Below are 56,857 nucleotides of genomic sequence, written 5' to 3' on the forward strand. Positions count from 1 at the left end.
CGCGTCCAACACGGGCGCCGCGGCTCTGGGCTGGGGTGCGACGGCTTCGGGGAGCGGCTCTCTGGCGCTGGGCTCGACAGGGTTTGGAACCGGCGCGCAGGCGCAGGGTCAGGACAGCGTTGCGCTCGGCGGCTCTTCGCGCGCGGCGTCGATGGCCGGTGTCGCTATCGGCTTGTCGGCGAGTGCGACGAACATCGCGGATATCGCGCTCGGCCGCTCGGCGAGTGCCTCGGGTTACGGCGCGTTTTCGGCCACGGCGATCGGTGACGGCAGCGTCGCGTCGGGGCCGGGCACTGCGGCGTTCGGTGATACGGCCAAGGCCACCTACGACGGTGCCGTGGCGATCGGAAGTCTCGCCAACAGCACCGGGTATCGGTCTTTTGCAGGCGGCATGTTGGCCAATGCCTCCAACGAGGATTCGATCGCCCTGGGTGATCGCGCCAATGCGGGCGGCTACCACGGGACCGCGATCGGCTTGTTGGCCAATGCTGGGGGCGTCGCCGCCGTGGCCCTCGGTCAAGAGACGAACGCCTCGTCCTGGCAGTCGATCGCCATCGGCTATCACTCCAACTCTTCGAACGCTGGCGCGACGGCCATTGGCTCGAACAACAGCGGGGTCGGCGCCGTCGCCTCGGGCTTTAACGGCACCGCTCTCGGCGGCGCGTCGACGGCGAAGGGCGACAATTCCACGGCCGTCGGCAGCTCGGCCAATGCCGCTGGCAGTGGGGCGGTCGCCATCGGCACAGCGTATAGTTATGGCCTGCAGGGCGCGAAGGCGAATGCAGTAGAAGCCGTCGCTGTTGGCGGCGCGTCCAATGCAGCAGCCAATTATTCGGTCGCATTGGGCGTCCGGACAACGGCGGGCGGCACCAGTTCGGTTGCCGTGGGTGATACCGCGGCTGCCAACGGCTTCGGCGCCATCGCGATGAGTTGGTTAGCCAGCGCGAGCGGGACCAACGCGATCGCGCTGGGTAATAGCACGACAGCCAGTGGCTCCAATGCGATGGCAGTGGGCAGCAATGCCGCCGCCGCCGGTCCCAACTCGGTTGCGGTTGGCAACGCGGCCGTCGCGTCGGCCACCGGCGCGACGGCGCTCGGCTCAAGCAGCGGCGGAGTCGGGGCGAAGGCGCTGGGCCAGGACAGCATCGCGGTGGGCGGGTCGTCGGTGGCGACGAACGTCAACGACGTCGCGATCGGACCAGGCGCCGTCGCCATGGGCGCCCTCGGATACGGAGCATTCTCGCTCGGCGTCGGCAGCATCGCCAACGGCGCGGCGTCGCTCGCGATCGGCTGGGGCGCCAATGCGACAGGCCAAGATTCGGAGGCCATCGGTGGTGGGGCAAACGCAGCCATCGCCGGGACAGCCTACGGTCACGCGGCGAGTGCCGGCGGCCAACACGCCACGGCGATAGGCAACGTGGCGAGTGCCTCCGGGAGCTACGCCGCCGCATTTGGCAACGGGGCGGGCGCCTCCGGCACCTATTCGACGGCCCTTGGCGGCTCCTCTTCGGTCTCGGGCTATGTCGGGACCGCGGTGGGCTGGGCATCCGCCGCAACGCAATCCGGCGCGACGGCGATGGGCTGGAGCGCGGCGGCTACTGGGACGGGATCGCTGGCGCTGGGTTCGACCGGAACCGGCGCGGGCGCGCTGGCGCAGGGGCCGAACAGCATCGCGATCGGCGGCGCTTCGGTGGCGGGGGCGAATTACGCAACGGCCCTCGGCACAGGTGCCAACGCCGCGACAGCCGGTGGAACGGCCATCGGTGTGAGCAGCACCGGCGTGGGCGCCAAAGCGGCAGGTTGGGACAGCCTTGCCGTCGGCGGCGGTTCGGTGGCGAGTGGCATTCAAGCGACCGCGCTGGGCTCAGGTTCCATCGCGTCGCAGTCCTACGGCACGGCGGTCGGCCTCAATGCTACTGCCGCCGGCACCAGCAGCTTCGCAGCGGGCGTTGCCGCGAAAGCCTCCGCGGCCAGTGCTGTCGCGGTGGGTGACAATGCCAACGCCGCAGGCGTTGCCTGGGTCGCCGTCGGCAGCTACGCGTCGGCTTTCGGCTCGTATTCGATCGCCCAGGGCATCGGTACGAAGGCGGCCGACTACGCGGTGGCCTTGGGCGACGGTGCGAATGCATCGAGTTCCGTCGCGATTGCCATTGGAACCAACTCATCCGCCAAGCAGGACGCGATCGCGGTCGGTTGGTTCGCTTCGAGCGCCCTCGAAGGCGTCGCTCTCGGTGATAACGCCAATGCAAGTGGCAGCTACAGCTCCGCAATAGGGTATGTCGCGAATTCCGTCGGCTATTCAGCTTTCGCCGGCGGTACCTTCGCGAAATCGATTGGTGATTATTCCACGGCCCTCGGTAACTACGCGAATGCCGTCGGCGCCAGTTCCACCGCGGTCGGCTCCAACACCGTTGCGGGAGCGGCCAATTCGGCCGCCTTCGGCAGCAATGCCAACGCCGCCGGTATCAGCTCGGTTGCGGTGGGTGATACGGCCAAAGCCACCAACAACGGTGCCGTGGCGATCGGCAATCTCGCCAACAGCACAGGGTTTCGGTCTTTCGCGGGCGGCGCGTTGGCCAATGCCTCCAACGAGGATTCGATCGCCCTGGGTGATCGCGCCAATGCGGGCGGCTACCACGGGACCGCAATCGGCTTGCAGGCCAATGCTGGGGGCGTCGCCGCCGTGGCCCTCGGTCAATGGACGAACTCCTCGTCCTGGTACTCGACCGCCATCGGCATAAACGCCAACGCTTCGAACGCCGGCGCGACGGCGCTCGGCTCGAGCAGCGGCATGGTTGGCGCTGTCGCCTCGGGCAATAACAGCACTGCTGTCGGCGGCGCGTCGGTGGCCTCGGGCACGGGCGCAGTTGCGCTGGGCACCTCGGCCAACGCATCGGGTAGTACTGCGACGGCATTGGGCTTTGCTGCGGCGGCGAAGGGCGACAATTCCACGGCCGTCGGCAACGCGGCCGTCGCCACGTCGACCAACGATGTGGCCATCGGCCCATCTGCTCAAGCCACCGGCAACGCGGGCGGCTCGGCCGTCTCCATCGGTGCGGGCAACATTGCCAAGGGCGCGGGTGCGGTCGCCATCGGTGATCCGAGCGTGGCCAACGGCTCGGGCGCCATCGCGGAGGGCCTGAACAGCATCGCCACGGCGGACGGCACGGCGAACGGTGGAGCGGCCAACGGCGCCATCGCGATGGGCAACACCGCCATCGCGGTGGGGCAGGGCACCCTGGCCCTTGGTAACCTGACGCAGGCGCAGGCCGCAGGCTCCATCGCCCTGGGCGACGGCACGACCGTGACGTCCGCCGCCTCGAAGGGCATCGCCATCGGCGCGGGGGCGAACGCCTCGGTGGCGCGCAGCGTCGCTTTGGGCGACGGCGCCACGACCGCGAGCGCGGTGAGCACGCCCTCGCTCACGCTTGGCGGCGTCACCTTCGGCTCCTTCGCGGGAACCGCGCCGGTGGGCGTGGTGTCGGTGGGCGCACCGGGCAGCGAGCGGCAGATCCAGAACGTCGCGGCGGGCCGGTTGACGGCGACCTCGACGGACGCGGTCAACGGCAGCCAGCTCTATTCGGTGGTGTCGACGACGCAGAGCGAGGTGAGTTCCCTCTCGACGGGCCTCTCCAACGGTCTTCCCCAAAAGTATTTCCACGCTAACGCGGCCGGGGTCGACGGCGTGGCCGGTGCCGCCAACACCATCGCGATCGGCGCGGCGGTGAACGCCTCGGCAGCCGGCGCGACGGCCATCGGCACCAGCAGTGCCGGCGTGGGCGCGAAGGCGGCGGGTCAGGACAGCGTCGCCATCGGGGGCGCATCGGTGGCGGGCGGCAATTCGGTGGCGGTGGGCTTCCAGGCCAATACCGGGACATTGACTTGGGCTGTCGCGATCGGTCCACAAACCACTGTGACCGGTACCGCCGGCATTGCGATCGGATCTGCGACAACCGCGGACAATAGTGCGGTTTCGGTTGGCAACTGGGCGAACGCGTCAGCGAGTTACGCTCTCGCGTTTGGCTACATGGCGAATGCGTCAAGTGCTAACAGCATTGCCCAAGGCACAAATGCTGCAGCCTCCGCTCAGAACGCCGTCGCCATCGGCGCATCGTCTGTCGCCGCGAATCTTTCTACCACGGCGGTCGGAAACGGGGCCACTGCGACCGGCACCTATGCGTCGGCGTTCGGTGCATTCACCGAAGCGCGTGGCGTTGGCTCCGTTGCGATCGGCAACAGCTATACCAACCATGCGAAAGCATACGGTGACAATAGCATTGCCATCGGTGGCGCGACGGCTGCCTCGGCGTCGTATGCGACGGCAATTGGCTCGAATTCCAGTGCCTCCGCGCCGAATGCGACGGCGCTCGGTGTGGGCGCGCAGGCGCTGGGGCAGGACGGCGTTGCCGTCGGCGATCTATCGGTGGCGTCCTTTTTTTTCGGTGGCAGTGGGCCGCCTAGCCAATACCTCAGCTGGCAATTACGGTGTCGCGATCGGTCCATTGACCACGGTGATCGGTACGGCCGGCATTGCAATCGGCTCCACAACGGCCGCGAACAGTTTCGCCATTGCGCTCGGCAACTTGGCGAATGGGTCAGGTGCTTACAGCATCGCCCAAGGCGACCATGCTAACGCCTCCAATTCTTACGCTGTCGCCATCGGCGCATCGACTATCTCCGCGAATCTGTCTGCCACGGCGGTCGGAAGCGGGGCCAATGCGTCCGGCACCTATGCGTCTGCGTTCGGTACAGCCACCGAAGCGCGTGGCAACGGCTCCGTTGCGATCGGCAACAACAGTAATAACCACGCGAAAGCATACGGCGACAACAGCACCGCCATAGGCGGCCAATCGGCGGCCTTGGCGGCGTACGCGACGGCACTTGGCACAGCTGCCAACGCCTCCGCATCGGGCGCGACGGCGCTCGGCTCGGGCAGCGGCGGCCAAGGCGCGCAGGCGCAGGGGCAGGACAGCCTCGCGCTAGGCGGCGGTTCGGTCGCGGGCGGCAATCAAGCGACCGCTTTGGGCTTCGGCGCGAGCGCGGTTAGCACGCAGGATATCGCGATTGGCGCCGGTACGACGGCGACGGGGTCCGGCATTTACTCCGCCCTCGCCATCGGGGCGGGGGCCGTTGCCAACGGAGCATCGGCCAGTGCCATCGGCATCAACGCCAATGCCAGCGGCTCCGATGCGTATGTCTTTGGCTCATACGCCCGCGCGGTGACGCAAGGCTTGGCGTTCGGCCGCTCGACGAGTGCCGGCGGCATCGCCTCCGTGGCGATCGGCAACATAGCGAATGCCAACGGCCTGAACGCCGTAGCGATCGGCAGCGTGACGAGTGCCTCCGGGAGCTACGCGTCCGCATTGGGCGGCGGCGCGGCTGCGAGCGGCACCTTTGCGACGGCCCTGGGCAATTCCTCTTCCGCATCGGGCTATGTGGCGATTGCAGCGGGCTTTGGATCGAACGCGACGCAATCCGGTGCAATCGCGTTGGGCTGGAACGCGGCAGCGCTGCAAAGCAGCACGACGGCTATCGGCAATTCGGCCAATGGTTCGAGCTTCGCGGCAACGGCGATCGGCAACGGGGCCAATGCAAGCGGCAGCTATGCCACGGCGCTGGGCAGCTACTCGACGGCCTCGGGCTATGTAACGACTGCTGTGGGTTGGGGATCCAGCGCGACGCAAACCGGCGCGATCGCGGCGGGTTGGTACGCGGCGGCGACGCAAACCGGCGCGACGGCGATGGGCTGGGGCGCTGCGGCGACGGGTACGGGATCTCTGGCGCTCGGTTCGACCGGAGCCGGCGCGGGCGCGCTGGCGCAGGGGCCGAACAGCATCGCGATCGGCGGCGCTTCGGTGGCGGGGGCGAATTACGCAACGGCCCTCGGCACAGGTGCCAACGCCGCGACAGCCGGTGGAACGGCCATCGGTGTGAGCAGCACCGGCGTGGGCGCCAAGGCGGCAGGTTGGGACAGCCTCGCCGTCGGCGGCGGTTCCGTGGCGGGTGGCATTGAAGGGACCGCGCTCGGCTCTGGCTCCAACGCGTCGCAGTCCTACAGCACGGCGGTCGGCCTGAATGCCAATGCCGCCGGCGTCAGCAGCTTCGCGGCGGGCAGTACCGCGAAAGCCTCCGCGCTCAGTTCGCTTGCAGTGGGCGACAATGCCAACGCCGCAGGCGTCGCCGCGGTCGCGGTCGGCAGCTACGCGTCGGCTTTCGGCTCGTATGCGATCGCCCAGGGCATCGGCACGAAGGCGGGCGACTATGCGGTGGCTTTGGGCGACGGTGCGAATGCATCGAACTCTATCGCGATCGCCATCGGAACCAACTCTATCGCCAAGCAGGACGCCATCGCGATCGGATGGTTCGCTTCGAGCGCGTTTGAAGGCGTTGCGCTCGGTGACGGCGCCAACGCAAGTGGCAGCTACGGCTCTGCAATAGGGTATGCCGCGAATTCCGTCGGCACTTCAGCTTTCGCCGGCGGTACCTATGCAAAGTCGACCGGTGATTATTCCACCGCCCTCGGCAACTATGCGAGTGCCGTTGGTGTGAGGTCCACCGCGATCGGCTCCAATGCCGTTGCCGTCGCGCCCAATTCGGCCGCGTTCGGCAGCAGTGCCAACGCCGCGGCCGCCGGCGCGACGGCGCTCGGCTCGAGCAGCGGTGGCGCGGGCGCGAAGGCACAAGGTCAGGACAGCATCGCCATCGGCGGCGCCGTGGCTTCGACGAATCAATCGATTGCGCTGGGCCTGAACGCCAACTCGGGCGGCGCAGCCGGCGATGTGGCGATCGGCAACGGGGCCACGGCCGTGGGCGGTTCCAGCCTCAACTGGTCGGCGATCGCTATCGGGACATCGGCGAACGCGCAAGGGAACGTGGCGATCGCGGTGGGTTACGCGTCCTACGCTTCGCAAAACGGCGTAGCTTTGGGCTGGACGTCGAACGCCTCTGGCGCCTATGCGACGGCCCTTGGCAATCAATCGACCGCCGCCGGTTCCTACGCGGTGGCCCTGGGCAGTGCGTCGAACGCCGCCGGCACCTATGCGACGGCTCTTGGCACCGTGGCCGTCGCCTCGGCCGCTGGCGCGACGGCGCTGGGCTCCAGCAGCGCCGGAAATGGCGCGAAGGCGCTGGGCAAGGACAGCGTCGCCATCGGGGGCGCCTCGAACGCGGCGAGCACGAACGACGTCGCCGTTGGCATCGGTGCGACGGCGGTGGGCAACGCGGGCGGCTCGGCCGTCTCCCTCGGCGCGGGCAACATTGCCAAGGGTGCGGGCGCGGTCGCCATCGGCGATCCGAGTGTGGCCAACGGCTCGGGCGCCATCGCGGAGGGCCTGAACAGCATCGCCACGGCGGACGGCACGGCCAATGGCGGGGCGGCCAACGGCGCCATCGCGATGGGCAACACAGCCATCGCGGTGGGGCAGGGCAGCGTGGCCCTCGGCAACCTGACGCAGGCGCAGGCCACGGGCTCCATCGCCCTGGGCGACGGCACGACCGTGACGTCCGCCGCCTCGAAGGGCATCGCCATCGGCGCGGGGGCGAACGCCTCGGTGGCGCACAGCGTCGCGCTGGGCGACGGCGCCACGACCGCGAGCGCGGTGAGCACGCCCTCGCTCACGCTCGGCGGCGTCACCTTCGGCTCCTTCGCGGGAACCGCGCCGGTGGGCGTGGTGTCGGTGGGCGCACCGGGCAGCGAGCGGCAGATCCAGAACGTCGCGGCGGGCCGGTTGACGGCGACCTCGACGGACGCGGTGAACGGCAGCCAGCTCTATTCGGTGGCGTCGACGACGACGAGCCAAGTCGGCTCGCTGTCGACTGGCCTGAGCACGACGAACAGCTCGGTGGCGTCGCTGTCCACGGGTCTGAGCACGGCCAACAGCTCGATCGCGTCTCTGTCGACGGGTCTGTCCGGGACGACGAGCCAGGTTGACTCGCTGTCGACGGGTCTGAGCACGACGAACAGCTCTGTGGCGTCTCTGTCGACGAGCGTGTCGACGACGACGAGCCAGGTGAGCTCGATGTCGACGGGCGTGTCGACGATGACGAGCCAAGTGAGCTCGATGTCGACAGGCGTGGCGTCACTGTCGACGGGCTTGAGCACGACGAACAGCTCGGTGGCGTCTCTGTCGACGAGTGTGTCGACCGCGACGAGCCAGGTGAGCTCGATGTCGACAGGCGTTTCGACGATGACGAGCCAAGTGAGCTCGATGTCGACGGGTGTGGCGTCGCTGTCGACGGGTCTGAGCACGACGAACAGCTCCGTCGCGTCTCTGTCGACGGGTCTGTCCGGGACGTCGAGCCAGGTCGGCTCGCTGTCGACGGGCCTGAGCACGACGAACAGCTCGGTGGCGTCCTTGTCGACGAGCGTGTCGACGGCGACGAGCCAGGTGAGCTCGATGTCGACGGGCGTTTCGACGATGACGAGCCAAGTGAGCTCGCTGTCGACGGGCTTGAGCACGACGAACAGCTCTGTGGCGTCTCTGTCGACGGGTCTGTCCGGGACGACGAGCCAGGTTGACTCGCTGTCGACGGGCCTGAGCACGACGAACAGCTCGGTGGCGTCGCTGTCGACGGGTCTGAGCACGGCCAACAGCTCGATCGCGTCTCTGTCGACGGGTCTGTCCGGGACGTCGAGCCAGGTTGACTCGCTGTCGACGGGCCTGAGCACGACGAACAGTTCGGTGGCGTCTCTGTCGACGAGCGTGTCGACGGCGACGAGCCAGGTGAGCTCGATGTCGACAGGCGTGGCGTCACTGTCGACGGGCCTGAGCACGACGAACAGTTCGGTGGCATCGCTGTCGACGAGTGTGTCGACGGCGACGAGCCAGGTGAGCTCGATGTCGACGGGCGTGTCGACGATGACGAGCCAGGTGAGTTCGATGTCGACAGGCGTGGCGTCGCTATCGACGGGCTTGAGCACGACGAACAGTTCGGTGGCATCGCTGTCGACGAGTGTGTCGACGGCCACGAGCCAGGTGAGCTCGATGTCGACAGGCGTGGCGTCACTGTCGACGGGCTTGAGCACGACGAACAGCTCGGTGGCATCTCTGTCGACAGGCGTCAGCGCCATATCCAGCTCGGTGTCGACGCTGCAGCGAGACGCGTTGCAGTGGAACTCTACCCTGAACGCTTACGATGCGGGCCGCGGCGGGTCGGCACAGAAGATCACAAATGTCGCCCCCGGCCAGCTCAGTGCGAGCTCGACCGATGCCGTGAATGGAGCGCAGCTCTACTCGACGAACAGTTCTGTGGCGTCGTTGTCGACGGCCATCACGACAGGCGGCAGCGGTGTTGTCTCGCTGTCGACTGGCTTGGGTGCGACGAACAGTTCGGTTGCGTCCCTGTCGACGAGCGTTGCCGGCTTGCGTCTCGACGCCCTGCAGTGGGACTCGGTGGTCGGCGCCTACAGCGCCAGCCATGGCACTAACACCCCGCAGCGGATAACGAACGTCGCCGCGGGTACTGTCAGCGCCATATCGACAGACGCGATAAACGGAAGCCAGCTCTACTCTGTCGCCTCGACGACGCTGTTGCAGATCACGTCACTGTCGACGGGACTACTTCAAACAGTGAGTTCGGTCGCGCAGCTCTCGACGACCGTATCTCAGTTGTGGAACGGTCAGCCCGGGAGCGGTGGTTCTAACGCGTCGCTTTCAACGAGCCTGAGTGTCACCAACAGCTCGGTGGCCTCTCTGTCGACGGGGTTGAGTGGCACCAACAGTTCGGTGGCGTTCCTGTCGACGGGGCTAAGCTCGACCGGAAGTGTGGTTGCGACGCTGTCGGACAGCATGGGCAGTGCCACCAGCTCCATTGCTTCACTCTCGACGGGGCTGATCGGCACCGCCAGTTCGGTCGCGCAGCTCTCGACCGGTCTCAGCAACACGAACAGTTCGGTGGCTGCGTTGTCGACCGGCCTGGCAAATGGGCAGGTCGGGCCGATCCGCTATGGGACGTCGCCGCAAGACGCGCGAACAGCGGCGACTTCGCCGAACGATCTCTACCTGCAGCCAGGTTCGGGCACCGGTCCGGTGGTCCTCCACAATGTCGCGGCCGGCAAGATTGCAGCGGGATCGAACGAGGCCATCAACGGCGGCCAGATGTTCTCGCTGGGCAACAGTCTCGCGACGGCTCTCGGTGGCGGATCGGCCTTCAACACAGCGACCGGCGAGGTTTCGGCCCCGACCTATCGCGTACAGGGGTCGAACTACACCAGCGTTGGAGGTGCGATCAGCGCCCTCGACAGTGGCTTGAACTCGTTGCAGAACAACATGAGCCAAGTCACTGCCAAGCTTCAGACCCAGATCACAAGAAATCGCTCGATCGCTTCGGGCGGCGTGGCAGGCGCGTTCGCCATGAGCCAGATGCGGTTCTCGGATCGCCCCGGGACGCAGAGCCTCGGTATCGGGACGGGCTTCTACGACAACCAGACCGCGATGGCGATCGGCTACGGCTTCACCTCGGAAGACGGAACGTGGCGCGGCACCGCATCCGTCTCGTACACGCCGGGCGTCAACAAGCTCGGTGTCGCGGGCGGCATGAGCTACAGCTGGTAAGATCTCGGGGGCTGAGAATTCCTAATCTCAGCCCCCGGTTCCATCTCCGCTGAGCGAACACAGACTATGCACGCAAAAATTTCGTGTTCTATGTGGCTGCAACTGTAGATCGAAGTATTAGTTATGATATGTGGCTGGCAGGTGCTGTACTCAAGATAATAGCTGTGCTACACAGCGCCATGAGACGAGGATCTGGCTTTGTGCGGGCAGTGCTATTTGCGTTGGCCGTATCCAATTCCGGGGCTTTGGCTCAGGAATCGGTGGCAACGCCAGCACTGGACACCAGCATTTTCAAGGACGGCGAGATTGAAAGTAGGGCCTTTAGCGATGGCGAATGGCATGCGAAGTGCCAGCAGATCGTAAAGATAAAAAGACGGATCTGCAATCTGCTTTCGTCTGTTGCGGACAGTAGCGGCAAAGTTATCGGATCTACCATCATCGCGACGACTGATGCTGGAATACCAGCTATGATGATCTCGATACCAAGCGAGATTTCTCCTAAAAAGGAAGTCTCTATTTATGGGAGTCATCTTAGCAAGATCGAGGGAAAGGTGGTCAAGGTCGAGTTTTCGCAAGCCGTAAATGCGATGGTTTGCGAAAGCACATGTAAATACATGTTTCCCCTCGATCCTAAGCTCGTTTACATCTTGAATGCAGGGGAAAGCCTCAAGATAGCGACCACAACCCCCGAAAGTGGACGGCGAGCAACTACCAAAAAAGTGACGCCGGTGATTGATGTCGGAAATTTGAGTATTCGCGGGCAAGGTTTTGCCGAGATACTCACTAAAACCACTGCTACCTGGTAGGATTTAAGTCGCGACTTTGATCTCGGCCGTTGCTTATGAGCAAAAAGGATAAGTGCGCCCCGCTTGGCGCCGTGTATTGGGGAGGTGAGCTAGAGCCTCGTCGACAACGCCAAAGAGTTCTCACGATTGGGAATCCGATCGATGAGCTGTGCGACGCAGGCCGGTGTGATGATTAAGGAGCCGACACTGCATCCTGAGCGGTAATAGTCGCTCCGAAGAGGAGAATAAGATGATCAACAGCTTCAAGCAAAACGTGTTGTTTCTGATCTTTCTAGTTCTCACTGGCAATGTCTTGCTTCTAAGCGTGTCGAGTGTCTCATCAATAATCAATAAGCCTTCCAAAGAGGCTGGGTATGAGATCATCGATTGCGGAGATGCGGCGGGCAAGATTCACAAATGTATACGCGTCGACCCTAAGGCTGGTGAAATCAATGATCCATCGAAGGGCGCGAGCTATCGTATGATATACGATCAATAGCAACGCAACTGACTGAACATTATTGATTTATGCCAAACAAAAAGGCCTTGGTTATGAAAAAGTCAATGACTTTCGTCGGCGCCGTCTCGGCGTTGTGTACGATGACGCTTTTCGCGGGTGTCGCAAGCGGGCAAAGTCCTGAGCCAAAGCCGGTCAATCACGGAGTTAAGGCCGCTGTGCCGCAGCTGCGGGCCGCTCAGAAGCCGGAAAAAAGTAATCCGAAACCTGCCGCAACGCCTACGCAGCCAGTCCCGGCATCGGGCGCTGCGCAGGCTCAGCCCGCCGCCGCACCGCCTGGTGAGACTCAAAACTTTCAGGGATGGGTCGTGACATGTCTCGCCCCGCCGGCCGACAAGTCGCCGCGGACCTGTGTCGCCAGAATGGGCGTGCTGAAGAGCAACGAGGATCGCCGTCCGATCCTATACTTGAGTGTCATCAAGACCGGCGGCTCGGCGACTTTCGTTCTGCAGACGCCGACTGGCGTCGATTTGAAGTCGGGGGCGACGGTGCAGATCGGAACGAATGCACCACGTCACGTGACTTATGAAAGCTGTGAGCCGTCCCTTTGCACTGCGACGGTGCAGATGGACGACGCCTTCGCGCAGGAACTTGCATCCGCGCCCACTGCTACGGCGTCCTGGGTCGGGATTGGCGTTGGAGAGGTTCGGGTCGAGTACGCGCTGCAAGAGGCACGCAATTCTCTCGCCTATCTCTTCAGCCGGTAAAAACTCGGATCGGGAGCAGCGCAGCTTTGCGTCGGCTCCCGGTACATGTTCTGATTTTCTTTTCTGCTCGATGATCGCCGGTCAGGGCGAGTGGCTTGAGCTCTAAGGGGTTGTGATGCGCGTCGGCGTCTCGATCATGACGGGTGATAAGCAGCACGTCTGGAACAACGGGCTCACGCAGAACATCTACCACCTCGTCAACCTGTTAAGTCAAATCCCATTCGTCGAGGCGGTTTACTTCATCAATTGCGGCGACCGACCTACACATCCGAATGGGTCGGACGAGGCAGCTAGGCGCTTCCCAATCATCACGCAGGCGGAGGCGTTCGATGTGGTGGATGTCGCCATCGAGATGGGCGGCGCCATCGACGTCGAGTGGATCCGGCGGTTCAGATTCCGTGGCGGCAAGTTCATCATCCATCAGTGCGGCCAGCCCTACGTTGCGCTGGTCGAGCCGACTGTCTTCGGTCGCGATGGGTTCTTCATCGAGGCTGAACGCTGCGAAGAGATCTGGCTACTCGCCAAGGATATGATCTTCGCGCCGATGCTGCGGACAATCCATCGGTGCCCGGTGAACGAGGTTCCCTATCTCTGGTCACCACGCTTCCTCGAACAAACCGTGGAGCGGGGACCTGACGGTGAGCCATTGTATGGCTACCGCCCGGGAACGCTGAAGGCCGGAGCGGCGCGTCCGGCGATCTTCGAACCGAATATCTCGCCCATCAAGATGGGGCTGATCCCCCAGATGATCTGCGACGTGGCGGAGCGACAATCACCGGGTGTGATCGACTATGTCACCTATTTGAACGGGGACGGCACGCTCGAGCATCCGGCCTACGTCCACTTCATGCAGAGCATGGACACATATCAATCGGGACGGACGAGAATCATCGGACGTGATTATTTCGCTCACGTCATGGGCCGGGGCTGCAACATGGTGGTCAGCCATCAGCTGAATTGTCCGCAGAATTACGTCTATCTAGACGCGCTCCATGGCTCTTACCCGCTCATCCATAATTCTGAGATTTTCAAGGATGTCGGATATTATTACGACACTTCCGATGTTACGAGTGGCGCAAAACTCTTTAACCATGCTGTCGAGGCGCACGATAGAAATCTCGATTTTTACTCTCGGCGGGGCAGGGCGATGATCGATAGTTTGTCACCATCCTCCCGCACAAACATCGATCATTATGCGCGGCGGCTCCTCGATTTAGTCAATACAAGTTCTAGGCGGAGGTCGGCGTGAGCAAGGCGCCCGTGTCTCAGTCTCGCGCGAAGCGGAATACCAAGGGCCGCCTGCGCGTTGGGGTGACGTTGTTTTTGCGTGATGAGAAGCAGACCATCTGGGAGAATGGAATATTCCAGAACTGCTTTTTCCTGCTTCAGACTCTGCGAACATCACCCATCGTCGAATGGTGCTGTGTCGTGGTCTCGGGACCCGGAAATCCGGAGAAAGCCGAGGCTTTCCTCAAAAGCACGGAAGCCCCCATCATTACGATGGCGGACGCGATGGACAACCTCGATGTTATCGTCGAGCTGAGTGCCCAACTCGATGTGGAGTGGGCCAAGGCATTCGTGGCGCGCGGCGGGCGCATCGTGGCGATGCGGGTTGCCAATGACTTCATCATCGATGCCGAGCGGATGGCGTTCAAGCTGCCGCCGGGACTGCTGATGACCGGGGCGCCCTACCACGAAGTCTGGACGCTGCCCGCCTTCTCCCGCACCTGCGCAGAGTATTATGCCGCCGGGTATCGCGCACCCGTGCGGATCATGCAGCATCTCTGGTCTCCGAGCCTCTTGGAGAAGGCGGCCGCCGCGAAGGGGGGAGATTACGACTTCCGCTACGTTCCGGGACGAACGCGCTGGCGGTTGGCGGTGATGGAGCCGAATCTATGTTCGGTGAAGACCTCTCACATCCCGCTTCTCGCTTGCGAGGTCGCCTATCGGATGAATCCCGCGTGTTGGGAAAGCATACGGGTATTCAATACCGATAAGCTCCGCGAGAACGACACCTTCGTGAAGTTCGCGCGCTCCCTCGATGTCGTCTCGCACGGCAAGGCCACCTTCGAAGGGCGCTATCCGATCATCGATGTCATGGGGCCGTACGCCGACGCGATCGTTTCCCATCATTGGGAGAACGCGCAGAATTATCTGTATTATGAAGCGTTGTATGGCGGCTTCCCGCTCATCCACAATTCCGATCTCATCGATGGGTGCGGCTACCGTTACACGAACTTCGATCCGGAGGACGCAGGCAAGGCGTTGTTGCAGGCCTTCGCGCAGCACGATCTCAACCTGAAGAATTACATCGCAGACGGGCGCAGCCTCCTCGCCAAGCTCGACCCGATTTCCGATGCCAATGTTCGGCTGTATAGCGATGCCCTTGTCCGGCTATTCGAGCCGGATTCGCAGACAACAGCGGCTGAGCCACGACGCAGCGTGGCGGCTGTCGTTTGAGAGAACGGGCAATGGACAGGCGTTCTCTGAAGATTGGGATCACGCTCGGGCTCCGCGAGGCAGCTGAGAGCCTCTGGCTCAACGGGATCAAGCAGAACGCTCTGTATCTTGCCAAGCTGTTCCAAAACTCGAAGCATCGGCATTCCGTTAGATTGCTCAACACGACGTCGGTGACGCTCGGCGACGATCTGCCATGGGATCGGGAGCGCTTCCCGACCATGGCCTATGCCGAGGGCTGGCAGGGTCTCGATGTGCTGATCGAGCTCGGCGGGCAGATCGATTGGAACCAGACAGCCGATTTGAAGAGGCAGGGAACGAAGATCGTCAGCTATTGCTGCGGTCCTGAATACGTCCAGAACATCGAAGCAATGATCTTCAAGCGGCGTCTATACGACACGATCTACGTCAACCAGCAATACGATTGCGTCTGGGCAATTCCGCAGGTCTGGGATCTGAGCCGGGGCTTTTTTGAAACCCTCCGCCGTTGTCCGGTGAAGGAAGTGCCCTTCGTCTGGGACCCGATGGCGATCCAGGCCGCAACGAAGGACCTGCCGAACAAGGGTGAATACCGCCCCTCTGAGAGCGGCAAGAGAATATCGGTTCTCGAGCCTAATATCGATGTGATGAAGTTCTGTCTCTATCCGATCTTCATCGCGGAGCGAGCCTTCCGGCAACGCCCCGAACTGATCGAGTTCATGTATGTCGCCAACTCGGATCGCTTTGTTTACGACAACACCGAGTTTGCAGCGTTGATGCAATATTGCGACCTGATACAGGCCGGCAAAGCGTGTTTCATCGGCCGGGTGACGACCCCGACATTTCTTGCCGAGCATACGGATGTCGTCGTCTCGCATCAATGGGGTCTGCCTCTAAACTATATCTACCTCGAATGCTGCTGGCAGGGTTATCCGTTGGTCCACAATGCCGATATCGTGAAGGATCTTGGCTACTATTACCGGGGTCATGATGTCGCCGAGGGCGCCGAGCGGCTGGTCGAGGTGCTGACCGAGCACGATGCATCCTGCCACGATTACCTGGCGCGCCAGCGATCGCGGATCTCGCGCTATCTTGCCGATGACCCGAACCTCGCCGATCAATACGATGACTTGCTGTTCGAACTCGTCGCGAGTTCGGGGGCGTAGGGCGTTCGGTCAAGCCATGGCCAGGGCTCCGGCGATCAATGCCAAGCCCACGGCGAGCCAAGCGACGTAATCGCCGATCAAGCCACTATGAAGGGCTTCGAGGAACCGAGCCGGGCCTGACTGTGTCCGCTGCAGGGGCCGCACCAACAAACCGGGGAGGCGGTGCCTGAACAGCGCGTAGGCGGCCAGCGCGATGGCGCCCGCGACGGAAACCCAGGCGCCCGTCGCCGCGCCCATATGGAGGGGGCCGGTCATCGTCTGACGGCTGAAGGCGCTCACCGCGCTTGGCGCGATGTTGCGGACCCAGTCGGCCGGCACGAGGACGTCGAGGGCGAGGAGCACGCAGCAGGGGGCGAGCATCAGCCACAGGGGCCGGTCGGCCTTCTCGCGTTCCTCCTCGCTCGGAGCATCGGCCTCGTCGCCGGGATCCTCGCCGAGGCCGAGGAAGATCCGGCCAGCGGCACGCAGCACGGCGGCGCCGGTCAGCGCCGCGCCGACGAGGTTCGCGGTGAGGGCGAGGGGATGCGTGTCCTCGAGGGCGCCGTGGAGAAGGCGCGAGCCCAGGTCGAGCAGCCCAAGAGGCAGGCCCGCGAGAAGGAGGGCGGCGATGGCCATCGCTGCGCCCGCGGGGCCGATGCCCCTGCCGAGGCCGCGCAGGTTGATCTCGTCCACGCTCGCCCGGGTGGCGAGGAGAATGCCGGCGATCATGAAGAGTGCGCCCTTCACCATCCCGTGCCCGACGACGTAGACGAGCAGGCCGCCTGTGCCGGTGGCCGAGAGGGCGCCGATGCCGGTGAGCATGATGCCGGCATGGGAGATGGTGGAGAAGGCGAGCATCCGCTTCAGGTGGCGCTGGAGCAGGGCCATCCAGCCGCCCAGCACCGCGCTCATGGCGCCGAGGCCGATCATCAGGCGCGGCACGGCCCATTGGATCTGGTCCGAGCCGGCGAAGACGAAGGTGGTGAGTTTGGCGAGGCCGAACACGCCGAGCGAGACCATCGCGCCGGAGAAGATCACCGAGACCGGGCTCGGCGCCACCGCGTGCGCATCGGCGAGCCAGAACTGGAACGGCACGGCGGCGGCCTTGATCATCAGCGCCGCCGCGACGAGGCAGAACCCGCCGGCCACGACCGGATCATTGCCGGCATGGGCCACGGCGGCGGCGATGCCGGCGAAGTCGAGGGTTTCGGCGCGGGCATAGAGCAGGCCGATGCCGCCGAGCATCAGGAAGCCGGCGAGGCTGTTGACGATGGTGAAGTTGAGGGCGCCGGCGAGCGCCGATTCCTCCAGGTGATAGGCGGTGAGCGCGAAGGCCGCGACGCTCATCACCTCGAACCACACGAACAGGTTGAACAGATCGCGGGTGAAGCAGAACCCGACCATCGCCGCCAGGAAGAGCAGCATCAGGATGTGGAAATGGCCGTGGGTGCGGCCGAAGAAGCCCCAGGCGAAGACGAAGGCCAGGGCGTAGAGCAGGCCGATGAAGGCGGCGATCCAGCCGCTCGCGGCATCCACCGAAAAGCCGATGCCGAGTGCCACGCCCTCGCGTGGCTCCCAGCCGCCGAACCAGTAATCGATTGTGCCGTCGCCCGCATGGGAGGCGAGGATCGCGCAGAGGACGCTCACCGCCAGGGCGGTGAGGGTAGCGAGGATGTCGGGCACGCGCTTCGGCAGCAGGTGGGCGGTCGCGAGCAGCGACGCGCAGACCACCAGGGGAACCGCGACCGGCAAGGGGACGAGGGTTGCAATCACCGGGTGTCGCCCTTGCGGCGCATGGGTTTCAGGTGTTCCGGGTCGAGGGTGCCGCTGCGCTTGAAGATCTGCACCGTGAGGACGAGGAGCAGGGCGGTGAGCGTGGCGCCGACAACGATGTCGGTGAGGACGAGGGCCTGCATCACCGGATCGACGGCGGGCGTGCCGGGGGGGTGATCGTAGAAGATCGGCGCGATGCTGCCCCAGCGATAGCCGAGGCCGAGGAGCAGCACGTAGGTCGCCGATTGGCAGACCGAGAGGCAGCCGACGAGGTGGATCAGGTTGCGGCTGGAGGCGAGGCCGTAGAGCCCCGCCGCGAACAGCCACGCGGCGACGGCGTAGGGGAGCCAGGTCACGCGGTGTCCTCCCCCGGCTCGTCCGGGCCGTCGGCTTCGCGGGTCTCCTCCAGGAATTCGAGGAAGAGCTGGGTGAAGCCGCCGCAGACGGCGAGCGCGACGCCGAGATTCTCGATCAGCATCAGGCCGCCGGAATAGAGATCGCGGAAGGTGCCGAAGGGCAGCACGTTCTGCATGAAGGCCGCGCCGACCAGCATCGGCGCGAGGCCACACAGGGCGAAGAGCAGGGCGCCGCCGCCCTCCATCGCGTCGAGCCAGTGGCTGCGGACCACGTCGCGCCAGCCGGAATAGCCCTCGCCGAGATAGGCGAGGAGCGTCCCCGAGGCGAGGATCACGCCGCCCTGGAAGCCGCCGCCGGGCGTCACCGTCGCGTGGACGACGATGTAGAGGCCGAACAGCATCAGCAGGGGGCCGGCGAGGCGGCAGGTCAGCACCACGGCTTCCGAGCGCGGCAGGATCGCCCGGCCGGGCAGGCGCATGGCGCGGTCGGTCATGTCCTCACCGCGCCGGCCGCGCAGCAGCACCACGGTGCCGGTTATGGCGGCGAGCAGCATGAACTCCTCGCCCAAGGTGTCGAGGCCGCGCAGGTCGAAATTGATGGCGCTGACCATGTTCGCCACATGCCGCTCCTTCGGCACGATGGCGTTGATGCGCTCGCCATAGGTGGCGATGGTCGCGCCGAATTCGGGCAGCCGGCCGATGACGGCGGCGGTGCCGGGGAGGAGCGCCGCCAGGGCCACGCCGAGCAGGGTAAGGCGCAGGCGCGGGGTCATGGCTCGTGGCCCTCGTCGGAGGCCTGTTCGACCTTACCCGCTCGCACCGCCATGAGGGCGACGAGGAACAGCAGCGGCACGGCGGCCGCGCCCACCGCGATCTCCGACAGGGCGACGTCCGGCGCCTGCAGCGCGGTGAAGAGGATCGCCAGGACGATGCCGTTGCCGGCGATGGCGAAGATCTGCCGGGCCGGATCGCGGACCAGCACCACGGCGGTGCCGGAGGCGGCGGTGAGGAGGAACAGGAGGGGGAGGATCACGCTCATGCCGAGCGCCCCTCCCGCAGCAGCATCGCCCGCCCGGCGGCGTGGGTGATGACGGCGCCGAAGCCCACGAGCAGCACGGTAATCAGCAGGATCTTCAGGGAGCGCACGGACACTCCGTCCGAGGCGAAGCCGGCGGCGGTGATGGCGATCCCCGCCACGATGTTGAGGAAGGATACCGCGTGCAGCCGGTCGAGGGCGCGGGGCATCCGCAGGATTGCCAGCGCCGAGAGCCATGTCGCGGCGACGGCGCAGCCGAGGAGGATCGCGATGAGCACCGTCATACCCAGCGCTCCAGGAACACGGAGAGGAGCAGCGTACCGGGCAGGCCCAGCAGCACGGTGGTGAGTGCGAGGTCGATCACCGAGGCCTGATCCGTGGCGAAGGTCAGGAGCGTCAGCACCAGCACACCGACCGTGGTGGCGAGCTGGTAGGCGGCGAGCCGCTGGCCCGGCCGCCCGCGCCACGTCTGCGCGACGCTCAGGACGAGGGGCGGCAGCAGGGCGAGGATCGCCCAGGTCCAAAGGCTCATCGCGCGTCTCCTCCGCCGGAGAGCCTATGCTCCACGATGCCGGCATCGCCCCCCTTCTCGCGCAGCACGAAGCTGTCCGGCGCGAGGGATTTCGCGATCAGCCCGAGCGCCCGCTCGGCCGGGGTGTCGGCCACGGACCAGGCGCTCTCGGCGTCCCGCTCGTAGAGGGTCCGGCCCGGCGGACGGCCGTAGCGGATGTGGTGGACGAGTTGCCCCGCCACCCGCGCCGTCGCGCCGGGCAGCGCGAGGATGGCCCCGGCGAGGCGGCCGAGATGGCGCGTCCAGCCGGCGAAGCGCATCCCGCCGCGCCGTCCGCCGAGGGCCCACCAGAGGCAGGCGAGGGTCGCGGCGGCGGCGCCGGTTGCCGCCTCGTCGAGGCTGAACGAGCCGGCGAACAGCAGGTAGAGGGCGAAGAGCACCACCCAGGCGGCGGCGGCCGTGAGGGCGAACAGGCGGGGATTCGCGGCGGCGGAATCGGAGGACATGGCCGGGGGCGCCACCGGGTCGGAGAGAAGCGGCTCCCCACAGCAGCGGTCAGCCTGGCGGCACAATGGTGGAGCCGGCTTACGGTTCCGCTCGGGCGAGGGGGCGCCTCAAGAATTCGGCGGCGTGTCCCTCGCGAGATAGGCGGCGATGTTCCGGCGGATACGCTCCAGCGGTTGTTCGGACGGGTCGGGCAGGGTGAAATCCTGGCCGGTGATGGTCTCGAAGGCGCGGATATAGACGGCGGCCGTCTCCAGGATCACCTCGGCGGGGATCGTGGGGATCGGGTCCTTGTAGGGGTCGCAGCGGGCGACGACCCAGTTGCGCATGAAGTCCTTGTCGAAGCTCTCCGGGCTCGCGCCGGCGGCGAAGCGCTCCTGGTAGCTCTCAGCGAACCAGTAGCGGCTGCTGTCGGGCGTGTGGATCTCGTCGGCGAGGACGATGCGCCCGTCCCCGTCGAGGCCGAACTCGTACTTGGTGTCGGCGAGGATCAGGCCGCGCGCGGCGGCGATCTCCTGGCCGCGCGCGAACAGGCCGAGGGCCGCCTCGCTGACGATCCGCCATTGCTCGGCGGTGAGAAGGCCGCGCTCGAGGATTTCGGCCTCGGTCAGGGGCTCGTCGTGGCCGCCGTGGTCGGCCTTGGTGGTGGGGGTGATGATCGGCCGGTCGAGCTTCTGGTTCGGGCGCAGGCCGTCCGGCAGGCGGTGGCCGTACATTGCGCGGTCGCCGGCCTTGTAGCGGGTGAGGATCGAGGTCGAGGTCGTGCCCGCGAGGTAGCCGCGCACCACGATCTCGACGGGCAGGATGGCGAGGCGCCGGCCCACCACGACGTTGGGGTCGGGATAGGCGAGGACGTGGTTCGGGCAGATTTCGCCCGTGCGCTCGAACCAGAACCGGGCGGTCTGGGTCAGCACCTGGCCCTTGAAGGGGATCGCGGCCAGCGCGATGTCGAAGGCGCTGATCCGGTCCGAGGTGATGAGGATGCGGCGGCCGTCCGGCAGGTCGTAATTGTCCCGGACCTTGCCCCGGTAATGGTTCGGCAGTTCGGGGAGGGTCGCCTCCTCCAGCACGTGCCGGGCATAGGGGGCGAGGGCGGCGTGATCCATCATGCGCTCCAGGCTGGGTGTCGCGGGACAAGCCTTTGCGCGGAAGTGCGGGGGAAGGCCAGAGGGGGAAACGCTCAACCGACATCCCGCCCATTCGCCCCCCTCATCCTGAGGTGCGGCGTAGCCGCCTCGAAGGAGGGCTCCAGCCAGCCGCGCGATCCCTGGACGGCTCCTTCGAGGCCCGCTCACGCGGGCACCTCAGGATGAGGTCGAGGGTGGGACGCCGTTCGATGTCACGCCTTCGCGGCGGGATCGTCCAGGGCCGCGATGCGGTCGAGGGCCGCGAAGACGGCGTCGTATTGCTCCGGCGGGAACTCGTGGAAGCCGAGCGCCCGGCCCATGGCGATGCCGAGGATGGCGAAGAACGCCACCGATCCCGCGCCGAACCCGCCCTCGGATTCCGCGAGGCGCCCGAGCCGTTCCGTCACGAAGCCGCTGTAATCGGCCAGCGCCGCCGGGTTCTCGATGGAGGCCACGAGCAGCGACCGGGAGATCTCGTCGTCGTCGCAGAGGTTGCGCCGGAAATGCGCCACCATGGCCCGCGCGAGGCTCCGGGGCTCTCCCGTCTCCGTCACCTCGCAGGCGGCGATGCCGGTCCGCAGGGAGGCGAGCTTGCGCGCCACGAGGGCGGCCACCAGGGCGTCCTTCGAGCCGTAATGGTGCAGCACGCCGCCCTTGCTCAGCCCCGCCTCGGCGGCCACCGCGTCGATGGTGAGGCCGCGCGCGCCGTTGCGCAGCAGCAGGGCGTCGGCCGCGTCGAGGATGATCTCCGGTCGCTCGGCAAGCCGCTGGCGCTTGGGCTGCATGACGATCCTTAGTTACCGACTGGACGGTATGTAGCAAAGAGATTATAGGGAGCCAAGGTTCCTCCGCCGCCCGGCGATCGTTGCGCTGCCGCCCGCATCATGCCTCCTCGCTGCAAGATTCGCCTCTCGCTCGCCGCCGCCTGCCTCGCGGCGCCGTTCCTCGCCGCCGCCTCGCCGCCGCCGGCGGACGAGGGGCTTCTGAGGGTCCGCGTCGCGGAGGCGCGCAAGACCTCCATGGTGGAGGATGTCGTGTTCAGCGGCGATATCCAGCCCCAGGCGCAGGTCAACGTCTCGTTCCGCACGAACGGCAAGGTCGCCAAGCGCCTCGTGGAGGTCGGGGATCATGTCGCGGCGGATCAGGTCATCGCCGAACTCGAACCGCTGACCCAGCGCGCCAACCTCGACAATGCCCGCGCGGCCCTGTCCTCGGCGGAGGCGCAGCTCACGCAGGCGAAGCTCACCTTCGAGCGGCAGAAGCAGCTCCTCGGCGGCGGCTACACGACCCGCTCGGCCTACGACAACGCGGAGCAGGATCTGCGCACGGCCCAGGCCGCCGTCGAATCGGGCAAGGCCGCCCTCGGCACGGCGCAGGAGCAACTGAACTACACCGAGTTGCGCGCCGGCGTGCCGGGCATCGTCACCCGGCGGGATTTCGAGGTCGGGCAGGTGGTCCAGTCGGGCCAGACCGTCCTCGTCCTCGCGCAGGACGGGCCGCGCGACGCGGTGTTCAACGTCTACGAGGCGCTGACCGCACGGCCGCCGGGCAACAAGGTCGTGGAGGTCTCGCTCCAGGCCGATCCGTCGGTGAAGACCAGGGGCACGGTGCGGGAGATCTCGCCCACCGTCGATGCGTCGAGCGGCACGGTGCGGGTGAAGATCGGCCTCGAATCGACCCCGCCGGGCATGAGCCTCGGCGCGGTGGTGGTCGGGCGCGGGACGTTCATGCCGAACGACGTGATCGTGCTGCCGTGGTCGGCCCTCTACCGCTACGAGAACCAGCCGGCGGTGTGGGTCTTCGATCCGGCCAAGCGCACGGTCTCGGTGCGCAAGGTCGTCATCGACCGCTACGGGCCGAACGTCATCACCCTGAAATCCGGCATCGAGCCGGGGGAGCAGGTCGTGGTGGCGGGCATCCAGTTCCTGCGGCCTGGCCAGACGGTCGCCGCCATCGCCCTCGGCGAGACGCCGCTCCAGGGCGCGGCCGTGACGGGCGAAGGCCGATGAACCGCTTCCCCGCCACCCTCCTGGCGCTCGGCGCCCTCGCCCTCGGCGCCTGCAAGCCGACCGAGGAGGCGCACGAGCCGGCGCCGATCCGCCCCGTGCTGACGCAGGTGGCGCAGCCGAGCGACAGCCTCACCTTCGGCCCGTTCCCGGGCACGGTGGAGCCGCGCTACCAGTCGCAACTCGGCTTCCAGATTCCTGGCCGCATGGTCGCCCGCGACGTGACGGTGGGCGATCTGGTGAAGCAGGGCCAGCGCCTTGCCGCCCTCGACCCGGTGGTCTCGCGCTTCGATCTCACCCGCGCCGAGGCGGACCTCGCCGATGCGCGCGGTCAGGCCGAAAACGCCACCGCTGCCGAGGCGCGGACCCGGCGCCTGCTCGCGGGCAACGCGGTGAGCCAAGCCTCCCTCGATCAGGCGGTGGCCCGGCGCGACACGACGCAGGCCCGGCTTTCGCAGGCGGAAGCGAGCCTGCAGAAGGCCCGCGATCAGATGGGCTACACCGAATTGAAGGCCGAGTTCGACGGGGTGGTGACGCAGCGCCTCGCCGAGATCGGTCAGGTCCTGAGCGCCGGCCAGGGCGTCGTCACCGTCGCCCGGCCGGAGGCCCGCGATGCCGTGGTCGACATCCCCGAAGGGCTCGTCGGCGCCATGCCGGCGGACGGGGTCTTCACCGTCTCACTTCAGAGCGCGCCGGAGATGACGGCGCGGGGCCGCGTCCGCGAGACGGCGCCCTTCGCCGAGACGGGCGCCCGCACCCGGCGCATCCGCATGACCCTGGAAGACCCGAACCCGGCCTTCCGCCTGGGCGCGACGATCACCGTCTCCCTCAGCCGCGCCAAGCCCCGCAGCTTCGTGCTGCCGGCGACCGCGCTGCTGGCCGAGGGCGAGCGGCGCTCGCTCTGGGTCGTGGCGGCGGACGGGGCCTCCGTCGCCCGCCGTGACGTGACTCTCGGGCCGGCGCCCGAGAACCCGGACGAGATCGCCGTGACGGACGGCCTGAAGCCCGGCGAGCGCGTCGTGGTGGCGGGCGTCCATTCCATCCGCGACGGGCAGGCCGTGCGCCTCGCCGCCGCCGCCGAGTGACCGAGCGGGACCGGATCAGATCGTGAAGGACTTCAATCTCTCCGATTGGGCGCTCCGGCACCGGTCGTTCGTCTGGTTCCTGATGGGCGTCTGCCTGCTCGCCGGGGTGATGGCCTATGGCCGCCTCGGCCGAGAGGAGGACCCGCCCTTCACCATCAAGACGATGGTGGTGCAGGCCATGTGGCCCGGCGCCACCATCACCGACACCCTCGATCAGGTGACGGACCGGATCGAGAAGGAGCTTCAGCAGCTCAACGGGCTCGATTACGTCCGCAGCTACACCACGCCGGGCCAGACCACGGTGTTCGTGCAGTTCCGCGACACCACCAAGCCGTCGCAGGTGCAGCCGGCCTTCTACCAGACGCGCAAGCGCCTCGGCGACATCAAGAACCAGTTCCCCTCGGGCGTGCAGGGGCCGTTCTTCAACGACGAGTTCGGCGACGTCTACGGCAATGTCTACGCCTTTTCCTCGGACGGGCTGAGCTACCGGCAGCTGCGCGATTACGTCGAGAAGGTGCGCACCGAGATCCTGAAGGTGCCGGATATCGGCAAGACACAGATCCTCGGCGCGCAGGATGAGGTGATCTCCCTGGACTTCTCCCCGCGCAAGCTTGCGGGCTACGGCATCGATCTCCAGGCGATCACCAAGGCGTTGCAGGCTCAGAACGCAGTCTCGGCCTCCGGCGTGGTGCAGGCCGGGCCGGAGCGGATTTCCCTCCGGGTCAGCGGCTCCTTCGCCAACGAGACCTCCCTGCAGGACGTGAACCTGCGGGTGAACGACCATTTCTACCGCCTCGCCGACATCGCCGAGATCAGCCGGGGCTACGCGGACCCGCCCTCGCCGCTGTTCCGCGTGAACGGCAAGCCGGCGCTCGGCCTCGCCATCGCCATGCGCCCCGGCGCCAACCTGCTGCATTTCGGCGAGGCCCTGAAGGAGAAGATGCACCGCATCGAGGGCGAGTTGCCCCTCGGCGTCGAGGTGCATCTCGTCTCCGATCAGCCGCGCATCGTGGAAGAGGCCGTCGGCGGCTTCACCCAGGCGCTGGTCGAGGCGGTGGTGATCGTCCTCGGGGTGAGCTTCCTGAGCCTCGGCATCCGCGCCGGCCTCGTCGTGTCGGTCTCGATTCCCCTCGTGCTGGCGATCGTCTTCGTCGTCATGCAGGTGATGGACGTCACGCTCCAGCGCATCTCGCTGGGCGCGCTCATCATCGCGCTCGGCCTCCTCGTCGACGACGCAATGATCACCGTGGAGATGATGGTCGCGCGGCTCGAACTCGGGGAGAACCTGAAGAAGGCCGCGACCTACGCCTACACCTCCACCGCCTTCCCGATGCTTACCGGCACCCTGGTGACGGTGGCGGGCTTCCTGCCCATCGGCTTCAACGGCTCGGGGGCGGGCGAATACACCTACTCGCTGTTCGTGGTGATTGCGGCCTCCCTGCTCGTGTCATGGGTGGTGGCGGTGCTGTTCGCGCCGCTCATCGGCGTCGCCCTGCTGCCGAAGACGGTGAAGCACCATGCCGAGAAGCGCGGCCTATTCACCCGGATCTTCCTGGCGAGCCTGCGCCTCGCCATGCGGTGGCGCTGGACGACGGTGGCCCTGAGCATCGGCCTGATGGCGGTGGCCATCGTCGGCATGGGCCATGTGCAGCAGCAATTCTTCCCGTCCTCGGACAGGCCGGAGATCTTGGTGGATCTCACCCTGCCGCAGAACGCCACTATCGCCGAGACCAAGGCCCAGATGGACCGGTTCGAGGCGGGGCTGAAGGACGACCCGGAGATCGTGAGCTGGTCGTCCTATGTCGGGCAGGGCGCGGTGCGCTTCTACCTGCCCCTCGATCAGCAGCTGAACAACGCGTTCTTCGGGCAGATGGTCATCGTCACCAAGTCGCTCGAGGTCCGCGACCGGGTGATGGCACGCTTGCAGAAGCGCGGCCGGCAGGACTTCGTCGGCACCGACGTCCTCGTCCAGCCGCTGAGCCTCGGCCCCCCGGTCGGGCGGCCGGTGCAGTACCGCCTGAGCGGTTCCGACGTGCAGGAGGTGCGCCGCCGCGCCCTCGACCTCGCGAACGTGGTCGGGCAGGATTCGCGCCTGGACGTGCCGACCTTCGACTGGAACGAGCCCGGCAAGGTGCTGCGCGTGCAGATCCTGCAGGACAAGGCGCGCCAGCTCGGCGTGACGAGCCAGGACATCGCCGGCCTCCTCAACGGGATCGCGGGCGGGCAGAGCATCACGCAGGTGCGCGATTCGATCTACCTCGTGGACGTGATCGGCCGGGCGCAGGCGGCCGAGCGCACCTCGCTGGACACGCTCCAGAGCCTGCAGATCGGGCTTGCCAACGGCGCGGTCGTGCCGCTGCTCGCCTTCGCCACCATCGGCTACGATCTGGAGCAGCCCATCGTCTGGCGCCGCGACCGGATGCCGACCGTGACCGTGCGGGCGACGATCCGCGACGCGACGCAGCCGGCCACCATCGTCGCCAACCTGAAGCCCGGCATCGACGCCTTCACCAAGGCCTTGCCCGAGGGCTACACCTTGGCGACGGGCGGCGCCGTGGAGGAATCGGCCAAGGGGCAGGGGCCCATCGCGCAGGTCGTGCCGGTAATGCTCCTCACCATGGCGACGCTGCTGATGATCCAGTTGCAGAGCTTCGGGCGGATGTTCCTCGTCTTCACCGTGGCGCCGCTGGGGCTGATCGGCGTGGTGCCCGCGCTGCTGCTGTTCGACAAGCCGATGGGCTTCGTCGCCATCCTCGGCATCCTGGCGCTGGTGGGCATCATCATCCGCAACGCGGTGATCCTCGTGACCCAGATCGAGGAGTTCCGCGCCGAGGGGAAGACGCCGTGGGACGCGGTCTACGAGGCGACGCACCACCGGATGCGCCCGATCCTGCTGACGGCGGCTGCCGCGAGCCTCGGCCTCATCCCCATCGCCCGCGAGGTGTTCTGGGGGCCGATGGCCTTCGCGATGATCGGCGGTATCCTGGCCGCCACTTTCCTGACGCTGCTGTTCCTGCCCGCGCTCTATGTCGGCTGCTACCGCATCCGGGAGGAGAGGGCGCCCGCCTGACCGGCACGTCTACCGGCGGCGGGCGGGGACCTTCACCGCCTGCGGCCGGGGAGCCCGGCGGGCGGCGAGAAGCGTGGCGAGGAGGGCCGCCAAGGCGGCGGTGGGCGCGCCGAGGACGAGGCCGGACAGTGCTGTGTTCAGGATCGTCATGGCGACACCTCCGAACGGTAAAGCTCAGGGTCGCCGTCGCCGGTTAACGAAAGGTTAACGGGTTCGGTTAACCGCGCGTTTACCCTACCGCTTCACCGATGCGGCTTGGCGCACGGAGGTCGGAGCATGGCAGGCAGGGGGCGCGTGCTTCGCCGGGCAGCCATGCTGGCGCTGCTCGCGATACCGGCCTCGGCCGAGGCGCAGGAGGTGCTGTTCCTGCGCATCCGTCCGCAGCCCGATCCGGCCGCCATCGGCGGCGGAGGAGGGGCCGAGGCGGAGCGCGCCGCCCGCGAAGCCGCCTGGGAGCGCAGCAATCAGAGGGCGCGGCGGATCATCGAATCGGTCTGCACCGGCTGTCTCGGACCATGGGTTCCCCCGGTGGCGCGGCAGGTCGCGAGCGCGGCCGCCCTCGAAATTCCTGGCCCGAGGGGGCTTGATACGGATGCCCCCCGTGAGGCATCCGAGCCGACCTTCGACCCAGCGATCCCCGAGAGGCGACCATGACGCAATCGCACCCGACCAGCGGCGCCGAACCAGAGGTCGACTGCCCCGTGAGCCTGGAAGTTCTGGGCTCCGTGTATCGCGCCGACGAGTACGATCTGCCGATGATCCTGGAGCAGATCCCGGCCATCAAGCGGGCGCAGCTCGCCACCTATCTCTACGGCAAGAGCCACATGCACCAGCTCGGCCTGAAGGTGGCCCGCGCCTGCGATCGCGAAGATCTGATCCGCGTGGCTGGCGAGATCGGCTCCGTGATCCATGGGCAGGCCCATCTCAAGCCGGCCAAGGCCCCCGTGGACGCGGCGGTGGCGCTCACGAAGCACAAGCCGCTTCCGGGCCAGAAGAAGGTGAGCCTCGCGGGGGCGGCCAAGGGTGCGCCGAAGCCGGCCATCAGCCTCGGCGGTTCGGCCAAGATCCGCAACTTCGACTGAGCGCCTTCCCCAGACCGAACGGGCACGCGCGTTGCGTGCCCCGTCCGGCTCGTTTAACTGCCGCCGATGAATACCGACCACGACAAGATCCTGATCGTCGATTTCGGCTCTCAGGTGACGCAGCTCATCGCCCGGCGGGTGCGTGAGGAAGGCGTCTATTGCGAGATCGTGCCCTTCACCAAGGCCGAGGCTGCCTTCCGCGAGCAGAAGCCCAAGGGCGTGATCCTCTCCGGCGGTCCCGAATCGGTGACCGTCGAGGCCAGCCCCCGCGCGCCGCAAATGGTGTTCGATTCGGGCGTGCCGGTCTTCGGCATCTGCTACGGGCAGCAGACGATGGCGGCCCAGCTCGGCGGCGCCGTCGAGGGCGGGCACCACGCGGAGTTCGGCCGGGCGGAGGTCGAGATCCTGGCCGAGTGCCCACTGTTCAACGGCGTGTGGCACAAGGGCGAGAAATACCCCGTCTGGATGAGCCACGGCGACCGGGTGACGAAGCTGCCGGACGGCTTCACCACGGTGGCGATCTCGAAGAACGCCCCCTTCGCGGCCGTGGCCGACGAGGCACGGAAATACTACGCCGTGCAGTTCCACCCGGAGGTGGCGCACACGCCCCACGGCGCCCTGCTGATCCGCAACTTCGTGCGCGACATCGCCGGCTGCTCCGGCGACTGGACGATGGGTGCCTACCGCGAGGAGGCCATCGCCAAGATCCGCGAGCAGGTCGGCGCCGAGAAGGTGATCTGCGGCCTGTCGGGCGGCGTCGACTCGGCCGTGGCGGCGGTGCTGATCCACGAGGCCATCGGCGACCAGCTCACCTGCGTGTTCGTGGACCACGGGCTGCTGCGCCTCGGCGAGGCCGAGCAGGTCGTGTCGCTGTTCCGCGACCATTACAACATCCCCCTCGTCCACGTGGAGGCGAGCGGCATGTTCCTCTCGGCGCTGGAGGGGGTCTCGGACCCGGAGGTCAAGCGCAAGACCATCGGCCGACTGTTCATCGACGTGTTCGAGGCCGAATCGAAAAAGATCGGCGGGGCGAAGTTCCTGGCGCAGGGCACGCTCTACCCGGACGTGATCGAGAGCGTGTCCTTCACGGGCGGCCCCTCGGTGACGATCAAGAGCCACCACAATGTCGGCGGCCTGCCCGAGCGCATGGACATGAAGCTCGTGGAGCCCCTGCGCGAGCTGTTCAAGGACGAGGTGCGGGTGCTCGGCAAGGAGCTCGGCCTGCCGGAGGCCTTCGTCGGCCGCCATCCGTTCCCCGGCCCCGGCCTCGCGATCCGCTGCCCCGGCACGATCACGGGGGAGAAGCTGGACGCCCTGCGCAAGGCCGATGCGATCTACCTCGACGAGATCCGCCAAGCGGGCCTCTACGACACGATCTGGCAGGCCTTCGCGGTGATCCTGCCGGTGAAGACGGTGGGCGTGATGGGCGACGGCCGCACCTACGACCACGTCTGCGCACTCCGCGCGGTGACGTCGGTGGACGGCATGACGGCCGATTTCTACCCCTTCGACATGGCCTTCCTCGGCCGCGTGGCGACGCGGATCATCAACGAGGTGAAGGGCATCAACCGTGTGACCTACGACATCACCTCGAAGCCCCCCGGCACCATCGAGTGGGAGTGAGCAGACGTTTCCCCCTCTCCCCGCAAGCGGGGCGAGGGGCGCATACTCTGCGACAGTGTCTGATCACCCCCCGCACAAAGCCGGCGCCAGGGCCTGGATCGCCGGCCTGAACTTGGCGAGATGCAGCCCGTCGCGCAGGGCGCCGGGCTTGGCGTAGCCGGTCCCACCATCGCGCAGATCCGCGAACGGGTCGGTGAAGGTGCAGCCCAGCCGTCCGCACAGGGCCTTCAGCCTGTCCGAATAATCGCCGACCGCACCGGCATCCACCAAGGCCGCGATCTCGCGCCCCACCGGGGGGAGGGCGGTGACGACCACCCGATCCGTGACCGCCTGAAGGCCATGCACGATCCGCTCGGCCGAGGCCTCGAAGCGGGACGCCGCATCGACCCCGCGCGGGCGGTTCTTCAGGAGGAGGTCGTTGGTGCCGATGGTTAGCGAGACCGCTGTCGGCCGCACCGGGAAGCGCAAGGTCGCGAGATAATCCGCATAGGCCGATGAGGTCGCGCCGCTCACCCCGCCATTGATCAGAGGGCGGCCGCAGGGCCGCTGGTCGCCGGGTTGCAGCTCCGTCTGCGAATCGCCCGCGAGGAAATCGTACGCCGCCGGCGCCTCGTCCAGGGCGACCTGCACGGCGACGAGGCGCATCCCCGCATAGGCCCGCGCGTCGGCGGGGGCTTTGCGCGAGGACCAGCCGGCGATGGCGCCCGCCGCGAAGATCAGCAGCGCGGCGATGGCGGGGGCGATGAAACGCTTCATCGTCCGGCGCCCGCGCGATCCACCTGCGCCTCGGGTCGAGCGTCAGTGGAGGCGTAATAGGGCTTGATGTCGAGGAGCGGCGTCCCGTCGAGGCAATCGAGGCCGCGCACCCGCAAGCTGTCGCCCTCACGGCCCAGGAGTTCCACCACCGACAGGGCGATGGGGTTCGGCCGGGCGGGGGAGCGGAGCGAGAAGGTGCCGCGCGGCCCATCCGCGTGGCGCGGCTGCTGCACGAGGAGGCCCCGCGTCGCCCGGTCCATCCAGTAGAGCAGGATCAGGTGCGTGCAGCCGGTGACGTGGCTCAACCCGGTCGCGTAGGCCGGATCGACCTCGACGGTGCAGATTTCCTGCGTCTGCAACCCATTCTTCGGGCAGTCGGCGCGCTCCGTCCACGGCGTGCGCAGGCGGCCGATGAAGTGTAGGCCGGCATCGAACGTCTCCGGCAGGTCCGCCGCCACCTCGCCGGGGCGCACCCCGAAAGCGTCATCATCCATCGCCCGTCCCCTTACCGCGCGCGGTGTCGGACAAGGGACAGCGTGGCGCAAGAGGCGCCTCGCGCGAGCCGCCCGCGCGGTGTAAGCCCGATGGCCGGAGGATTCATGATCGAACGCGAATTGCGGCCGATGCAGGCCGTCCCGGATGCCGCCTCGGCGGTGGCGCAACTCGTCACCCTGTACGAAGGCGCGACATCCGCCCTGCGGGAGGCGCTGGAACGCTACCTCGGCGGCGGCGCGCCGCCGGATGCCTCGGAGCGGCTGGCCTTCCGCTATCCCGAACTGCGCGTGACCTACCAGCCGGACGGGCCGCTGCCGCGCCTGCGCCGGGCGACCGCCAAGCTCCAGGCGGGTGGCACCTATTCCACGACGATCACCCACCCCGCCTTCTTCCGCGATTACCTTCTGCGGCAGCTGGAACCGCTGGTGGCGGATTACGGCGTCTCCCTCGAAGTGGGTCTGAGCGCGCAGGAGATCCCGTACCCTTACGTGCTCGAAGCGGGGCTCGACCCCAGCGCGCGGCAGGTCGAGGCGGCCGAACTCGCCACCTACTTCCCCGTGCCGCTCCTCTCCGTGGTGGGCGACGAGATCGCGGACGGCACCTTCGACATGGTCGAGGGCGAGCCGAGGCCGCTCGCGCTGTTCGACGGGGTGCGGGTCGATTACTCGCTGCGCCGCCTCGTCCACTACACGGGCTGCGACTGGCGCGAGGTCCAGCCCTGGATCCTGCTCACCAACTACCACCGCTACGTCGATCAGTTCGTGCGGCACGGGCTCGAACGGTTGGCCTCCGGCGACGAGGGGTTCGAGCGGCTGGTCCTGCCCGGCGGCATCGTGGTGAATCGCGGCGAGGCCGAGGGCGCCGATCCGGCGGCCCTGCTCGCCGCCTCGCCCTGGCACCGGCACCAGATGCCGGCCTACCACCTCGTCGCCCGCGCGCCCGATGGGTCGATGCAGGGCACGACCCTGGTGAATATCGGCGTCGGCCCCTCCAATGCGAAGACGATCACCGACCATCTCGCGGTGCTGCGGCCGGATTGCTGGCTGATGGTCGGCCATTGCGGCGGCCTGCGCCAGTCGCAGACCATCGGCGATTACGTGCTGGCCCACGCCTATTTCCGGCGGGACCGGATCCTCGACGAGCTCGTGCCGCCGGACGTGCCGGTGCCGGCGCTTGCGGAAGTGCAACTCGCCCTGCAATCGGCCGCCGCCCAGGTGACGGGAGAGCACGACGACGCCCTGAAGCAGCGCCTGCGCACCGGCACCGTCGTCACCTACGATGACCGCAACTGGGAATTGCGGTTCACGCAGGAGCGGAAGCGCATCAACCAGTCGCGGGCCATCGCGGTGGACATGGAGAGCGGTACGGTGGCGGCGCAGGGCTACCGCCTGCGGGTGCCCTACGGGGCGCTGCTCTGCGTGTCCGACAAGCCGCTGCACGGGGAGATCAAGTTGCCGGGCGCCGCGAACGCCTTCTACGACCGGGCGGTCTCGGAGCACCTGAAGGTGGGCCTCGCCGCCCTCGATGTGCTCCGCGCCGACCGGGCGGGGCTGCATTCGCGCAAGCTCAGGAGCTTCGACGAGCCGCCGTTCCGGTAGCCTACAGATCGACCGACATCGACAGGAGGTAGGTGCGCGGCGCCGCCTGGAAGAACGTCCCGTACGAAGCGACGCCCGTCCAGTATTTTGCGCCGGCCACGTTGACGATGGTGGCGCGGAACACCGTGCGGCGTCCGCCGATCAGGGTCGCATACCGGGCGCCGACATCCACCCGTGTCCAATCCGGCACCGCCTGCCGGTTGGCGGCGTCGAGATATTGGCGGCCGGTATGCACCACCGCTCCGTCGAGGGTGAGACCCGGCACGAAGGGGATATCCCACTCCCCGCCGAGGTTCAGCTGGAGGCCGGGCACGCCGATGGGCGTATGGCCGACATTCGCGGCGGTGACGGTGCGGGTGAGGGTGCCGTCGAGGAGCGTCACCCCGCCGAGCGCCCGGATGCCCGGCGCGACCTCGCCGTAGACGCTGAATTCCAGGCCCTCGATCCGCTGCTCGCCGGTCTGCGCGTAGATGCGGCCGGTGCCGAGTTCGCCGTTCGGCTTGTCGATGCGGAACGCGGCGAAGGTGGTGGAAACCGCGCCCCAATCGACCTTCACGCCCACTTCCACCTGATGCGCGACGTACGGCGCCAGCACCGCGCCGGAATTGGCGGCGGTGGCGGGGGCCACATCACCCCGGCTCAGTCCCTCGATGTAGTTGCCGTAGACCGAGATGGTGTCCGACGGCCGCACCACGAGGCCGACCAGGGGAGTCGTGGCGCTCCTGTCGTAGGTCGTGAGCAGCGTGCCGGTATTCGCCGCGTAGTTGTGCGCCTCGACGCCCTGGCGGCGCACGCCCAAGGTCAGCAGCACATGCTCGTCCAGCACGGACATCGTATCGGCGACGGAGACGCCCGTCAGCGTGCTGTCTGAGAGGCGCGGGCGAACCTGACTCACCGCTACGCCGATGGGCGGGACGAGGATGGGGTCATAGATGTTCGAGCGGTAGCTGCGCCCGGCCGGCGAGAGGTAGCGGCCGATCTCCTCGTGGTAGGTGGATGCCTGGACCGCGACGGCATGGCGGATGAACCCGGTCTCGAAGGTGGCGCGCAGGCCGCCATCGGCGGTGAGGCGGTCGCTGTCGAGGCCGTAGAATTGCGGGACCGTCGTCGTGTCGCCCCGCAGGTTGGTGATGGTCGGCGCGGAAGCGAAGATGCGCGAGACCTCCGTCTGCGATCCGCCGACATCGGCGAACAGGGTGATCCTGTCGGTCAGGTCGTATTCGGCGCGCAGGAGGCCGCCGCGATCATCGACGGTCGAGGTTTCCCAGGGTTGGGTGACGTTGCGGCGTCCGTCCGGGGCCCGCGGCACGCCAACGCCGGCCGGCAGCAGGAACGGCCGAAGCGGCGCCTGGAACCGGTCGGTCTGCGCGAGCAGGTAAAGCCACGCCCGGAATCGCTCGCCTTGGTAGTCCAGCGCCAGCGCCCCGACCCCGCTCGTCTCCGATTGCCGGTCGAACGGCGTGTCGCCGCCATGGGCGCTGCCGACGAAGCGCACACCCCATTCGCGGTTCGCGCCACCCCGCCGCGCCACATCGAGCTGCCCGCCACCATGGGCACGGGAGCCGTAATCGAGGGTCAGGCGGGTCAGGTCTTCACCCGCGCGCTTGGGCACCACGTTGACGGTGCCGCCGACGCCGCCGTTCGGTGCGATTCCGGACAGGGCCGCGGAGGGGCCTTTCAGCACCTCGATCCGCTCGGCATAGTCGGCGAAGACGCGGAAGCTCGGGGCGATGCCGTAGAGTCCGTCGAAGGCGGTCTCGCCGCTGATTCCCTCGCTGGCGGGCAGGCCGCGAATGTAAAGCGAATCGAATGGCGCCCCGGTCGTCTGCGTGGCGCGGACCGAGGGGTCGAGGGCCAATGCCTCCGACACCGTCGAAGCCTGCCGGTCGCGCACGAACGTGTCGGTGTAGCTGGAGACGCTGAACGGCGACTTGGCCGTCTCGGTGTTGCCGAGGAGCCCGAGCCGGCCGCCCTGTGCCACCTGTCCGCCGGCATAGGCCGGTACGACGCCCCTCGGCCCTGCCGCGCCCTCGACAGTAAGGGTCTCGAGCGTCACCTCGGCAGCAGGCGGCCCCGTGTCCCGCGCCGTGGCAGGTGATGTCGAGGCGGAAACGACGACCATGCAGATGAGAACAGAGCGTCTGCGCCTGCGCGGAAGTATTGCAGCCATTGAAGTGTCGGTCTCGGCGCTGCCCACGCGCTGGATCAACGGGCGCGGCGCAATGACGCAGATTCGCTGCGCGGTTTCAACACGAAATAAGCGAGAAATACGATTTATGTTTTAGAAGTTTTACAATTAAATGTCGCGAAAAGGCCGTGGTTGTGGGTGCGATAGCTTTCGTTTTAGTTGAAACAACTAAAAATTGCTAAGTTGCCCCATCCTTCGTCAGGCGCGATGGAATGGGCGAAACGTGCAGGACATAAGTTCCGGACCCTTCGCCTCTCGCGAAGGCTGGATGCATGGACGACGCATTGCGATTGGCCTGGAACCGGGCAGGATCGCGGCCAATCAGGATTGGGGAGGACGCCCGCTTTGACCGGACAGGGTGCGTTGCTCGGCACGGCCCTCCTGCTCGTGCTGTGCATGGGCCTTTGGGCCACGGCCCTGCTGCCGGAAATCGTCACAGCGCTGGCGTTCTTCGGGTTGGCGATGCTGTTCAAGCTCGCCCCGGCCGAGACGGTGTTCTCCGGCTTCGCCTCGCAGGCGTTCTGGCTCGTCCTGTCGGGAATGATCGTTGGGCAGGGGATGACGCGCACCGGACTCGGCGCGCGGATGGCGCGGGTGCTCGCCCAGCGCCTGTCGGGCTCCTACACGCTGTTCATCGCCGGGCTCGTGGTGCTCAGCTTCCTGCTCGCCCTGGTGATGCCCTCGAATCTCGGCCGCATCGCCTTGATGATCCCGGTGACGTTGGCCCTGTGCGATGCCTTCGGCCTCGTGGTGGGGCGGCCGGGGCGGGAGGGTGCGGTGCTCGCGGTGGGCGTGGCGACCCCGGTCCTTTCGGCAGCGATCCTGCCGGCCAACGTGCCGAACCTCGTGATGGCGGGCTCGGCCGAGCGACTGCTCGGCGTGCACTTCTCCTACCTGTCGTATCTCCTGCTGCACGCGCCCGTGCTGGCCTTCGCCAAGGGCGTGATGCTGGTGGCTCTGATCGTCCGCCTGTTCCCGGACCGTGTTGGGCCGTCGACCGCCGGCCTGCCGGCGCTGCCGCCCCTCTCGGGCGCGGAGCGGCGTCTTGCGGCGATCCTCGTCGGCACCCTCGCCCTCTGGATGACCGACAGTCTCCACGGCCTGCCCCCCGCCTGGGTCGGGCTGATGGCGGCGGTGCTGTGCGTGCTTCCGAAGGTCGGCGTGATGTCGGCGGATGCGTTCGGGCAGGTGAGCCTGCGGACCTGCTTCTACATCGCGGCCCTGCTCGGCCTCGTCGCCCTGGTGAACGCCACCGGACTCGGCGAGCGCCTCGGCCATGCGCTCCTCGCTGTGGCGCCGCTCTCCCCCGGCGCCCCCGCGCAGAACTTCGCGGTGCTCACCGGAATCAGCACGGCGATCACCCTGCTCGTCACGGCCAACGGGGCGCCCGCGCTCTACACGGCGCTGGCGCCGGACATGGCGCAGGCGAGCGGCCTCTCGGCCCTGGCCGTCGTGTCGATCCAGGTGATCGGCTACTCGACCCTGTTCTTCCCCTATCAGGCGCCGCCCATCGTGTTCGCCAGCGAACTCGGGCGGGTGCCCCTGGCGCGGGCGGCCCGCCTCACCATGCCGTTCGGGCTCGTGTCGCTCCTGGTGGCCACGCCGCTCGATTACGGATGGTGGTGCCTGCTCGGAGCGCTGAAATGACAGAACTGTCGATGTGTCAGTAGCTGAGGCACATTGCGCCGCACCATGCCGCCTTGCGGCTTTCCCGCCTAGACACTACCGCTTCCACCTTAGAGACGGTCCAGTTCGAAACCGCGAGGTTCCCCCGCCGATGGCCCCAACAGCCCGCCCGACAGTGGCCCAGCCGCTCTCGCCGCATCTCCAGATCTACCGCTGGACGTGGACCATGGCGATGTCGGTGTTCCACCGCATCACCGGCACCGCGCTCTACGGCGGCACAGCCCTGGTCGCCATCTGGCTCGTGGCCCTGGCCTCCGGCCCGGCGGCCTATGGGTGGGTCGCGGGCTTCTTCGGGTCGATCTTCGGCAAGCTGATCCTGTTCGCCTACACCTGGATCCTGCTGCACCACATGCTCGGCGGCATCCGCCACTTCGTTTGGGACGCCGGCATCGGCTTCGACAAGACGCAGCGCCTCGGCCTCGCCCGCCTCACCCTGATCGGCTCGACCGCCCTGACCGTTGTGGTCTGGGTGGTCGGCCTGCTGGCTCGCTGAGGAGGGGACGACATGGCCAAGGAAGCAATCCGCCAGAACCCCGCCGTCTCGATCCGCACGCCCCGCGCGCGGGTACGGGGGCTGGGCGTCTCCCATCACGGCGCTGGCCATTGGTGGCTGCAGCGACTCACCGCCGTCGCCAACGTGGTGCTGATGCTGGCCTTCGTGGTCATCATCGCCCGCATGGCCGGGCGGCCCTACCCTGAGGCGATCCGCCTCGTGGGGAGCCCCTTCGTGTCGCTGGTCCTGATCCTGGCGGTGCTGTCGGTGACGATCCACATGCGTCTCGGCATGCAGGTGATCATCGAGGATTACGTCCACGCCCCCGCGACCAAGATCGCGGCCATCTTCGCCAACAACTTCTACGCGGTCGTCGTGGCCGTGGCCTGCCTCTACGCGATCCTGCGCATCGGCTTCGGCCAGCCGCCCGTCTGATCCCGCAACCTTCGGAGCCGACCATGGCCGTGAACGGAACGAACGGCGGCAAGCCCGCCTACACCATCCATGATCACGCGTTCGACGTGGTGATCGTCGGCGCCGGCGGCGCGGGCCTTCGCGCCACGGTGGGCTGCTCGGAAGCCGGCCTGCGCACGGCCTGCATCACGAAGGTGTTTCCCACCCGCTCGCACACCGTGGCGGCGCAGGGCGGCATCTCGGCCTCGCTGGGCAACATGGGGCCGGACGATTGGCGCTGGCACATGTACGACACCGTGAAGGGGTCGGACTGGCTCGGTGATCAGGACGCCATCGAGTACCTCGTGCGTAACGCCCCGGCGGCGGTGTACGAGCTGGAGCATTGGGGCGTGCCCTTCTCCCGCACGGAAGAGGGCAAGATCTACCAGCGCCCGTTCGGCGGCATGACCACCGATTACGGCAAGGGCACCGCCCAGCGCACCTGCGCGGCGGCCGACCGCACCGGCCACGCCATGCTGCACACCCTCTACGGGCAGGCGGTGAAGAACCAGACGGACTTCTTCATCGAGTACTTCGCCCTCGACCTCATCATGGACGAGGAAGGCCGCTGCCGGGGCGTCATCGCCCTCGATCAGGCGACCGGCGAGATCCACCGCTTCCGCGCCCAGCAGACCATCCTGGCGACGGGCGGCTACGGCCGCGCCTACTTCTCGGCGACCTCCGCCCATACCTGCACGGGTGACGGCAACGCCATGGTGCTGCGCGCCGGCCTGCCCCTGCAGGACATGGAGTTCGTGCAGTTCCACCCGACCGGCATCTACGGCGCCGGCTGCCTCATCACCGAGGGCTCGCGCGGCGAGGGCGGCTACCTGACGAATTCCGAGGGCGAGCGCTTCATGGAGCGCTACGCGCCGTCGGCGAAGGACCTCGCCTCCCGCGACGTCGTCTCGCGCTCCATGACCATGGAGATCCGCGACGGCCGCGGCGTCGGCAAGAACAAGGACCACATCTACCTGCACCTCGACCACCTCGACCCGAAGATCCTCCACGAGCGCCTGCCGGGCATCTCGGAGAGCGCGAAAATCTTCGCGGGCGTCGACGTGACCAAGGAGCCGATCCCGGTCATCCCGACCGTCCACTACAACATGGGCGGCATCCCCACGAACTATCACGGCGAAGTGCTGACCCTGAAGGACGGCAACCCCGACACCGTGGTGCCGGGCCTGATGGCCATCGGCGAGGCGGCCTGCGTCTCGGTGCACGGGGCGAACCGCCTCGGCTCCAACTCGCTCATCGACCTTGTGGTGTTCGGCCGGGCGGCGGGCAAGCGCTGCGCCGAGATCGTCGAGCCGAACGGCCGGGCGATGGAACTGCCGAAGGGCGCTACCGACAAGGCGCTGGAGCGCCTCGACCGCTTCCGTTACGCCAACGGCAGCACGGCCACGGCGGAACTCCGCGCCGAAATGCAGAAGACCATGCAGAACAACTGCGCCGTCTTCCGTACCGGCGAGGTGCTGGAAGAGGGCCGCGGCCTGATCCACAAGGTCCACGACGCCGCCTCGGACGTGAAGATCACCGACCGCTCGCTCGTGTGGAACACCGACCTCCTGGAGACGCTGGAGTTCGACAACCTGATCGGCCAGGCGGTGGTGACGATGGAATCGGCCGCCAACCGCAAGGAATCGCGCGGCGCCCACGCCCGCGAGGACTTCCCGGACCGCGACGACAAGGAATGGATGAAGCACACCCTGGCCTGGATCGGCGATACGGGCGGGGTCACGATCGATTATCGGCCGGTGCACACCTACACGATGTCGAACGAGATCCAGTACATCGAGCCGAAGGCGCGCGTGTACTGAGGCTTCTCCTCGGATGAACCATCAGGCGGCGGGTCGCTCCGTGATCCGCCGCGTCGACCTGCCCTCGCGGAATCGATAGTCTCCCATGGCCCAGTTCAACCTGCCCAAGAACTCGCAGATCACGCAGGGCAAGTCCTGGCCGGCGCCGGCCGGTGCGAAGAACCTGCAGACCTTCCGGATCTACCGCTGGAACCCGGATGACGGGCAGAACCCGCGCGTCGACACCTATCTGGTCGATCGGGACGATTGCGGGCCAATGGTGCTCGACGCCCTGCTGTGGATCAAGAACAAGGTCGACTCGACCCTGGTCTTCCGCCGCTCCTGCCGCGAGGGCATCTGCGGTTCCTGCGCCATGAACATCGAAGGCCAGAACGCGCTGGCCTGCACGATGGGCATCGACGAGTGCAAGAGCCCCGACAACGCCCTGCCGATCCTGACCCGCAAGGACAAGGACGGCGCCATCCGCATCTATCCCCTGCCGCACATGCCGGTGCTGAAGGATCTGGTGCCGGATCTCACAAACTTCTACGCGCAGCACGCGGCCATCGAGCCCTGGCTCCAGACCGACACGCCGTCCCCGGAGAAGGAATGGCGCCAGACGCCGGAGGACCGCGCCCGCCTCGACGGCCTCTACGAGTGCATCCTGTGCGCCTGCTGCTCGACCTCGTGCCCGAGCTACTGGTGGAACGGCGAGAAGTTCCTGGGCCCGGCGGCGCTGCTCCAGGCCTATCGCTGGCTGATCGATTCCCGCGACGAGAACACGGGCGCGCGCCTCGACAACCTGCATGATCCTTTCCGGCTGTACCGCTGCCACACGATCATGAACTGCGCCAATACCTGCCCGAAGAGCCTGAACCCGGCGAAGGCCATCGCCGAGATCAAGAAGATGATGGTCGAGCGCGAGGTCTGAGGCCTCCCACCCGGCGCCTCTGCGGCGCCGGGGCAACACCGGGGCGAAAACCCCGTAATTCACCTCCGAAGGCGCGCTCGCGCCGGACCTCGCCTTGTGGCGAGCGCATTTCCCGCCGAGGCAGGCACGGGGCGCCCTCCGGGTGCCCGTCCGAGTCACCAGCCCGAGCCAAGTGGGAACGATGCCGCGCCCGAGCCCCTCGATGATCGCCGTGCTTTGCCTCAGCGCCGGCCTCGGCGCCTGCGCGTCGGACCGTTTCGAGGGACCGAAGACCCGCGCGCCCGGACCTCGCGCCGATTTCGAGGCGCCCGTGGCTGCGATCCCCTCCGGCACCGTCACCGCCGCGCCCCTCGCGCCCCCGCCGGGCGCCTCGGCGAGCCCGGACGCGCCGCCTCCGCCGCCGCCGCCCGGTCCCGTCGCCGGCCTGAACCCGAGCGCCCCCGCGGTCGTCGCGGAGCCGGTAACGCCGCCCCCGCCGCCTCCGCCGGTCACCACCACCGGCCGCGCCGCCGTCGTGGGCGGGTGGGACGCCCGTGACGCCACGGGCGCGAGCTGCCGCGTCACCCTCTCGAGCACGCCCTCCCTCGACCTCTACAAGGCCTCGACCTCGGGCTGCGCGAACAAGGAACTCGGGCGGGTCTCGGCGTGGGATTACCGGGACGGGGAGGTCTACCTCTACCAGCCCGGCGGCACCGTCGCGGCGCGCCTCCGACAGGGCGGCGCGGGCCTCGACGGCGCCCTCACGAAGTCCGGCGCGTCGTTGGCCCTCAACCGTTAGTTGGCTGCCGTGGAGTCGCGGTTGCTTGGCCTGCGGCTTCCGGCCCTTACATGACGGGTCCCCCCGGAGCACCCGTCGCACAGCATGATTCTCGATTGGCTCGAACGCCGGATCGACCCCTTCGCGCCCTTCGATGAGTCGCGGATGCCCCCGAAGTCGGTCACCGGCTTCGCATGGTTCTACCTGCACCCGGTGCGCTGGGCGCTTGCCGCGCTGTTCGTCATCGCGGTGATCGCCGGCACGGTGGAGGCGTCCCTCTACCTCGTCATGCGCTGGTTCATCGACATGCTCGGCACGGCCGACAGGGCCACGGTCCTGTCGGACCACGCCACCGGCATCGTTCTGGCGGTGGTCCTCGTGGCGCTGGTGCGGCCGGCTTCGATCTGGGCGCATGAGGCCCTGTCGAACCAGCTCGTCGTGCCGCAGACGACCAACCTCGTCCGCTGGCGGGCGCATCTCTACACGCTGGGCCACTCCCTCTCGTACTTCCAGGGGGATTTCGCCGGGCGGCTGTCCAACCGGATCGTGCAGGTCGGGCCGGCGGTGCGCGAACTCGCGGTCGTGTTTATCGACACGCTTCTCTACGTCGCGATCTACGCGGTGACGGCGGTTGGCCTGTTCGGCTCGATCTCGCCCTGGCTGGCCCTGCCGGTCGTGCTCTGGATCGCCGCCTATGCCGCGCTGACACGGTGGTTTGTGCCGCGCGCCCGAGCCCGCTCGCACGCCACCGCTGAGACGCGCTCGGCGCTGATCGGCCGGGTGGTGGACAGCTACACCAACATCCTCACCGTGAAGCTCTTCGCCCGCGACCGCGAGGAGCGCGCGGCGGTGCGCGACGCGGTGCAGACCAACACCGACACGTATCTGTACCAGTTCCGCCTCGTCACCCTGACCACGACCCTTCTGGGGCTGCTCAACAGCGCGCTGCTCGTGGCGACCGCCGGGGCCTGTTTCCTGCTGTGGCGGGGAGGGGGGCTCTCGACCGGCGAGGCCTCGGCCGGGCTCGCCCTGGTGCTGCGCCTCATCGCGATGTCGGGGTGGGTGATGCAGACCGTGCGCGGCGTGTTCGAGAACGTCGGCGTCATCCAGGAGAGCATGCAGACGATCAGCCGCCCGCATGGTCTGACCGATGCCCCCGCCGCGCGGGAGCTCGCGGTAACGGGCGGGGAGATCCGCTACGAGCAGGTCGGCTTCCATTACGGGCGCGGCGACGCCTCGATCATCGAGGATTTCTCGCTCACGATCCGGGCCGGCGAGCGCGTCGGGCTGGTGGGAGTGAGCGGCGCGGGCAAGTCGACCCTCGCGACCCTGCTGCTGCGCCTCTACGACGTCGAGAGCGGGCGCATCCTCATCGACGGGCAGGACATCGCGGGGGTCACGCAATCGTCCCTGCGCGAGGCGGTGGCGATGGTGAGCCAGGACACGTCCCTGCTGCACCGCTCCATCCGGGACAACATCGCCTACGGGCGCCCGAGCGCCACCGATGCCGAGGTGGAGCAGGCCGCCCGGCTCGCCCATGCGGACGGGTTCATCGCCGACCTCGTGGATCACAAGGGCCGGCGCGGCTACGAGGCCCATGTCGGGGAGCGGGGGGTGAAGCTTTCGGGCGGGCAGCGCCAGCGCATCGCCATCGCCCGCGTGATCCTGAAGGACGCGCCGATCCTCATCCTCGATGAGGCGACCTCGGCGCTGGACAGCCAGGTCGAGGCGGCGATCCAGGATTCCCTCGATACGCTGATGGCCGGCAAGACCGTGCTCGCCATCGCCCACCGGCTCTCGACCATCGCGGCGATGGACCGCCTCGTGGTGATCGAGGCGGGCCGGATCGTGGAGGAGGGGACCCACGCCCAGCTCACGGCGCGGGGCGGGGTCTATGCCGGGCTCTGGGCGCGGCAATCGGGCGGCTTCCTGCCCGACAGGACGACGCCCTTCGAGGACGCCGCCGAGTAGAGTCTCAGGCCGCCCGCACGCCGTGGAGGAAGCCTTCCACCTCGGCACGCAGGGCCTCGGCCTGACGGGCCAATTCCTCGGAGGCGGCGAAGACCTGCCCCGCCGCCTCGCCCGTGCCGGAGACGGCGTTCGAAACCACGGCGATGCTGGAGCCGACCTCGGAGGTGCCCTGGGAAGCCTGGCTCACCGCCGAGACGATCTCGCGGGTCGCCGCGCCCTGCTGGTCCACCGCCGTGGCGATGGCCGAGGCCGCGCGGTTGATATCGTGGATCGTGCCCACGATGCCGCCGATGCCGGAGGCAGCCTTGGCGGTGGTGGCCTGGATGCCGGCGATCTGCGCCGAGATCTCGTCCGTGGCGCGGCTGGTCTGGGCGGCGAGCGCCTTCACTTCGGAGGCGACGACGGCGAAGCCGCGTCCCGCCTCGCCGGCCCGCGCCGCCTCGATGGTGGCGTTGAGCGCCAGCAGGTTCGTCTGCGAGGCGATGCCGGCGATCAGGGCGACGATCTCATCGATGCGGCCGACCGCCTCCTTCAGGTCTCCCACGGTGGCGGCGGAAGCCTGCGTCTCCTGAACCGCCGCGGTGGATTGAGCCAGCGAGTGATCGACCTGCCGGGCGATCTCCTGCACCGACGCGCCGAGCTCCTCGGCCGCGCCCGCCACGGAGGTGACGTTCGCCCCCGCCTGTTGCGCCGCGACGGCGACGGCTTCCGCCCGCGCGGAGGTGTCGTCGGCGGTCTGCGACAGGTGCTGGGCGGTGGCCTGCAACTCGGTGGCGGCGGAGGAGACGATGCCGACGATGGAGCCGACACTGCCTTCGAAGCCGTGGATGAGCACGCTCATCCGCTCGGCCTGGCGCATCTTCTCCAGGGCGTCGGCCTCCTTCTCGGCCGTCATCGAGCGCTGCTGCACGAGCCCATCGCGGAAATAGGCGACCGAACGGGCCATGTCGCCGATGGCGTCGCCGCGCTCCAGCGAAGGCACCGCGCGGTCGAGACGGCCGGCGGCGATCTCGCTCATCGCGTCGTTCAACTGCGCCACCGGAGTGCCGATATGGCGCGACAGGGCGTAGGCGCCGGCCAAGGTCGCGGCTGCCATCGCCAGGAGCACGCCGGCGATGGTGTAGAGGGCGTGGTTGCGCGCTGCCAGCATATCGGTGACGTCGAGGGCGATCTCCAGCGTGCCGATGGGCCGGCCGGAATAGTTGCGCAGCGGCGCCGCCAGCACCGCGACCGGGTGCCCGCCGATCTCGCTCATGCGCGATGCAATCGGTCCGCCCATCGCCTCGCGCTGCGCCTCCGGCGGAAGCAGAGACTTCTGCGCGAAGGTGGCGCCCAGCGTCTGCACGCCGCCGTCACCCACGAGATGCATGGCGATATCGACGCCGACCCGGCGCTTGAGGGCCGACAGGAAATCCGGACCGAGCACCGCGCCGACATCGGCGACGCCGACGAAGCGACCCTCGGCCGTCATCGGCACCACCGCGAAGATGCTGACGCTGTCCCGGCCCGGCTCGATGCCTGTCTGAGTGCCGCGCGACTGGATCACGTCGCGGATCATGGCGCGGCGGGCGAGCACGTCGTCGCCGAACTTCTCCGGTGCGTGCGAACGCGCGAAGGCCTTCCCGTCCGCTCCCTGCAGCGTCACGAGGCCGAGATCGAGCTTCTTCAGTTCGGGAAAGAGCGGGGCGAGCCGGGCGAGGGCGTCGGCGCGGTCTCCCCGCGCGAAGGCATCGGCGACGCCTCGGTCGTTCGCGATGGCGAAGGCGGAGGCGAGCGCCCGCTGGCCCTGCTCGGCCATGGCCTCCGAGACAGCGTTGTAGCGCCGCAGGAGGTTGGCCTCGATGTCACTGTCGCTCGCCGCGACCTGTGCGCGATAACTGACCACCCCCACGATGGCCGCGGACCCGAGCGACACACCGAGCATCGCTATCGTCAATTTCGCGCCAATGGACTTGAGTCGGTTTTTCAACAACGACACTTTGCAACCCCACCGAGAACTTGCGCAAGATTTTGAATTATGATGCCTTCGCTTGATTAACGCGCGGCTAACGTTTGGGGCGGCGGTGTGTGTCTTGGTTCTCTTGTCGCGACATCTTTCGGCGGGATTCGTAGCGCGACGCGCCGGTCACACATTCCGCACTTCCTCGCCGGTTTGGCTTGGCCATTGGTCCGGGGCGCTTGACTTGAGGCGACGGCCGGTCGCATTGCACAGTTTAGAACCATAATGCTGTGGTCTCGGCGGCCGCCTCCCGGCGGATCCGACCCGTGACACACGACCTCGGAGTGCTGAGCCCTTGGCGAACTCAACCGCCGCTCCCGCCGATGCGTCCCACGACGGCAGCCGTCGCGATTTCCTGTTCCTCGCGACGGGAGCCGGACTCGCCGTCGGCGCCGCCGCCGTCGCGTGGCCCTTCGTCTCCTCCATGGCGCCGGATGCCGACGTGATCGCGGCCGGCGCGCCGATCGAAGTCGATCTTTCGCCGATCCAGGACGGGCAGATCGTCAACGTCTTCTGGCGCGGCAAGCTGATCTTCGTGCGCAAGCTGACCTCGAAGGAGGTCACGGACATGAAGGCCGTTCCGCTGAACCAGCAGATCGACCCGGCCGCCTTCGATACGCGCGTGAAGAACGGCCACGACCAGTGGTTGGTGGTTTACGGCAACTGCACGCATCTGGGCTGCGTGCCGATCGGCCACCAGGGCAATTTCGAGGGCTGGGCCTGCCCGTGCCACGGCTCGCAGTTCGACGCGGTGGGCCGCGTTCGCCACGGACCCGCGCCGATCAACCTCCCGATTCCACCCTACGCCTTCCAGTCGGATACGAAGATCCGCATCGGCGAACCCGCCGGCGGCAAGGGCGAGGCCTGAGGGTAGAGGCAGACATGAGCGGAACCGCCAGCACCTACGTCCCGAAGAGCCGCGTCGCCAAATGGTTCGAATCGCGGCTGCCGATCGTCGGCCTCGTCCATTCGTCGTTCATCGCGTATCCGGTGCCCCGGAACCTGAACTACTTCTGGACCTTTGGCGCGATCCTCGCCGCCTTCCTCGGCATCCAGATCATCACCGGCGTTTGGCTGGCGATGCATTACGAGCCGTCCGCGACCGGAGCCTTCAACTCCGTCGAGAAGATCATGCGCGACGTGAACTACGGCTGGCTGCTGCGCTACGCGCACGCCAACGGCGCGTCGATGTTCTTCGTGGCGGTCTACGTCCACATGTTCCGGGCGCTCTACTACGGGTCGTACAAGGCCCCGCGTGAGGTGCTCTACATCCTCGGCGTCATCATCTACCTGCTGATGATGGCCACGGCCTTCCTCGGCTATACCCTGCCGTGGGGCCAGATGAGCTTCTGGGGCGCCACCGTCATCACCAACATCCTGGCGGCGATCCCGGTGGTCGGCGATACGATCCAGAGCCTGCTCTGGGGCGGCTACTCCGTCGGCAACCCGACCGTGAACCGCTTCTTCTCCCTCCACTACCTGCTGCCCTGGATGATCGCGGGTGTCGTCGTCCTGCACGTCTGGGCGCTGCACGTGACGGGGCAGAACAACCCGGCCGGCATCCCGATCAAGTCGGGCAAGGACGCGGTGCCCTTCACCCCCTACGCGACGGTGAAGGACGTGTTCGCCACCGTGGTGTTCATGATCCTGTTCGCGTGGTTCCTGTTCTTCATGCCGAACTACCTCGGCCATGCGGACAACTACATCCAGGCCAATCCGGCGGTGACGCCCGCGCACATCGTGCCGGAATGGTACTTCCTGCCGTTCTACGCGATCCTGCGCGCGGTCCCGAGCAAGCTCGGCGGCGTCATCCTGATGTTCTCGGCGGTGATCATCCTGGCCTTCGCGCCCTGGCTCGACACGTCGCGCATCCGCTCCTGCAACTACCGCCCGATCTACCGGCAGTTCATGTGGGTGTTCCTGGGTGTGTGCCTCCTCCTCGGTTGGCTCGGCTCGCAGCCGCCCGAGGGTGGCTACGTGCTCGCCGCGCAGGTCTGCACCGCCTATTACTTCGCGCACTTCCTGATCGTGATGCCGCTCTGCGGCCTCTTCGAAACCCCGAAGCCCCTTCCGGGATCGATCGTGGAGAGCGTGACCGGGCCGGGCCGACAGATTTCGGGCGCGGGCATGCCGGCGGGCGCCGCAGCGGCACCGCAGGTCAAGGGCTGAGGGACGACGACACGATGGCCATGACCCGCGTCCTCTCCACGACCCTCGCCGCCGCGATGGCGGCCCTTCTCCTCGGCGCGCCCGTGCGGGCCGAGGATGCCCATGGCGGCCCGGTGCCGCCGCGGGTGAACTGGAGCTTCGCCGGCATGTTCGGCCGCTTCGACGAGGCGCAGTTGCAGCGCGGCTTCCAGGTCTACAAGGAAGTCTGCTCCGCCTGTCACTCGATGAAGCTCGTCTCCTTCCGCAACCTCACGCAGGAAGGCGGCCCGCACTTTTCGGCGTCGCAGGTGAAGGCGCTGGCCGCGTCCTATCAGGTGAAGGACGGTCCGAACGATTCGGGTGACATGTTCGAGCGGCCGGGCCGCCCGGCGGACACCTTCCCGCCGCCCTTCCCGAACGATCAGGCCGCCGCTTCCGCGAACGGCGGCAAGGCGCCGCCGGACTTCTCGGTGATCGCCAAGGCGCGGACCTTCTCGCGCGGCAACCTGACCTTCCTCTACGATTGGCTGCCCTTCGTCGGCTACACCGAGCAGGGGCCGGATTACATCCACGGCCTCATCAACGGCTACAAGGATGCCCCGAAGGACTTCGCCCTTCCCGAGGGCGGCCACTACAACCTCTACTATCCGGGCCACATCATCGCGATGCCGCCGCCCATCTCGGACGGTCAGGTCACCTATCCGAAGGATGACAAGGGCCAGCCGGTGGTGCCGGAGACGACGGACCAGTACGGGAAGGATGTCGGCGCCTTCCTGATGTGGGCCGCCGAGCCTCACATGATGGACCGCAAGGCCCTCGGCTTCCGGGTGATCCTGTTCCTCATCATCCTGTCCGGCCTTCTCTACTACGTGAAGAAGAAGGTCTGGGCGGATGTTGGCGGCGAGGTCCACGGCCTCCAGCCGGAACTGCACAAGGCCTGGTAAGCCGGCCACATTCCACGGACGATGCGGGCCTCCCTTCGGGGAGGCCCGTCTTTTTTGGGCGGGGCCATCATGCTACCGCTTCGCGACGCCGATCCTGCTCCTGACCTCATCCTGAGGTGCCTGCATCAGCGGGCCTCGAAGGAGGGCTCCAGGTCGCGTAGCGTGTTCTGGAGGGCTCCTTCGAGGCCTCCGCTTCGCTCCGTCACCTCAGGATGAGGCGGCGGGTGAGATGCGCGGTGCCGACAAGGTACCGTGATACGACAGGGCATCGGGCATGACCGCAGCGGTACTCGGGGTGATCGGCGGATCGGGGGTCTACGACCTGCCGGGCCTGGAGGATGTGCGCGAGGAGCGCATCGCATCGCCCTGGGGCGAGCCCTCGGACGCCCTGCGCATCGGGCGGATCGGCACGACCAAGGTGGTGTTCCTCGCCCGGCATGGGCGAGGCCATCGCTTCTCGCCCTCGGGCATCAATTACCGGGCGAACATCGACACGATGAAGCGGGCGGGCGTCACCGACATCGTGTCGCTCTCGGCCTGCGGCTCGTTCCGCGACGAGCTGCACCCCGGCACCTTCGTCCTCGTGGACCAGTTCGTGGATCGCACCCACGGCCGCGCCTCGTCCTTCTTCGGCGACGGTTGCGTCGCCCACGTGTCGTTGGCCCACCCGGTCGGTCCGAACCTGCAGAAGCGCATCGCGCAGGCGGCCAAGGCGGAGGAGATCGCGATCCACCGGGGCGGCACCTACGTGTGCATGGAGGGGCCGCAATTCTCGTCGCTCGCCGAATCCCGCGCCTACAAGGCGCAGGGCTTCGACGTGATCGGCATGACCAACATGCCCGAGGCCAAGCTCGCGCGCGAGGCGGAGATCACCTACGCGACCATCGCGATGGTGACCGACTACGATTGCTGGCACCCCGGCCACGACGCCGTGGACGTGGCGGCGGTGGTCGCCGTGGCGCGGGCCAACGCCGACAAGGCGGCCCGCCTCGTGTCGCGCCTCGCCCGCGACTTTCCGGCCGAGCGGGAGGAGTGCCCGGTCGGGTCGCACCGGGCCCTCGACGGCGCGATCATGACGGCCCCCGCTGTCCGCGATCCGGCCCTGCTCGGCAAGCTCGACGCCATCGCGGGACGGGTGCTGAACGGCTGAGGCCGACCCGCGATTTCCCTTTCGCGACGGCTCATCTAGAAGCAGCCGGCGGCGCCATCGCCGCCTCCACCAACACGCGGACACAATGCGCAGCGCGAGCATCAGCCGGACAACCGCCGAGACCGACGTCTCGGTGAGCGTCGCCCTCGACGGCACCGGCAAGGCGACGATCGCCACCGGCATCGGCTTCCTCGACCACATGCTGGAATTGCTCGCGCGGCACGCCCTGTTCGACCTCGACATCAAGGTCGTGGGCGACCTGCACGTCGATCAGCACCATTCCGCCGAGGATTGCGGCATCGCCCTGGGGCAGGCCTTCGCCAAGGCGCTGGGCGACAAGCGCGGCGTGACCCGCTACGCCGACATCCACCTGCCGATGGACGAGACCCTGAGCCGCGTCTGCGTCGACATCTCCGGCCGCCCCTTCCTCGTGTTCCGCACGCAGTTCCGGGTGGAGAAGATCGGTACCTTCGACACCGAACTCGTCCGCGAGTGGTTCCAGGCCTTCGCCATGAATGCCGGGCTGACCCTTCACGTCGAGACGCTGTACGGCGAGAACGCGCACCATATCGCGGAAAGCCTGTTCAAGGGGCTGGCCCGCGCCTTGCGGGCGGCGGTGGCGGTCGACCCCCGCGAGGAAGGCCGGGTGCCCTCGACCAAGGGCACGCTGTAGGACACGCCCGATGCGGATGCGCAGCTACACCCTCCACCTGCCGCCGGACGCTCGCCCCGGCGAGGCCGACACCCTCGACCGGGCCGTGATCGTGCCCGATGGGTTCTCCTGGCCGGCTTTCGCCTTCGGCGTGCTGTGGTTCCTGTTCCACCGCCTCTGGGTGGCGGCGCTGATCGTGCTCGCCGGCCTCGCGGCCGTAGCCTTCGCCGGCTACGCGCTCGGCCTCACCCGCGCGGCGGGGACAGGCATCGCCCTCCTCGCCAGCGTGCTGATCGGGTTCGAGGCGTCGAGCCTGCGCCGCTGGACCCTGGCCCGCCGGGGCTACACCCTGCGCGACGCCGTCGTCGCCCGCGATTCCGCCGAGGCCGAGGCGCGGCTCCTCGCCCGCTGGCTCGATCCCGCGAGCCTGCCGCCGCCGCCGCGCCCGCCCTTTCCGGGTGGCCCCGTGCGGCGCGCCGAGCCGGTGATCGGCCTGTTCCCGGCCCGCGAAGGCGGGCGGTGACGGCGTGGGATCGGGCATGACCGGACGAACCGTCGCCATCATCGATTACGGCTCGGGCAATCTGCACTCGGCCCTAAAGGCCTTCGAACGCGCCGCCCGCGAGGCCGGGCTCGACGACACCCGCATCGTCCTCACCGCCGACCCGGAGGTCGTGGCGGCGGCGGACAGGATCGTCCTGCCGGGCGTCGGCGCCTATGCCGATTGCCGGGCGGGGCTCGATGCCGTGCCCGGCATGGTCGAGGCCATGACCGGGGCGGTGAAGGACAAGGGCACGCCCTTCCTCGGCATCTGCGTCGGGATGCAGTTGCTGGCCAGCCGCGGCCTCGAATATGCGCAGACGCCCGGCCTCGGCTGGATCCCCGGCGATGTCGGGCCGATCCGCCCGTCCGATCCGTCGCTGAAGGTGCCGCATATGGGGTGGAACACCCTACGCGCCGCCCGTCCTCACGCCCTGTTCGAGGGCATTCCAACGGGGGAGCACGGGCTGCACGCCTATTTCGTGCACAGCTTCGCCCTGACGCCGGAGCGGCCCGCTGATACCGTGATGCTGGCCGATTACGGCGGGCCGGTCACGGCCGCCGTGGCCCGCGAGAACGTCGCCGGCATGCAGTTCCACCCCGAGAAGAGCCAGCAACTCGGCCTCGCCCTCATCGCCAACTTCCTCCGCTGGCGCCCGTGAGCGGCGCCGAGGGACCAAACGGAAAGACAGCCCGGTGATCCTGTATCCCGCAATCGACCTGAAGGGCGGCCGCTGCGTCCGCCTCGTCCAGGGGGACATGGACCGGGCGACCGTCTTCGGCGACGACCCCGCCGCCCAGGCGGCGATCTTCGCCGGGCAGGGCTTCTCGTGGCTGCACGTGGTCGATCTCGACGGCGCCTTCGCGGGCGCGCCGCGCAATGCCGAGGCGGTCGATTCGATCCTCGCCACGGTGGACGTGCCGGTGCAGCTCGGCGGCGGCATCCGGGACATGAAGACCCTGGAGGGCTGGCTCGCCAAGGGCGTCGCGCGGGTCATCATCGGCACGGCGGCGGTGCGCGATCCCGAATTCGTCCGCGAGGCGGCGCGGCTCCATCCCGGCAAGGTGGCGGTGGGCATCGACGCCAAGGACGGCCGCGTCGCCGTCGAGGGCTGGGCGCAGACCTCCAGCATGACGGCCGAGGAACTCGGGCGCCGCTTCGAGGATGCCGGTGTCGCGGCCATCGTCTACACGGACATCGCCCGCGACGGCATTCTGAAGGGGCTCAACGTCGAGATGACCCTGGCCCTGGCCGAGGCCGTCGCCGTGCCGGTGATCGCCTCCGGCGGCCTCGCCTCCATCGCCGATGTGCATCGCCTGCTGGAGCCGGATTGCGCCCTGATCGCCGGGGCCATCACCGGCCGGGCGCTCTACGACGGCCGCATCGATCCCATCGCGGCGCTTTCCGCGATCGCGGCGGCGCGCCACGCTGCGCCGTGATAGGATCACGGCGATGGGATCATCCCGGGAGGGCGCGATGGCTGTCGCGAAGGCTGTGACCCGAGCCGTTTCACCGACGACGGCGTATGCGGACGATTTCTATACCTGGACCCAGGAGCAGGGCGCGCGCCTGCGGGCCGGGGACCTCGACGGCCTCGATCTGGAGAATTTGGCCGAGGAGATCGAGAGCTTGGGTAAGAGCCAGTTCGCCAGTCTGGTGAGCGCGCTGCGAATCGTGCTGCTTCACATGCTGAAGTTCGATCATCAGCCGGAACGGGGTACCCGCAGCTGGGCGCTCTCCATCGCCGAGCATCGCCGACGGGTCGTCTACGAGTTGCGGGACAGTCCCGGACTGAAGGGGCGACTCGCGGATGCAATCGAGCGCGCCTATGACCTCGGGCGCATTGAGGCCTCGAACGAGACCGGGTTGCCGTTGAAGCAATTCCCCGAAACCTGCCCCTATTCCCTGGACGTGATCATGAACCGCCCGTTCGCGATCGATCCCGACGCCTGACCGACGATCGGACGGAACCGTGCTCAAGACCCGCATCATCCCCTGCCTCGATGTGAAGGACGGGCGCGTCGTGAAGGGCGTGCGCTTCGAGGGCCTGCGCGATGCGGGGGATCCGGTCGAGGCCGCCAAGGCCTACGACGCGGCCGGCGCCGACGAACTCTGCTTCCTCGACATCACCGCCAGCCGCGAGGCGCGGGGCACCCTGCTCGATGTGGTGAGCCGCACGGCGGAAGCCTGCTTCATGCCGCTCACCGTGGGCGGCGGGGTGCGGGCCGTCGAGGACGTGCGGGCGCTGCTGCTGGCCGGCGCCGACAAGGTCGCGATCAACACTTCCGCCGTGAAGGACCCGGACCTCGTGGCCCGCGCGGCGGAGAAGTTCGGCGCGCAGTGCATCGTCGTCGCCATCGACGCCAAGCGTGTCTCCGCCCCCGGTGAGGCGGCGCGGTGGGAGATCTTCACCCATGGCGGGCGCGACCCGACCGGGATCGACGCCATCGCCTTCGCCCGCCTCGTGGCTGAGAAGGGCGCGGGCGAGCTCCTCGTCACCTCCATGGACCGCGACGGCACCCGCTCCGGCTACGATCTCGCGCTCACCCGCGCGATCTCCGATGCGGTGGGCGTGCCGGTGATCGCCTCCGGCGGCGTCGGCGGGCTCGACGATCTCGTGGCCGGCGTCGCGCAGGGCGGGGCCAGCGCCGTGCTCGCCGCCTCGATCTTCCATTTCGGCCAAGCCACCATCGGCGAGGCCAAGGCGCACATGGCCGCCGCCGGCCTCGCCATGCGCCTCGACGCCTCCGCGGAGCCGCGCCCGTGACCGACCTCCTTCTCGCCAACGCGACCCTGCTCGATCCGGCGGGCGGCGCGGAACGGCCCGGCGCCATCCTCGTCCGCGATGGGGTGATCGCCGACATCGCGGAAGGCGCAGCGCCCGGCGCCCCGGCGGGGGTGAAGCGGATCGATTGCGCCGGCCGCGTGCTGGCCCCCGGCCTCATCGACCTGCGCGCCTTCGTGGGCGAGCCCGGCGCCGAGCATCGCGAGACCCTGGCCTCGGCCAGCGCCGCCGCCGCCGCCGGAGGCGTGACAACGCTGGTTTGCATGCCGGACACCAACCCGATCATGGATGGGCCGGCGATCGTGGATTTCGTCCTGCGCCGGGCGCGGGACACGGCCTGCGTCAACGTCCTGCCGGCGGCGGCCATCACCAAGGGCCTCGCCGGCAAGGAGATGACTGAGTTCGGCCTGCTGCAGGAAGCCGGCGCGGTGGCCTTCACCGATGGCCTGCGCGCCGTGGCCGATGCCCAGGTGATGCGCAGGGCGCTGACCTACGCCCGCGATTTCGGCGTGCTGATCATGCAGCATGTCGAGGAGGCGAGCCTCGCCGCCGAGGGTGTGATGAACGAGGGCGAACTCGCCTCTCGTCTCGGCCTGATGGGCGTGCCCCGCGAGGCCGAGACGGTGATGCTGGAACGCGATATCCGCCTCGTGCGCCTGACGGGAGCCCGCTACCACGCGGCGATGATCTCCTGCGCCGATTCGGTGGAGATCGTCCGCCGGGCGAAGGAGGACGGCTTGCCCGTCACCTGCGGCGTCTCGGTGAACAATCTCGTGCTCAATGAGAACGACATCGGCCATTACCGCACCTTCTGCCGCCTCTCGCCGCCCCTGCGCGACGAGGCGGACCGGCATGCGGTCGTGGCGGCCCTGGCCGAGGGGGTGATCGATGTGATCGTCTCCGACCACAACCCGCAGGATGCGGACACCAAGCGCCTGCCCTTCGCCGAGGCGGCGAATGGGGCGCTGGGCATCGAGACCCTGCTTGGGGCGGCGATGCGCCTCGTCCATACCGGCGACGTCTCCCTGCCGCGCCTGCTCTCGGCCTTGACGACGAACCCAGCCAAGCTTCTCGGCAAGCCCGCCGGGCGCCTCCTGAAGGGCGCGCCGGCCGATCTCGTGCTGATCGACCCGGACATGCCCTATGTCGTGGACAAGCGGCGGCTGAAGTCGCGCTCGAAAAACTCGCCCTTCGACGAGGCCCGGCTCCAGGGCGGGGCGGTTCTGACGATGGTCGGCGGGCGAATCGTCCATGCGGTCGACGATCTGGCGGCGGCGGCATGATCCTCTCGGACCTCGCCACGCTGCCGACGCTGGCGGGCCTCGGCATCGGCTATGCGCTGGGCGCCATACCCTTCGGGCTGATCTTCACCCGCATCGCCGGCTTGGGCGACGTGCGCGCCATCGGCTCGGGCAATATCGGCGCGACCAACGTGCTGCGAACCGGGCGCAAGGGGCTGGCCTTCGCGACCCTGCTGGGCGATGCCCTGAAGGGCACGGCCGCCGTGCTCATCGCCGCGCAGCTCGGTGAGGGGCCGGCCCTGGCCGCTGGGCTCGGCGCCTTCCTCGGGCATCTCTTCCCGGTCTGGCTCGGGTTCAAGGGCGGCAAGGGCGTCGCGACGCTGATCGGCCTGCTGATCGCCTTCAGCCCGGCGGCGCTGCTCGCCTTCGCCGTCGTGTGGCTGGGGCTCGCCTTCGCCTTCAAATACTCCTCGCTCTCGGCGCTGGCTGCCTCGGCGGTGACGCCCCTCGTGCTTTGGGCGCTCGGCATGCCGGCCGTGGCGCTGCTCTTCGTCGTCCTGGGCCTCCTCCTGTGGTGGAAGCACAGCCCCAACATCAAACGTCTTGCGGCCGGCACCGAGGGGCGGATCGGCCAGAAGGGGTGAGCGCGCGATGGACCTTTCCGACGCGCAACATCTCGACTGGCTTCGCCTCATCCGCACGGAGGGCGTCGGCCCCCGCAGCTTCCGGCAACTGATCAACCGCTTCGGCGGCGCGGCGGCGGCCCTCGAGGCCTTGCCGGATCTGTCGATGCGCAAGGGGCGCCCCGTCACACCCCCAAGCCGCGCCCAGGCCGAGGACGAAGTGGCGGCGCTCTCCCGCCTGGGAGGCGTCTTCGTCGCCTCGGGGGATGCCGCCTATCCGGCGCTCCTGCGGGCCACCGATGCCGCCCCGCCGCTCATCGCTCTGCGCGGCGATCCCGCGATCCTCGCGCGGCCCTCCGTGGCCATCGTCGGATCGCGCAACGCCTCGGCGGCCGGAGGCGCCTTCACCGATCGTCTCGCCCATGACCTCGGTGAGGCCGGGCTGGTCATCGTCTCCGGCCTCGCTCGCGGTATCGATGCCCGCGCCCATAAGGCGAGCCTCGCCACCGGTACGGTCGCGGTGATGGCGGGCGGGCACGACAAGATCTACCCCGCCAACCACGCCGCCCTCGCGGAGGCGATTCTCGACGCGGGCGGTGCCGTGCTCGCCGAGATGCCGATGGGCTGGCAGCCGCGCGCCCAGGATTTTCCCCGCCGCAACCGCATCGTCTCCGGCCTCAGCTACGGCAGCGTCGTGGTGGAGGCGGCGCGACGCTCGGGCTCTTTGATCACCGCGCGATACGCATTGGAGCAGAACCGCGAGGTCTTCGCCGTACCGGGCTCGCCCCTCGACCCCCGCGCGGAAGGCACCAACGACCTGATCCGCCAGGGCGCGACCCTCGTCACGGAGGCGGACCACATCCTTGAGGTGATCGGACCGATCATCGAACGCGGCGCGGTTCCCGAGGCGGCGCCCGCCCGCAAGCGTCCGGATTTCGCGGACCAGCCGGATTTCTGGGAGGAACTGGATTTCGAGGGCGGCCCCATGGGGCCTGCCATGGATGGGACGCCGGAGCCGGAGCCCGAACCCGGCGACGAGCGCAGTCGCATTCTGGCACTCCTCGGTCCCGGCCCGGTGGCGACGGACGAACTCGCCCGCGCGGCCGAATGCGAGGTGCGGACGGTCCAAACCATCCTGCTGGAACTGGAACTCGACGGGCATATCGAGCGCCAGGGCAGCGGCATGGTCGCCCTGGCGCGGCGCTGAGGCGTCGCCCACGAAAAAGCCCCTCGCTTCCGAAGAAGGAGGGGCTTGCGAGAGCGCGTATCAGGCTGAGATCAGGCGACCGTCAGGCCGACATCGACGTTGCCGCGCGTGGCGTTGGAGTACG

The 56,857-nt window shown here is 67.9% G+C and carries 51 protein-coding genes and 1 pseudogene (1 of these 52 cut by a window edge); 37 read left to right on the top strand and 15 right to left on the bottom strand.

What is annotated here, in order from left to right; genetic code table 11:
- Window positions 1–67 precede the first annotated feature (67 nt).
- The 9 genes and pseudogenes from ACS5Q7_RS07665 to ACS5Q7_RS07705 form a co-directional block, all read left to right on the top strand.
- Window positions 68–133, top strand: a pseudogene (locus tag ACS5Q7_RS07665) (hypothetical protein); the annotation flags it as partial.
- 18 nt (window positions 134–151) lie between these two features.
- Window positions 152–4,633: a beta strand repeat-containing protein gene (locus ACS5Q7_RS07670; protein WP_478338962.1), complete on the top strand. Its 4,482-nt coding sequence runs from the start codon at window positions 152–154 to the stop codon at window positions 4,631–4,633.
- Window positions 4,584–10,553, top strand: a complete 5,970-nt coding sequence (locus tag ACS5Q7_RS07675) for a hypothetical protein (RefSeq protein WP_478338963.1) — start codon at window positions 4,584–4,586, stop codon at window positions 10,551–10,553. The genes ACS5Q7_RS07670 and ACS5Q7_RS07675 overlap by 50 nt, the downstream gene beginning before the upstream one ends.
- Before the next feature lie 83 nt (window positions 10,554–10,636).
- Window positions 10,637–11,359, top strand: coding sequence for an invasion associated locus B family protein (locus ACS5Q7_RS07680; protein ID WP_478338744.1), 723 nt, complete (start codon window positions 10,637–10,639; stop codon window positions 11,357–11,359).
- 229 nt (window positions 11,360–11,588) lie between these two features.
- Window positions 11,589–11,837, top strand: coding sequence for a hypothetical protein (locus tag ACS5Q7_RS07685; protein WP_478338745.1), 249 nt, complete (start codon window positions 11,589–11,591; stop codon window positions 11,835–11,837).
- Window positions 11,838–11,902: 65 nt separating this feature from the next.
- Window positions 11,903–12,562, top strand: coding sequence for an invasion associated locus B family protein (locus ACS5Q7_RS07690; RefSeq protein WP_478338746.1), 660 nt, complete (start codon window positions 11,903–11,905; stop codon window positions 12,560–12,562).
- A 115-nt stretch (window positions 12,563–12,677) separates the two neighbouring features.
- Window positions 12,678–13,811 (top strand): DUF2827 family protein, encoded by a 1,134-nt coding sequence (locus ACS5Q7_RS07695; protein ID WP_478338747.1) that lies wholly within the window; start codon window positions 12,678–12,680, stop codon window positions 13,809–13,811.
- Window positions 13,808–15,022: a DUF2827 domain-containing protein gene (locus ACS5Q7_RS07700; RefSeq protein WP_478338748.1), complete on the top strand. Its 1,215-nt coding sequence runs from the start codon at window positions 13,808–13,810 to the stop codon at window positions 15,020–15,022. The genes ACS5Q7_RS07695 and ACS5Q7_RS07700 overlap by 4 nt, the downstream gene beginning before the upstream one ends.
- An 11-nt stretch (window positions 15,023–15,033) precedes the next feature.
- A complete protein-coding gene (locus tag ACS5Q7_RS07705) occupies window positions 15,034–16,164 on the top strand; it encodes a DUF2827 family protein (protein ID WP_478338749.1) in 1,131 nt (376 codons plus the stop codon).
- A gap of 9 nt (window positions 16,165–16,173) precedes the next feature.
- On the opposite strand, the gene ACS5Q7_RS07710 is transcribed toward ACS5Q7_RS07705, so the two are convergent.
- The 9 genes from ACS5Q7_RS07710 to ACS5Q7_RS07750 form a co-directional block, all read right to left on the bottom strand.
- Window positions 16,174–17,916 carry a complex I subunit 5 family protein gene (locus ACS5Q7_RS07710; protein ID WP_478338750.1) on the bottom strand — a complete coding sequence of 581 codons (1,743 nt, stop codon included), beginning with the start codon at window positions 17,914–17,916 and terminating at the stop codon, window positions 16,174–16,176.
- A complete protein-coding gene (locus tag ACS5Q7_RS07715; protein WP_243958079.1) occupies window positions 17,913–18,272 on the bottom strand; it encodes a sodium:proton antiporter in 360 nt (119 codons plus the stop codon). Before ACS5Q7_RS07715 ends, ACS5Q7_RS07710 begins: the two co-directional genes overlap by 4 nt.
- Window positions 18,269–19,045, bottom strand: a complete 777-nt coding sequence (locus ACS5Q7_RS07720; protein WP_478338751.1) for an MnhB domain-containing protein — start codon at window positions 19,043–19,045, stop codon at window positions 18,269–18,271. Before ACS5Q7_RS07720 ends, ACS5Q7_RS07715 begins: the two co-directional genes overlap by 4 nt.
- Window positions 19,042–19,311, bottom strand: a complete 270-nt coding sequence (locus tag ACS5Q7_RS07725; protein WP_478338752.1) for a Na(+)/H(+) antiporter subunit B — start codon at window positions 19,309–19,311, stop codon at window positions 19,042–19,044. The genes ACS5Q7_RS07720 and ACS5Q7_RS07725 overlap by 4 nt, the downstream gene beginning before the upstream one ends.
- On the bottom strand, window positions 19,308–19,592 hold the full coding sequence (locus ACS5Q7_RS07730; protein WP_478338753.1) for a monovalent cation/H(+) antiporter subunit G: 285 nt from the start codon (window positions 19,590–19,592) through the stop codon (window positions 19,308–19,310). Before ACS5Q7_RS07730 ends, ACS5Q7_RS07725 begins: the two co-directional genes overlap by 4 nt.
- A complete protein-coding gene (locus ACS5Q7_RS07735) occupies window positions 19,589–19,840 on the bottom strand; it encodes a monovalent cation/H+ antiporter complex subunit F (protein ID WP_478338754.1) in 252 nt (83 codons plus the stop codon). Before ACS5Q7_RS07735 ends, ACS5Q7_RS07730 begins: the two co-directional genes overlap by 4 nt.
- On the bottom strand, window positions 19,837–20,325 hold the full coding sequence (locus tag ACS5Q7_RS07740; RefSeq protein WP_478338755.1) for a hypothetical protein: 489 nt from the start codon (window positions 20,323–20,325) through the stop codon (window positions 19,837–19,839). The genes ACS5Q7_RS07735 and ACS5Q7_RS07740 overlap by 4 nt, the downstream gene beginning before the upstream one ends.
- 108 nt (window positions 20,326–20,433) lie before the next feature.
- Window positions 20,434–21,429 carry a phosphoribosylaminoimidazolesuccinocarboxamide synthase gene (locus ACS5Q7_RS07745; RefSeq protein WP_478338756.1) on the bottom strand — a complete coding sequence of 332 codons (996 nt, stop codon included), beginning with the start codon at window positions 21,427–21,429 and terminating at the stop codon, window positions 20,434–20,436.
- A gap of 233 nt (window positions 21,430–21,662) precedes the next feature.
- Complete coding sequence (locus ACS5Q7_RS07750) at window positions 21,663–22,235, bottom strand: TetR/AcrR family transcriptional regulator (RefSeq protein ID WP_478338757.1); 573 nt, start codon at window positions 22,233–22,235, stop codon at window positions 21,663–21,665.
- Between the two features lie 99 nt (window positions 22,236–22,334).
- Here ACS5Q7_RS07750 and ACS5Q7_RS07755 point away from each other — a divergent pair, with 99 nt between their 5' ends.
- The 3 genes from ACS5Q7_RS07755 to ACS5Q7_RS07765 are packed head-to-tail and all read left to right on the top strand — an operon-like array spanning window position 22,335 to window position 27,611.
- Complete coding sequence (locus ACS5Q7_RS07755; protein ID WP_478338758.1) at window positions 22,335–23,459, top strand: efflux RND transporter periplasmic adaptor subunit; 1,125 nt, start codon at window positions 22,335–22,337, stop codon at window positions 23,457–23,459.
- The gene (locus tag ACS5Q7_RS07760) at window positions 23,456–24,541 is read left to right on the top strand and encodes an efflux RND transporter periplasmic adaptor subunit (protein WP_478338759.1); all 1,086 of its coding nucleotides are present in this window, start codon (window positions 23,456–23,458) and stop codon (window positions 24,539–24,541) included. The genes ACS5Q7_RS07755 and ACS5Q7_RS07760 overlap by 4 nt, the downstream gene beginning before the upstream one ends.
- A 22-nt stretch (window positions 24,542–24,563) precedes the next feature.
- On the top strand, window positions 24,564–27,611 hold the full coding sequence (locus ACS5Q7_RS07765; RefSeq protein ID WP_478338760.1) for an efflux RND transporter permease subunit: 3,048 nt from the start codon (window positions 24,564–24,566) through the stop codon (window positions 27,609–27,611).
- Window positions 27,612–27,620: 9 nt separating this feature from the next.
- On the opposite strand, the gene ACS5Q7_RS07770 is transcribed toward ACS5Q7_RS07765, so the two are convergent.
- Window positions 27,621–27,761, bottom strand: coding sequence for a hypothetical protein (locus ACS5Q7_RS07770; protein ID WP_478338761.1), 141 nt, complete (start codon window positions 27,759–27,761; stop codon window positions 27,621–27,623).
- Between the two features lie 126 nt (window positions 27,762–27,887).
- Here ACS5Q7_RS07770 and ACS5Q7_RS07775 point away from each other — a divergent pair, with 126 nt between their 5' ends.
- The 3 genes from ACS5Q7_RS07775 (at window position 27,888) to guaA (ending at window position 30,316) form a co-directional block, all read left to right on the top strand.
- Complete coding sequence (locus tag ACS5Q7_RS07775) at window positions 27,888–28,265, top strand: hypothetical protein (protein WP_478338762.1); 378 nt, start codon at window positions 27,888–27,890, stop codon at window positions 28,263–28,265.
- Window positions 28,262–28,693 (top strand): hypothetical protein, encoded by a 432-nt coding sequence (locus ACS5Q7_RS07780; RefSeq protein ID WP_478338763.1) that lies wholly within the window; start codon window positions 28,262–28,264, stop codon window positions 28,691–28,693. Before ACS5Q7_RS07775 ends, ACS5Q7_RS07780 begins: the two co-directional genes overlap by 4 nt.
- 66 nt (window positions 28,694–28,759) lie before the next feature.
- Window positions 28,760–30,316 (top strand): glutamine-hydrolyzing GMP synthase, encoded by a 1,557-nt coding sequence (gene guaA / locus ACS5Q7_RS07785; RefSeq protein WP_478338764.1) that lies wholly within the window; start codon window positions 28,760–28,762, stop codon window positions 30,314–30,316.
- 63 nt (window positions 30,317–30,379) lie between these two features.
- Here the strand turns inward: guaA and ACS5Q7_RS07790 are convergent, their stop codons facing one another.
- Window positions 30,380–31,072, bottom strand: a complete 693-nt coding sequence (locus ACS5Q7_RS07790) for an SGNH/GDSL hydrolase family protein (protein ID WP_478338765.1) — start codon at window positions 31,070–31,072, stop codon at window positions 30,380–30,382.
- On the bottom strand, window positions 31,069–31,566 hold the full coding sequence (gene tsaA, locus ACS5Q7_RS07795; RefSeq protein ID WP_478338766.1) for a tRNA (N6-threonylcarbamoyladenosine(37)-N6)-methyltransferase TrmO: 498 nt from the start codon (window positions 31,564–31,566) through the stop codon (window positions 31,069–31,071). Before tsaA ends, ACS5Q7_RS07790 begins: the two co-directional genes overlap by 4 nt.
- Window positions 31,567–31,671: 105 nt before the next feature.
- On the opposite strand from tsaA, the gene ACS5Q7_RS07800 reads away from it, so the two are divergent.
- Complete coding sequence (locus tag ACS5Q7_RS07800; protein ID WP_478338767.1) at window positions 31,672–33,165, top strand: AMP nucleosidase; 1,494 nt, start codon at window positions 31,672–31,674, stop codon at window positions 33,163–33,165.
- Window position 33,166: 1 nt separating this feature from the next.
- Here ACS5Q7_RS07800 and ACS5Q7_RS07805 read toward each other — a convergent pair whose 3' ends face one another.
- Entirely contained in the window at window positions 33,167–35,287 is a 2,121-nt protein-coding gene (locus ACS5Q7_RS07805; protein WP_478338768.1) for a TonB-dependent receptor, read from the bottom strand.
- Here ACS5Q7_RS07805 and ACS5Q7_RS07810 point away from each other — a divergent pair.
- The 8 genes from ACS5Q7_RS07810 (at window position 35,241) to ACS5Q7_RS07845 (ending at window position 43,443) form a co-directional block, all read left to right on the top strand.
- Entirely contained in the window at window positions 35,241–35,450 is a 210-nt protein-coding gene (locus ACS5Q7_RS07810; protein WP_478338976.1) for a hypothetical protein, read from the top strand. The two genes, ACS5Q7_RS07805 and ACS5Q7_RS07810, sit on opposite strands and share 47 nt — an antisense overlap.
- A 299-nt stretch (window positions 35,451–35,749) precedes the next feature.
- Window positions 35,750–37,000 carry an SLC13 family permease gene (locus ACS5Q7_RS07815; protein ID WP_478338964.1) on the top strand — a complete coding sequence of 417 codons (1,251 nt, stop codon included), beginning with the start codon at window positions 35,750–35,752 and terminating at the stop codon, window positions 36,998–37,000.
- A gap of 130 nt (window positions 37,001–37,130) precedes the next feature.
- A complete protein-coding gene (gene sdhC, locus ACS5Q7_RS07820) occupies window positions 37,131–37,532 on the top strand; it encodes a succinate dehydrogenase, cytochrome b556 subunit (RefSeq protein ID WP_478338769.1) in 402 nt (133 codons plus the stop codon).
- 12 nt (window positions 37,533–37,544) lie between these two features.
- Entirely contained in the window at window positions 37,545–37,967 is a 423-nt protein-coding gene (gene sdhD, locus ACS5Q7_RS07825) for a succinate dehydrogenase, hydrophobic membrane anchor protein (protein WP_478338770.1), read from the top strand.
- 23 nt (window positions 37,968–37,990) lie between these two features.
- On the top strand, window positions 37,991–39,805 hold the full coding sequence (sdhA, locus tag ACS5Q7_RS07830; protein WP_478338771.1) for a succinate dehydrogenase flavoprotein subunit: 1,815 nt from the start codon (window positions 37,991–37,993) through the stop codon (window positions 39,803–39,805).
- Window positions 39,806–39,890: 85 nt separating this feature from the next.
- The gene (locus tag ACS5Q7_RS07835) at window positions 39,891–40,715 is read left to right on the top strand and encodes a succinate dehydrogenase iron-sulfur subunit (protein ID WP_426220200.1); all 825 of its coding nucleotides are present in this window, start codon (window positions 39,891–39,893) and stop codon (window positions 40,713–40,715) included.
- Window positions 40,716–40,896: 181 nt separating this feature from the next.
- Window positions 40,897–41,493, top strand: a complete 597-nt coding sequence (locus ACS5Q7_RS07840) for an AprI/Inh family metalloprotease inhibitor (RefSeq protein ID WP_478338772.1) — start codon at window positions 40,897–40,899, stop codon at window positions 41,491–41,493.
- Window positions 41,494–41,577: 84 nt separating this feature from the next.
- Complete coding sequence (locus tag ACS5Q7_RS07845) at window positions 41,578–43,443, top strand: ABC transporter ATP-binding protein (RefSeq protein ID WP_478338773.1); 1,866 nt, start codon at window positions 41,578–41,580, stop codon at window positions 43,441–43,443.
- Between the two features lie 4 nt (window positions 43,444–43,447).
- On the opposite strand, the gene ACS5Q7_RS07850 is transcribed toward ACS5Q7_RS07845, so the two are convergent.
- Window positions 43,448–45,358, bottom strand: coding sequence for a methyl-accepting chemotaxis protein (locus tag ACS5Q7_RS07850; protein ID WP_478338774.1), 1,911 nt, complete (start codon window positions 45,356–45,358; stop codon window positions 43,448–43,450).
- Between the two features lie 379 nt (window positions 45,359–45,737).
- On the opposite strand from ACS5Q7_RS07850, the gene petA reads away from it, so the two are divergent.
- From petA to dprA, 13 genes are all read left to right on the top strand, one after another.
- Entirely contained in the window at window positions 45,738–46,310 is a 573-nt protein-coding gene (gene petA, locus ACS5Q7_RS07855; protein WP_478338775.1) for a ubiquinol-cytochrome c reductase iron-sulfur subunit, read from the top strand.
- Between the two features lie 14 nt (window positions 46,311–46,324).
- The gene (locus ACS5Q7_RS07860) at window positions 46,325–47,611 is read left to right on the top strand and encodes a cytochrome b (protein WP_478338776.1); all 1,287 of its coding nucleotides are present in this window, start codon (window positions 46,325–46,327) and stop codon (window positions 47,609–47,611) included.
- A gap of 14 nt (window positions 47,612–47,625) precedes the next feature.
- A complete protein-coding gene (locus ACS5Q7_RS07865) occupies window positions 47,626–48,534 on the top strand; it encodes a cytochrome c1 (protein WP_478338777.1) in 909 nt (302 codons plus the stop codon).
- Between the two features lie 274 nt (window positions 48,535–48,808).
- Window positions 48,809–49,684 (top strand): S-methyl-5'-thioadenosine phosphorylase, encoded by an 876-nt coding sequence (locus tag ACS5Q7_RS07870; RefSeq protein ID WP_478338778.1) that lies wholly within the window; start codon window positions 48,809–48,811, stop codon window positions 49,682–49,684.
- 85 nt (window positions 49,685–49,769) lie between these two features.
- Window positions 49,770–50,357: an imidazoleglycerol-phosphate dehydratase HisB gene (gene hisB, locus ACS5Q7_RS07875; protein WP_463848002.1), complete on the top strand. Its 588-nt coding sequence runs from the start codon at window positions 49,770–49,772 to the stop codon at window positions 50,355–50,357.
- 16 nt (window positions 50,358–50,373) lie between these two features.
- A complete protein-coding gene (locus ACS5Q7_RS07880; protein WP_478338965.1) occupies window positions 50,374–50,859 on the top strand; it encodes a DUF2628 domain-containing protein in 486 nt (161 codons plus the stop codon).
- 16 nt (window positions 50,860–50,875) lie between these two features.
- Window positions 50,876–51,538, top strand: a complete 663-nt coding sequence (gene hisH, locus ACS5Q7_RS07885) for an imidazole glycerol phosphate synthase subunit HisH (protein ID WP_478338779.1) — start codon at window positions 50,876–50,878, stop codon at window positions 51,536–51,538.
- 34 nt (window positions 51,539–51,572) lie between these two features.
- Window positions 51,573–52,316 carry a 1-(5-phosphoribosyl)-5-[(5-phosphoribosylamino)methylideneamino]imidazole-4-carboxamide isomerase gene (gene hisA, locus ACS5Q7_RS07890; protein ID WP_243958172.1) on the top strand — a complete coding sequence of 248 codons (744 nt, stop codon included), beginning with the start codon at window positions 51,573–51,575 and terminating at the stop codon, window positions 52,314–52,316.
- Window positions 52,317–52,353: 37 nt separating this feature from the next.
- Complete coding sequence (locus ACS5Q7_RS07895; RefSeq protein WP_478338780.1) at window positions 52,354–52,830, top strand: DUF29 domain-containing protein; 477 nt, start codon at window positions 52,354–52,356, stop codon at window positions 52,828–52,830.
- Between the two features lie 19 nt (window positions 52,831–52,849).
- On the top strand, window positions 52,850–53,644 hold the full coding sequence (gene hisF, locus ACS5Q7_RS07900) for an imidazole glycerol phosphate synthase subunit HisF (protein ID WP_342166295.1): 795 nt from the start codon (window positions 52,850–52,852) through the stop codon (window positions 53,642–53,644).
- On the top strand, window positions 53,641–54,945 hold the full coding sequence (locus ACS5Q7_RS07905) for a dihydroorotase (RefSeq protein ID WP_478338781.1): 1,305 nt from the start codon (window positions 53,641–53,643) through the stop codon (window positions 54,943–54,945). The genes hisF and ACS5Q7_RS07905 overlap by 4 nt, the downstream gene beginning before the upstream one ends.
- Window positions 54,942–55,547, top strand: coding sequence for a glycerol-3-phosphate 1-O-acyltransferase PlsY (gene plsY / locus ACS5Q7_RS07910; RefSeq protein ID WP_478338782.1), 606 nt, complete (start codon window positions 54,942–54,944; stop codon window positions 55,545–55,547). The genes ACS5Q7_RS07905 and plsY overlap by 4 nt, the downstream gene beginning before the upstream one ends.
- Window positions 55,548–55,554: 7 nt before the next feature.
- Complete coding sequence (gene dprA / locus ACS5Q7_RS07915) at window positions 55,555–56,733, top strand: DNA-processing protein DprA (RefSeq protein ID WP_478338783.1); 1,179 nt, start codon at window positions 55,555–55,557, stop codon at window positions 56,731–56,733.
- A 71-nt stretch (window positions 56,734–56,804) separates the two neighbouring features.
- Here the strand turns inward: dprA and ACS5Q7_RS07920 are convergent, their stop codons facing one another.
- A protein-coding gene (locus ACS5Q7_RS07920) for an organic hydroperoxide resistance protein (RefSeq protein WP_478338784.1) crosses the window boundary here: on the bottom strand, window positions 56,805–56,857 show its final stretch. 373 nt of this gene lie beyond the right edge of the window; the window shows 53 of its 426 coding nt (coding positions 374–426); its start codon lies off the right edge, out of view — the gene reads right to left on this strand; the stop codon is at window positions 56,805–56,807.

This window comes from Methylobacterium sp. Gmos3, from assembly GCF_056430985.1.

What these genes read in the sequence shown, in the direction of transcription:
- ACS5Q7_RS07760 (WP_478338759.1), top strand. Translation starts at nt 23,456, where the DNA reads ATGAACCGCTTCCCCGCCACCCTCCTGGCGCTCGGCGCCCTCGCCCTC.
- ACS5Q7_RS07800 (WP_478338767.1), top strand. Translation starts at nt 31,672, where the DNA reads ATGATCGAACGCGAATTGCGGCCGATGCAGGCCGTCCCGGATGCCGCC.
- ACS5Q7_RS07720 (WP_478338751.1), bottom strand. Translation starts at nt 19,045, where the DNA reads ATGACCCCGCGCCTGCGCCTTACCCTGCTCGGCGTGGCCCTGGCGGCG.
- ACS5Q7_RS07870 (WP_478338778.1), top strand. Translation starts at nt 48,809, where the DNA reads ATGACCGCAGCGGTACTCGGGGTGATCGGCGGATCGGGGGTCTACGAC.
- ACS5Q7_RS07755 (WP_478338758.1), top strand. Translation starts at nt 22,335, where the DNA reads ATGCCTCCTCGCTGCAAGATTCGCCTCTCGCTCGCCGCCGCCTGCCTC.
- ACS5Q7_RS07735 (WP_478338754.1), bottom strand. Translation starts at nt 19,840, where the DNA reads ATGAGCCTTTGGACCTGGGCGATCCTCGCCCTGCTGCCGCCCCTCGTC.
- guaA (WP_478338764.1), top strand. Translation starts at nt 28,760, where the DNA reads ATGAATACCGACCACGACAAGATCCTGATCGTCGATTTCGGCTCTCAG.
- ACS5Q7_RS07730 (WP_478338753.1), bottom strand. Translation starts at nt 19,592, where the DNA reads ATGACGGTGCTCATCGCGATCCTCCTCGGCTGCGCCGTCGCCGCGACA.
- ACS5Q7_RS07790 (WP_478338765.1), bottom strand. Translation starts at nt 31,072, where the DNA reads ATGAAGCGTTTCATCGCCCCCGCCATCGCCGCGCTGCTGATCTTCGCG.
- ACS5Q7_RS07695 (WP_478338747.1), top strand. Translation starts at nt 12,678, where the DNA reads ATGCGCGTCGGCGTCTCGATCATGACGGGTGATAAGCAGCACGTCTGG.
- ACS5Q7_RS07750 (WP_478338757.1), bottom strand. Translation starts at nt 22,235, where the DNA reads ATGCAGCCCAAGCGCCAGCGGCTTGCCGAGCGACCGGAGATCATCCTC.
- plsY (WP_478338782.1), top strand. Translation starts at nt 54,942, where the DNA reads ATGATCCTCTCGGACCTCGCCACGCTGCCGACGCTGGCGGGCCTCGGC.
- ACS5Q7_RS07775 (WP_478338762.1), top strand. Translation starts at nt 27,888, where the DNA reads ATGGCAGGCAGGGGGCGCGTGCTTCGCCGGGCAGCCATGCTGGCGCTG.
- ACS5Q7_RS07845 (WP_478338773.1), top strand. Translation starts at nt 41,578, where the DNA reads ATGATTCTCGATTGGCTCGAACGCCGGATCGACCCCTTCGCGCCCTTC.
- dprA (WP_478338783.1), top strand. Translation starts at nt 55,555, where the DNA reads ATGGACCTTTCCGACGCGCAACATCTCGACTGGCTTCGCCTCATCCGC.
- ACS5Q7_RS07740 (WP_478338755.1), bottom strand. Translation starts at nt 20,325, where the DNA reads ATGTCCTCCGATTCCGCCGCCGCGAATCCCCGCCTGTTCGCCCTCACG.
- sdhD (WP_478338770.1), top strand. Translation starts at nt 37,545, where the DNA reads ATGGCCAAGGAAGCAATCCGCCAGAACCCCGCCGTCTCGATCCGCACG.
- ACS5Q7_RS07865 (WP_478338777.1), top strand. Translation starts at nt 47,626, where the DNA reads ATGGCCATGACCCGCGTCCTCTCCACGACCCTCGCCGCCGCGATGGCG.
- sdhC (WP_478338769.1), top strand. Translation starts at nt 37,131, where the DNA reads ATGGCCCCAACAGCCCGCCCGACAGTGGCCCAGCCGCTCTCGCCGCAT.
- ACS5Q7_RS07725 (WP_478338752.1), bottom strand. Translation starts at nt 19,311, where the DNA reads ATGAGCGTGATCCTCCCCCTCCTGTTCCTCCTCACCGCCGCCTCCGGC.
- ACS5Q7_RS07895 (WP_478338780.1), top strand. Translation starts at nt 52,354, where the DNA reads ATGGCTGTCGCGAAGGCTGTGACCCGAGCCGTTTCACCGACGACGGCG.
- ACS5Q7_RS07685 (WP_478338745.1), top strand. Translation starts at nt 11,589, where the DNA reads ATGATCAACAGCTTCAAGCAAAACGTGTTGTTTCTGATCTTTCTAGTT.
- ACS5Q7_RS07670 (WP_478338962.1), top strand. Translation starts at nt 152, where the DNA reads ATGGCCGGTGTCGCTATCGGCTTGTCGGCGAGTGCGACGAACATCGCG.
- ACS5Q7_RS07690 (WP_478338746.1), top strand. Translation starts at nt 11,903, where the DNA reads ATGACTTTCGTCGGCGCCGTCTCGGCGTTGTGTACGATGACGCTTTTC.
- ACS5Q7_RS07780 (WP_478338763.1), top strand. Translation starts at nt 28,262, where the DNA reads ATGACGCAATCGCACCCGACCAGCGGCGCCGAACCAGAGGTCGACTGC.
- ACS5Q7_RS07835 (WP_426220200.1), top strand. Translation starts at nt 39,891, where the DNA reads ATGGCCCAGTTCAACCTGCCCAAGAACTCGCAGATCACGCAGGGCAAG.
- hisH (WP_478338779.1), top strand. Translation starts at nt 50,876, where the DNA reads ATGACCGGACGAACCGTCGCCATCATCGATTACGGCTCGGGCAATCTG.
- ACS5Q7_RS07860 (WP_478338776.1), top strand. Translation starts at nt 46,325, where the DNA reads ATGAGCGGAACCGCCAGCACCTACGTCCCGAAGAGCCGCGTCGCCAAA.
- hisB (WP_463848002.1), top strand. Translation starts at nt 49,770, where the DNA reads ATGCGCAGCGCGAGCATCAGCCGGACAACCGCCGAGACCGACGTCTCG.
- ACS5Q7_RS07840 (WP_478338772.1), top strand. Translation starts at nt 40,897, where the DNA reads ATGCCGCGCCCGAGCCCCTCGATGATCGCCGTGCTTTGCCTCAGCGCC.
- sdhA (WP_478338771.1), top strand. Translation starts at nt 37,991, where the DNA reads ATGGCCGTGAACGGAACGAACGGCGGCAAGCCCGCCTACACCATCCAT.
- ACS5Q7_RS07815 (WP_478338964.1), top strand. Translation starts at nt 35,750, where the DNA reads ATGGGCCTTTGGGCCACGGCCCTGCTGCCGGAAATCGTCACAGCGCTG.
- ACS5Q7_RS07805 (WP_478338768.1), bottom strand. Translation starts at nt 35,287, where the DNA reads ATGGTCGTCGTTTCCGCCTCGACATCACCTGCCACGGCGCGGGACACG.
- ACS5Q7_RS07880 (WP_478338965.1), top strand. Translation starts at nt 50,374, where the DNA reads ATGCGCAGCTACACCCTCCACCTGCCGCCGGACGCTCGCCCCGGCGAG.
- ACS5Q7_RS07770 (WP_478338761.1), bottom strand. Translation starts at nt 27,761, where the DNA reads ATGACGATCCTGAACACAGCACTGTCCGGCCTCGTCCTCGGCGCGCCC.
- ACS5Q7_RS07705 (WP_478338749.1), top strand. Translation starts at nt 15,034, where the DNA reads ATGGACAGGCGTTCTCTGAAGATTGGGATCACGCTCGGGCTCCGCGAG.
- ACS5Q7_RS07745 (WP_478338756.1), bottom strand. Translation starts at nt 21,429, where the DNA reads ATGGATCACGCCGCCCTCGCCCCCTATGCCCGGCACGTGCTGGAGGAG.
- tsaA (WP_478338766.1), bottom strand. Translation starts at nt 31,566, where the DNA reads ATGGATGATGACGCTTTCGGGGTGCGCCCCGGCGAGGTGGCGGCGGAC.